The organism is Micromonospora noduli (assembly GCF_003264365.1).
In the GTDB taxonomy this organism is placed as follows: domain Bacteria; phylum Actinomycetota; class Actinomycetes; order Mycobacteriales; family Micromonosporaceae; genus Micromonospora; species Micromonospora noduli.
This window is the reverse complement of sequence record NZ_PYAK01000018.1, coordinates 57,672-109,739: the sequence shown is the minus strand read 5'-3', so window position 1 is coordinate 109,739 and position 52,068 is coordinate 57,672. Positions and strand designations below refer to the sequence as shown.

Here is a 52,068-nt window from a genome sequence, read left to right as displayed (position 1 = left end):
GGCGGCGCGGCCGGCGGCGGTTCGGGTGGCGGGGCCGGGGCGGGTGGCGGCGGCTCGGCCGGTGGCGGCTCCGGTGGCGGCGGAGGCGGGGCCGGTTTCGGCTTCGGCGGTGCCGGAGGCGGCAGTACGGCGTGCAGCACCCAGGTGCCGCCCGGATGCTCGGACCAGTTGCCTCCCTCCAGGTTGAGGGTGACGTTGGCCTGGTAGTAGATGACCGAGTTCTTGTTGTTGATCCGTGGATCGAGGGTCGCGCCGTGGCTGCTGAGATAGCGGCGGAAGTCCTCCACCGTGGGGTTCTCGGACCCGGTGAAGTGGGACTCCGTGATGGAGATGTCGTGGGTTTCCGGCCCCTTGACAGTGGTGGGCTTGAACCCGGACGGGTCGACCATTCCCACCGGATTGTTGCGGCAGTACCGGAACAGGTTGCCCCCGTCGGCGAAGCCGCCCGGGTCGCTGCTCGCCCACCTGCCCAGCCACGGCACGTAGTACCGGGCCCCGGCGTAGCAGAAGCCGGTCTCGTCGTCCACCTCGTGCCCGCCGAAGCGGTACCGCTTCAGGCTGAGGTCGGCGCCCGGCCGGCCGTACCGGTACGCGGTAGTGCCGTACGGGTGGTACTCCTCGTAGGAGATGAGCACCCCGGCCGCGTCGGTCTCCAGCGTGGCCGAGCCGAGGTGGTTGGTGAGCTGGTAACGGATCAGCGGAACGCCGAGCGGGTTGGCCGGATCGAAGCCGCCGACGTCGACGGTCTTGACGTCCACCTGGGCGACCGGGCCGGTGTCGTCGGCGATCGTGGTGGTCCACCGTTCGTGCTGGAGGGTGCCGGTGACCCGGTTGCGCCGCCGGAACACGGTGACCGCGCCCAGGAAGATCCATTCAAGTTGGACGCTGCCCGGCCGGTCCACGATTTTGCGCAGCCGCTGACCGCTCGCGGCGTAGACGAACCGGGCTTCGCCACCGCCGCCGAGGTCGACCCGGCGGAGCTGGTCGTGGACGTTCCACTCCAGGGCCGGCAGGTGCGGCATGACGGTCAGGTTGCCGACGGCGTCGTGCGCGTACAGGGCCGAGTAGGGGCCGGCGTCGGCGTCGCCGGGGACGCTCGTGGCGGCCAGCCGGTTCGTGGCGTCGGCCGGGTCGTCCTGGTACGCGTACCGGTGGTGCCGGGTCCAGCCGGCACCTACGCCGGCCTGCGTCCGGAACCGGTGCCGGAGCACTGTGAGGTTGCCCAGCGGGTCGTACTCGTACTCCTCGGTGTAGGCACGTACCGCGCCGGGATCGGTGAGGCTCCCGGCCGGCGGCACGTCGGTCTGGTCACGGATCGCGTCGTTGGGCGCCCCGGCCAACTCCCGCCCGCTCGCCCGGACCAACTGGTAGAGCGGGTCGTACGCGTAGTCGCTGGCGGCCGGCACCGCCGCGTTGCCGAAGAAGGTGGGCGCGCCCGGCTCGGCCACCCGGGTGAGGTTGCCCACCGGGTCGTACGTGTAGCGCAGGTCGCGCACCCCGGCGGTGAGCAGACGTTCCAACCGGAACGTCGTCGGGTCGTAGAAGTACTCGGTGACCAGCCCGTTGCCGTGCCGGGCGAACCGCCGCCGACCCAGCGCGTCGTAGTCCTGCTCGGACAGGAACTCCACCTCCGCGCCCTGGCCGCGCAGCCGCGCGGTGAGCCGGCCCAGCATGCCGCCCTCGAGGTAGGTCGGTCGTAGCTCGGTGGCGTCGGGCAGGGTGACCACTGTCGGGCGGTTCACCGCGTCGTACTCGGCGGCGGTGCCGAAGACCTCGCTCTCCAGCAGTGGCGCCGCGGCGGCCAGCAGCGCGGCGTGGTCGGGTGCGGCGGCCACCGGCGACCAGTCCGGGCCGTCGACGTGGTCGGTGGCGAGTCTCCGTTCGGCGCGGCGCGGGTTGCCCTTGAAGTCCACCTCGGGCACCCGCACCTGGCCCGCCGGGTCGAACACCAGGTACGGCACGCCGTGCAGGCCCAGCGTCGCCGCGTCCGGATGGCGGTCGCCGAAGACCACGTACTGCACGCAGCGCTCCGCGCCGGCGGACTCGCTGACGTACACGCCGACGGGCCGGTGCAGGGCGTCGTACGTGGTGCGGAAGGTCCGACCGTGTTCGTCCCAGATCCGGCGCACCCCGCCGAGCACGTCCTGGAACACCCACCGCTCGCCCTTCTCGGCGCTCCACGACCGCACTCCCGCGCCGTGCATGGCGGTGGCCGCGTTGGCGATGTGCCGGCCCAGCGCGTCGTACCCGTCCGAGGACCGGCCGGTCAGGTCTCCCCTGGTGCGTACGCCGAACCGCTGGCCGGCGCCCCGGTCGGCCTCCGTGTAGACGGCCCGGCCGAGGCTGTCGAAGTGGATCACGGAGGGCGTGTCGGCGTGTCCGGCGGCGAGCCACGCGGCGCGGGTGGCCGGGTCGGCCGGTTCCGGGTCGGACACGGCTGGGCTGCCCCGTTCGGCGTACCACTGGCTGTCGAGCACCGTGTCGTTGGCGTCGAACAACCGGTGCGACCAGGCAGTGGACTCGACCCGGCTGAGGGTGCCGTCCGGATAGCGGGTCAGGACGGCCCGGCCCAGCGGGTCGTAGTAGCGGATCGCTGTGGCACCGATCTCGCGCAGCGCCGCCGCGTCCTCGTACTCGTGGGTGGTGCTGAAGTAGGGCTGGTACCGCTTCACCGGGTTGCCCTTGTTGTTGACCACCGTGCGGCCGGTGCCGACCCAGCGCGGGTCGGCGTCCACCTCGACGGCCAGCCCGTCCTCACCCACCTCCAGGGCCCTGCCCGGATGCACCCGCGACTTGGTGATCGCCACCCCACCGGTGCCGGTGCTGTACTCGTAGCTCTCCAGCCAGCGCGAGTTGGTCGGGCCGTGCCGTTCCCGGTGCCGGCCCCGGCTGTACGCGGGCTGACCGTTGACCAGCCAGTTGAACGGGTCGTAGGTGAACGTCAACGTCGGATCGTCGAGCGTGTCGCCGTCCCCGGCGCCGGGCCGGCCGAGCAGCGCCGAGGCCACCACCCTGCCCAACTCGTCGTAGCGCACCGCGCGGCGCTGCCCGTTCGGGTCGGTGACGAGGCTCGGGCCGAGCACCAGGTAGTCGTTGACAGCGGTGGTGACCGACCAGGTCGCCTGGTCGATGGTCACCCGCTCGGTGAGCAGGTGGTAGGCGTCGAAGGTGACCGCCGTCGCCATGCCCAGCGCGTCCCGGGCCCCGTCGGACAGGTAGAAGTGCGCGGCCGGATCGGCGGGATAGCGCATCTCGCCGGAGGGGATCCACCAGTCCGGGCCGCCGTCGAGGTGCACGTAGCCGGCGGCGGCCAGGTCCGCGTCGGTCACCGCCGTGCCGTAGCCGGCGGCCAGCGCGGCCGGGGTGAACGCGAGCTGGTACGTCTGGTGCCCCAGCCCCAGGCTGTCCCACTGCCCGGCCGGCAGCGGCGTCAGCGCGTTGTCCCGGAACCGTACCTGTGACCGGGACAGCAACCGCCGCTGCGCGCTGACCTCGTCGGCCACCACTTCGTACCCGATCGGGGTGGCCGCGGCGAACCCGGCGAGCAGTTCGGCGCGGGTGAACAGTGGGCCGGCCGGGGCCAGCCCGGTCAGTTCGTACCCGAGGGCCTCGTACGCGGCGCGGATCCGGTACGCCGGCACCGGCAGCGTCTCGTCGATGTCCGGGGTGTACCGCTGCTCGCCGTACGTGACGTGACGGCGCCGCTGTTCGGCGGTCACCTCGACGGGCAGCTCCGGGTCGGGCGTGGTGCGGCCGTAGACCACTGCGGCGGCCTCGACCACGGTGCCGTACGGGCCGAGGACCAGGTTGAGCCGGTGGCTGATCCGGGGCTCGTCCGGCTCCCGGTCGTAGGAGAGGCTGACCGCCTCCCGCTCGACAGCGACGAACACGTGCGCGTCCAGCCGCTGCACCTGGTACGTCTGCTCGACCACCCCGTACGGGTGCTCCTGCGCGGCACTCCCGTCGTACGAGTACACCTCCTGCCGCAGCGGCAGGCCACGCAACGCTCGCCGGCTCTCCCGCAGCTCCGCGGCGGAGACTCCGGCCGGCAGCTCCGCGGTGGGCAGGTGCCGACCGGCGTACCACTCGGCGGAAAGGTCGACCGGGGCACCGGTGTGGTACCAGGTCTTCGTGGTGACCGGTGGCTGGTACAGCTCGGGCGAGGTGTCCTGGTTCCCGTCGACCGCCTCGACGCCCAACACGTGGTCCACGAACGACTCGCCGTCGATCTGCTCGACCATGCCGAAGCCGGCGAACTCCCGCTCGACTCCGTCGTAGTGCCCGTGGTGGTAGCGGTAGCCGGTGACCAGCCGGGTCCCGGCGATCCGGTCCACCTGTTCCACCCGCTCGACGACCTGCACCGGGAACGGCAGCCTGGTCACCCACGGCTGGCCGGCTCGCCGGTCGGCCAGCTGGAAGGCGGTGGAGGCGGCGTACCGGATGGTGGTCTCGCCGCCCAGGTTGTTCACCACCCGGGTGAGCAGGTGCGGCTTGCCGTCGGCGGCCAGGTCCAGGTAGCGCACCGGACCGGCGGCGTCGCCGGGCAACGGCGACGACCACACCAGGCAACCGGTGCCGGCACCCAGCAGGTCGGTCACCGTCACCGTCGAGTCGGGGGTGACATGCGGCAGGTCGGGCAGCTCGGCGGGGGCCGACCAGCCGTTGCCGGACTGGTTGTACCAGAGCCGGATCTCGCGTCGGCCCAGGTAGCACAGGTCCATCGCGCCGGTGCCGTCCACGTCGGTGAGGAGCACCCGGGCCGGGTCGAACTCGTCCAACCCGGCGAACCACGGCGCGTCGTCCATCTCGACCTTCGCGCCGAATCGTCCGTAGCCGACGTTGGGCCAGTAGCAGACGGATCCGTCGCGGACCCGGACCAGGTCGGTGAGCCCGTCGCCGGACATGTCGGCGAGGAAGATGCTCTGCCGGTCATCCGAGCGCAGCAGCCGCGGCCCACGGTCCTCGTCGGCGGGCCAGAGTGCGGGTCGCGCCGGGCCGTACCCCGCCTCGGCCAACGACTCGTGCCAGGCCAGCACTGTGTCACCGGCGATCAGCAGGTCGGCCCGGCCGTCTCCGGTGAGGTCCAGCAGCAGCAGGTCGGGGCTGGTCCAGTCGACGGCGGGCAGCTCGCGAAACGGTTGGAAGCCGGACCAGCCGGCGTCGTCGGTGCGGCGGACGAAACCCGCCGGTATGGTGCCGAGCTGGACCAGCTCGATCCGCCCGTCACCGTTCACGTCGACCAGTTGCTGGCGTCCGCCGGCCAGGTCGGTCAGCGACGGCACTGTGGGCAGCGCGGCGACCGGGCCGATCCGGCCGGCGCCGAGGTTCGGCCGGTAGTAGAGGGCACCCTCGTGCCCGGTCAGCACCCCGGCGAGCCCTTCCCCGTCCAGGTCCACCCACAGCTCGGTCCGCCCGTCCACGCCGGCCGGCAGGTTCTCCAGGCTGCCCCGCTCCAGTTCCCGGGTGGTCGCCGCGATGGTGGCCGGTGTGTATTCGAAGGTCACCGGGGGCAGTGCGGCGCTGGTGTGCCCGCCACCGGCGGCCGGGGCGTAGCCGCGCTGGGTCACCTCGACCAGGGTGGACAGCACCGGCCCGGCGGCGTATCCCAGCTCCACCGCGCGGACCAGGCAGTCCGCGCCCACCTCCGGCTCGTCCGGGAAGTGGTGGAACATCAGGATCCGGCGGCACAGCCGGTAGGTGCGGACCTCGAATCCCGCGCGGTAGGTGGAGAACGGGTCCGGCCGGCAGGTCCAGTCCCCGGTGTCAGCGGGTAGCGGGGTGTCCGGGTGGTGCTCGCCGTAGTCGAGGACCACCTCGAACAGCCAGCCGGCGTCGGCGATCTGGGCCGGTGTCAGGTCCACCGGGCGTCGGCCGTCGGGGTCGAGCAGCGGCACCGTGTTGCCGTAACGCACCGACTTGAGGTAGCGGTTGACGTTCCGGTCGGTGCGGTGCCGTTCGTGCGGCCGGTCCAGGTCCAGGCCGGCGGCGTCCTCGGCCTTGTAGGTGTAGGTGACCGCGTTGCCCCGATCGTCGCGGGTCTCGCAGAGCAGCCAGGTGTGCACCCGTCCGCCCAGGCCGATGCGGGAGCTGCCGTCGCGGCCGTACACGGCCAGCAGGTTCGACCCGGACAGGGTGCGCCAGTGCACGTCACCGTCGGAGTCCCGGGTCCACCGCTCGATGCGGGCGAACGCCCCCTCCGTCCGTGGCCGGAACCGCTGCACCGTGTGCCCGGCGACCGGAGTGCCGCCGGGCACCGGGATCAGGTCGTCCTCCCCGGACAGCAGGAAGGTGTCGGTGTCGTCGTAGCGGGGCAGGCCACGGTCGGTGCGCCGGCTGATGGCCGGTACGGGCAGCTGCCAGCCGAGGCCGAACGGGCCGTTCCCAGCGCCTGAGTCGTAGCTGAGCGTCAGGTCGGGTTGGAACCCGGACCGGCCGCCGCTGACCGGGACGGGAACGGACATGCCGCCGGTCCCGGTGACCGGGTGGGCGGCGAACGTCTCGCCGATGGCCCGGATCGCGCCGCCGCCGGTGGGCAGGCTGATCGCCGGTCCGCCGAGTCCCGGCCCGGTCGCGGCCCGACCGGCCGGCGGCGTCCCGGCCCCGGATGCGTCGGTCGGCGGCCCGCCCGGTCCGAATGCCCCACCCGCTCCGCCGGGAGCGCCGGCGCCGGTCGGGTCGGCGGAGCCGCGCCACCGGGAGCCGGGCCCCGGCCCCCACGATCCGCCGCCGACCGGGTAGCTGGTCGTCACCGCTCCCCCTCAGCCGTCGAGCCGGTAGTGCAGCAGGACGACCAGGTCGGTCAGGCCGTCCGGGTCGGACGCCAGCGTGACCGGGGTGCCGAGAATCAGCGGGTCGGACTGGCCCACGCACTGCTGCAGGTCGGCGTCCCGGTTCAACGTCACCGGGTCACCGGCCACCGTGAGGTCGTACGTCCCGGGATCACCGTCCACCCGGGCGTACCAGGTCACCTGGTCCACCACCGGCTGGTGGTCGCGGGCGAGGTACGGCAGGTGCTCCGGGCCGATGGTCAGCTCGGTGCTCTGCTGCTGGGTGAGCTGCCACCACTCGTCCGGGAAGTGGTGGCGCAGGCTGTAGGCCTGGTACAGCCCCGTCCGGCCGGCGTCGATCAGCATCTCGTTGAGCACTTCCCGCAGGGAGTCCTCGACCAGGCCGCGCAGCGTCGAGCCGCCGTCGCGGGCCGTGTACCGCAGGTGCAGGATGATGTCGCTGATGCTGTCGTAGTCGAACTGGCGGACTGCCGTCGGCAGTTCCAGGCGCCAGGTGCCGATCGCGCCCTTGCCCTCGAACGGCAGGTAGCGGTCGTCGGCGAAGTTCAGCTCGAACATGCCGCTGTCACTGAGGCCGCTGCTGGTCGCGATCGACTCGATCCCGCCCACGTTGTACGCGAACCGGTCGTCGCCGGGCACCTCGGTGTATTTGTCCTTGGCGCTGGTGGCGCCCTGCCGGGCCGCGGTGGCGGTCCGGTACCGGTTGCCGATCAGGGAGAGCTTCGCGGTGACCGGGGTGTACGGGCCGGCCACGCACGGGATGGACAGGCTGACAGTGCGGAGCCGGCGGAAGTAGTGCCCGGGGTGGTCCAGGTCGAACAGCGCCTCCGGCACGTTGACCACGCAACTGCCGGTGGCCCGCAGCTCGATCAACGCCGCCGGGTCGAGCTGTGCCAGCGAGACGTGCCGGGTCAGCTCGCGCTCGCGGCTGTGCCGGTCGAGGTAGGCCACCTCCATCCGCTTCAGGTCGTGGCGCAGCGCGTCCGCCACTGTCAGCCCCTTGCGCAGGCTGTCCCAGTAGCCGGGTTGCAGGAACGTGGCCTCGCTGCCCAGCTCGTGGGCGAAGCACCGCTCGGCCTTCTTCGCCACGTCGAAGGCGAGCTGGTACGCCCCGAAGTAGACGGAGCTGGCCCGGCTCACCATCCACTGGTACAGCTCGGTGTTCGTGTACTTGCCGCGCAGGTACTCCTCGGTGGCCCGGGCGTTGTCGGCTTCCCGGTCGTGCGCCGCCAGCTCGTCGGTGAGCATGGCCACGTGCAGCCGCCCGGTGAGGAGCTGCTGGTCGAGTTGGGTCAGTTCGAGACCGGCCAGCGCCGCCTGGTGCTCCCAGTCGTCCATCCGGCGGCGGTAGCCGCCCTGGTTGGCTGCCATCCCGGCGGCCTTGTCCAGGGCCCGGGCGATCGCCTCCAGGGTCATCACCGCCGAGTCGGCGGCGGCACCGACCTTGTCGCCGCCGAGGGTGAGGGTCACGGTGGGTGAGCCACCGAAGCCGGCGCCGCCGGCGGTGAAGTTGGGAATCAGCTTCAGCCCGCCGGACAGGATGTAGCCCACCATGATCGCGGTCTCGCCGAGCAGCGACACCCCGGACAACGCGGTGGCGGTGATCTCCCAGGCGTTCATGTACGGCCGGCCGGCGTAGTAGCGTTGCCGCTCCTCCACCACCTTGCGGCTCAGTTCCAGCGCCGCGACGTTGCCCTCGGCCTCCGCGATGGTGGCGAGCTTGACCGCCCGTACCGCGTCGAGCAGGGCGATCTCCTGGCCGGCGCGCAGCCGGGCGAGGTGCTCGGCGTCCCGCTTCTCCATGGCCGCGAGCAGCCCGCCGCCCAGCTCACCGACGTACCCGACGAGTTCGGTGGCCTTCTGGGCCAGCACCCGGAACCGGTAGTTCGGCAGCGGTGCGCCGAGCCCGGCCAGGAACGACGAGACGGACATGCCGGCGGCGGCGGCCCGGACCAGCGCCCCGGGGTCGATCGGCGGCGAGAACAGGGCGAGCATGCTCTCCACCCCGTCGATGTTCTGGCAGTTGCGGATCTTGAACAGCCGGTCGGCGATCAGGTCCCACAGCCGGAGCATCTCCTCGTTGGGCGGGACGCAGAAGTACAGCGCCGAGTAGCTCAGCGGGCTGGGCAGTTCCGCCCCGCCGTGCGGCAGCAGGTCCAGGTCGGGGATCAGGTTCTCCAGGTCCAGCAACGCGTTGCCGAACAGGTCCACCTTCGCCTGGAGTTGGTTGACGGTGGCCGGAGCCGGACTGACCAGCGGCGGCACCACGCTCGGCTTCGGCCCGAGCAGTTTGTCGGCCAGGATGTAGAGCTGGGTGGCCTGGGTGACGGACTCCCGGGTGAACTGCCGGAACAACTGGTCACCCCAGTCGACCAGGTTCTTGATGTAGCTGACCACCACCGCGAGCTGGTAGGCGACCGGCCGGCTGCGGGCCACCACGTGCGGGTTGAACGGCTTCGCCCGCCACTGCTCCACAGCGAACTTCAGGTCCGTGATGCTGGCCCCCGACGGGTCGGCGGCGATCGCCGTGAGAATGTCGCCGATCCGCTGGTTGAGCAGCTCGGGCACTCCGGTCTGGAAGAACGGCTTGGTGACCCAGTACTTCTGCGGGGCGGAGGCGCCGTCGGCGGTGCCGACCGGGTTGAAGATGTAGTGGAACCAGTTCCGCGCCTCGGCAAACCGCTGGTCCCGGTTGAGCCGCAGCGCGATGTCGAACGGAAGGTGGTAGAACAGCTCCCAGTTGTAGCCCGCGTACGCGCCGTCGGCGGCGAAGTCCAGGTCCTCCACCGGGTACGGCGACACGACCACCGGCTCCGGCTGGTAGGTGGCGGCGAAGTCGAAGCCCGTGTTGGTGAGCTGGGTGGTCCGACTCAGCATCGCCGGCACGCCCGACCGGTAGACGGTGGCCCGCAGGAAACACAGCAGCGGGTGGTAGAAGTTCGCGAACCTCACCCCGTACGACAGGGTGCCGTAGACCTCGAACTCGGCGACCAACCGGTGGTACTCGGCGTCCTCGGTCATCGCCTGCACGGCGGCCGCGAGGTCGTGCGCCGGGTCCTCGGCGTATCGGCGCAGGTACTCGGTGAGCAGCGCCAGCACGTCGTTGGCGAACTGGTCCACGTCGCTGTACGTCTTCTCGATCCGGTCCGCCGGGTCCTCAGCGCGCCGGTCGTAGAAGCCCGGGATGATCACGTAACCACGGTCGTAGTCGCCGTAGAAGTACGGCATCAGGGTGCCCAGTGGCAGCACCGGCCGGCGGTCGTGGGTGCCTCGGACGCTCTGCGCCAGCCCCAGCAGCATGATGATCCAGTCGAGCAACGACATCTGCATGGGGTACGTCACCCGGAACCGGCCGGGCGTCTGCGCCACCAGCGTCTGGAACGCGCCCATCAGCGGGGTGCTGATCGCCAGGTCGTTCTGTTCCCGGAAGACCAGTTCGGTGAACCGTTCGGCCAGCAGCTCGGTGTCCTTGAACACCGGCGACAGCAGCAGGTTGCCGGAACCGCCGCCCGGCACCGGCTCCGGATAGCCCCGGCAGCCGGTCAACGCGAACGAGCCGACGAACTCGGTGCCGGTGAGCACGCTGATCGCCTGGCCGGCCGCTCCGGCCGCGTACGCGAAGCAGGTGAACTCGTCCACCGCGGGGAGGTCCTCCCGGTAGCCGCTGGCCGGGTAGTACAGCGCGTCCTTGGAGATCTTCTTCGGCTGCCAGCGGTCCTGCGTCCGCTCGCCGATGGCCAGCTGGATCCGCCACCGCCGGCGCGGCCGCTCCGTCTCCGTGCCGCCCGGCGGGATGCCGTCCGGGTCCGGAATCTGGGAGGTCTGCGCCGTGTCCGTCTCCTCGGTGAAGACCGGCCAGGCCAGTGTGAGCCGGCTGTTGCGGTCGAAGGCGAGCAGGTGGTCGCCCGCGATGTCCAGCGGCACCCGCCGCCACGGCGTCCAGTACCGCTCCCGCTCGAACTGCCTGTGGTAGTACACCGTCGGGTCGCCGCCGCGGGTGCGGGCGAACACGTGCATGAGATGCCTGTCGTGCTGGTAGTAGCAGGCCATCACGTCCAGGTGCGCCAGGTCGTCCAGCTTCTCCAGGTACGCGATGGTGGCGTTCTCCACCGCCAGGTCGGTCAGCTCGTCCTGCTGCAACTGGTCGTCCAGCTCGGTGAACAGCTCCGACTTGTCGTCGCGCAACTCCGGCAGGATCCAGTTCTCCGGATACAGGAAGATCTTCCGGTTGGCCTCCCACACCCGGTAGTTGGCCATCCAGTTCCACTGGTCCCAACCCGGATCCTCGGTGACCGCCGCGACGCTGTCCGGCTCCAGGCCCAGCAGGCAGCGCTGCACGAACAACTGAACGGTGGCGTGCGCCTGCACGATGCGCGACGTCGCCATGCAGGCGCCCATCTCGACATCGATGAGGAAGTGGTCGTACAGGTCGTTGGTGTCGCGCAGCCCCGGGTTCTCGGCCAACAGGTACGCGACCAGCGCGTCCCGCTTGGCCACCCGCAGCCGGTCCTGCACCCCTTGGAGCACCCCGAACCACTCGGCCTCGGCGTAGCGCGCCTTCAGGGCCTGCCGCATGGTGGCCGCCCCCGCCGCCGTGGTGACCGGCTGGGCCAGCGGCACCGCCGCCGCCACCGGTAGGCCCAGCCGGCGTAGCAAGGCCAGCGCTTGGGCCAGCCGCTGGATCGTCGCCGGCGACCGGTACGCGGTGAGGTCCACCGCCGACAGTTCGAGGTGGGCGTCCAGGTCGGCCAGCACTATGGGGTCCCAGCCGCCGAGCTGCGCCAGATGGGTGTGGACCTGCGTGGCGGTCGTGCCGGCCGCCAGGACCAGGTCGAACAGCCCGTACACCGTCCACGGCGCGGCCGCGTCAAGCGGGTTCGCCACCGGCGGGTAGGTGCGGGCCAGCTCGACCCCGGCGGCCAACCGGATCCAGTCGGCCAACGGGACCGGCGGCCGGCCGGTCTGGTAGGGCACCTGGTCCGGGGCCAGCCAGCCGAGCGACCCGGCGTTCGTCAGCAGCCAACCGAGGTCCGCGTCGGGCACCGTCAGGTGCTCGACGAGCCGGCTCAGCACGTGCAACAGGCGCAGTGCCCGGTACTGCTCGTCGAACCCGGCCGGGGTGACCGCCGGCGGCACCGGTGGCTCGTTCGCCAGGTCCACCAGCGCGTCGTCGGTGAGCACTGCGAGCAGCGGCCGGGTCAGCTCCGCGCCGGCCAGCACGGTGGCGGCGGCGTCCGCCGAGAACCCGAAGGTGTCGGCCACCGCCGCCACCGCCAGCTCCTGCTTGGTACGGGTGTACGCGTAGCTGGACAGGGCAGTGGTGATGGCCAGCAGCAGCGTGGTCTGCTGGGCCTCGGTGGGGTTGGCCACGATCGCCGCTGTTATCGGTGTGGTGTCCACCAGGGCGGCGAGCTTCGCGTCGACGAACTGCGCCGGGGTGGTCACCGCGTCGGTCCAGCCACCGTCCACGATCGAGGCGAAGCCGGCCAGGTCCGCCTCGGTCATCCCGGGCACTGTGGCCAGCAGGGCACGCATGCCCGGCAGGTTCTCCTCGGGGGGCGCCGTCGGGTCGACTGCGGGTCGGGTCGCCGCGTACCCGCTCTGGTAGCCGGCCTGCAACCCGGTGAGCACCGCGGTCAGCGTCTCGTCCGGCAGGTCCCGCGCGGCCAGGTCGTCGGCAACGTGTCGGAGCAGGTAGCGCAGGTCCGCCGGGGGGATGCCGGTGCCGGCCCGGGCGGCGTCGAGCAGGTCGACGAAGGCCAGCGCGGTGGCCGGTGCGGTGAGCGGATCCGACCCGATCAGATCCTTCATGATCAGGTACTCGGTGACGGTGAGTCCGAGCGCCCGGGCCAGTAGCGTCCCGGCGTACACCGTGTGCAGGCCGACGTTGCTGACGATCGCCGGGGCCGGAAGGTCGGCCACCAACAGAGCGGTGTCCGCCGTCGTGGCCCCCAGGCAGGTCGCCAGGTACGCCTCGTGCGCCGACAGCTGGGCACCCGAGCCGGGTGTGGTCAGCTCCGCCTGCTCGTTGGCGAGAACGTTGGCCGGCTCGAACGCTTCGAGGACCGGGCCGTTCGCCGAGTTGCGGAACACCTCGGCGTACCGCGCCTCGTCCAGCGGGGCGAACAGGTCGACCACCTCGGGCAACGGCAGCCCGAGCCGCCCTGCTAGCTGGTGCAGCGCGGCCACCGCGACCAGGAGGTCGTCGTCCAGGGCGCCGCCGCCCAGCGCGTCGGCTCGGATCGCCCGGTCCAGCAACGGCGGCGTCCAACCGGTGCAGGCCGGCGCGCGCAGCAGGCGCAGGAACCGGTGGATCCGGTCCAGGCGCGCGTCGGTGAGCTGCTGGATCCGCTTTGCGCTGAGGTCGGACCCGGTGTCCAGGTGCTTGACGAACATGGCGTTCCCGGGATTGACCCAGGCCAGCGCCAGCAGCTCGGTCAACTCCCGATAGTCCAGTCGCGCCCGGGCGAGGAAGTTGTCCACCCGGGCGATGCCGCCCAGAGCGCCGAGCGGCGCGGTGTTCCAGATGTCGTCCTGAGCGGCCGGGTCGGCTGTGACCACCAACTGCCGCTGCGCGTCGCTGATCCCCAGTTCCTCGGCCGCGACTGCCTCGCCGCTCGGGCCCGCCGACCGGCGCAGCGCCCGCATCACGTCGGCCCGCGCGATGTCGAACTGGGCGAAGTAGCTGCGGGTCTCCTCGTGCGCCAGGTCGAACGGCAGGGCGAACGCGTACCGGCTGCCTGCCAGCAGGGTGTAGGCGGCGGCATTCACGTACTGCGGCGCGGCCGCCAACTCGAGCGCGGTGCCGGTGGTCTGGCGCAGTCGGCGCACGAACCACCCGCCGGCCCCGTCCGGGGTCGCCTTGGCCACCACGCCGATGTCCCGAACCACGCGGGCCCCAGCCAGGTCCGGCTCGTACACGAGCGATCGGTCGGTGAACGGCCATCCCTGGCCCTGCAACAGGCTCAGCAGCCCGGCCGACGGCGCCTCCACCGGATCGACGCCGCCGCTCAGCGGACCCCCGAACGCCAGGCCCGCGTCCGGCGCCACCGCCTCCTCCAGCAGCTCGCACACCAGATCCAGGTAGGGCAGCGGAAGGTCGGTGTTCTCGCAGCTCAGATCCAGGTCACCGAGGTCCGGCCGGCGACCGTACAGGACGTCCCGGGCGACCTTGGTGGCCGGACCCGGCGTGTCGGCGTCGGTGACCAGCCGGTTGCCGAGGAACTGAAGGACGTCCACCAGGTAAGCTGCGGCGCTGTGCACGCTGCGGCACGGCTCGCAGTAGCTCGAGTCGGCGAGCTGGAACAGGCTGCTCAGGTTGGGAAAGTCGGCGCTGACGGGGGTGAGGTCCGGGGCCGCCGAGCCGCCCAGGGCCCGGACCGGCAGCGCCCGCGCCGCGCTCTGGAGTTCGCCGGCCAGCAACCCGCTCGCCACGTGCACATCCACGGCCCGGCGATACACCGACCGGGCCTGCTCGTCGGTGAACCGGCCGGTGTTCACGGCGGTGGCCACGAACCGCGTCTCGCCGAGGGCGTGGATCCGGGCCGCCGACGGCACTTCGGCAGCCAGCAACGCCGTCGTCTGCCGATAGGTCGGCGCCAGCTTGAAGATCCGCTGCGCGGCCTTGAGCGCCGGCCGCCCGGTCCGCAGCCGCTCCGGGTGGTCCCGCAACAGCCGCTCCACGTTGCCCGTCGCGAGGTCGAAGTCCGGATTCGCGGTGAGCAGTTCGAGCACCGCGTCCCGGTGCCCACCGAAGGCGCGCTCGGCGGCGCTGGCCCGCTCGTCGGTGCCCGGCTGTTCGTTCTTGCCGGCGTGCTCGTCGGGGTCGGCTCGTCGACCGGGCCCCGGCCGATCGCCGCTGCCGTCGGATCGTTCGGCGTCGTCTGCGTCTGCGTCTGCGGTGCCGACCACGGTGCCCGCGTCGCGTTCGAGCTGCGCGGTGAAGGCCGTGGTGGGATAGCGCCTCTCCAGCTTGCGGGCCAACGCGCCGGCGTGCAGGTCGATCAGCTCCGGCCGGACCGGCTGACCGGCGACCCGGACATCAGTGGTGCTGTCCCGCAACACCCGCCGCCAGTCCGCCGGGGCCAGACGGGCCAGCCGGCGTACATCGGCCGCCCCCTCGATCCCCTCGTGGTCGCGGACCCGGTCGACAATCGTCTCGTCGTAGCCCAGCACGTCGGCCAGCACGCTCGCCGCGCCGGCCGCCTCGGCGGCCGACCGGTCGGGAAACGCCGCAGCCTCGGCCAGCCGAGCGATCAGCCCGGGCAGGTCACCGGCGGCGTCGGCGGCGAGGAGACTCTGGACCCGCTCGTGCGCGCCGTCGGCGAGGAACCGCTCCACCCGCCCGTACAACACCTTCGGTCGTTCCTGCGCGACGTACTCCTGGGCCTCCGGCCGTACCCGGGCCAGCATGTCGAGGATCCGGTCCAGCTCGCCGAGCAGGTCCTCGGGGACGAACCGGTGGCGCACGGCGTCGGCGACGGCGTTCCGGACGGTGTGCTCGTCGAGCAGGGCGATGTCGTAGTACAGCGGCCGCAGCTCGGTGTTCAGGTCGACGTCGAACCGGGCGAGTGCGGCGCCGGTGCGGCTCGTGGTCAACAGTGTCCGCTCGGCGAACAGCGCGTAACCGAACACCGCCGGCAGCTTGTAGGACGCGGCCAGTTTCTGCGCCACACCGAAGTGCGCCAACGCCGTCGCGGGCAGTCCGGTCTCGGCGGCCAGGAACGTCACGTCCTCGGCCTCGTCGTCCTGCCGCAGCTCGTACAGCGGGACCTGGCCGAGCAGCGGGACAATCGTGGCGAGGATCCGCTCGTACTCACTGCGTTCCCGGTCCCCGCCGCCGGACAGATCCACTGTGAGCACGGCCAGCTCGGGGGCGTTGAACAGCACCGCGCTCAGCGGCGGGTCGGACAGGAGTCGATCACCAGCGGAGACCCGGACGAACAGGTCAGCGGACTGCTTCTCGGAGCGGGTGAACCGGTCCCGCGAATAGTCGACGCGATACAGCCCGTCGTCCCCGGTGGTCGCCTCGCCGAGCTGTTCGGCGTGCCGCAGGTCGCGGTCGAACGCGCCGACCGTCAGAGCATTCGCCGGCTGCCCGTCGACCCAACGCACCCGACCCACCACAACGAACCCCGACGGCGGCTCGGCCAGCACCATCTGCACCGCGTCCCGGGTCGCCCCGTCCACAGTGCCGGTCACCGGCAGCTTGTGCGCCCGTTGGAACTCGGCCACCCCACGCCGGGTGGTCGGCCCGTACCGGGCGTCGACCAGTTCGTCGGTGGCGATGTCGGCGGGCATCCGCAGCAGCGCGGTGTGCAGCCGCCGGACGTCGTCGCTGGGGCGGTGCCGGCGCGAGCCCATCGGGGTGGTCATGAGCATCTCCGATCGTCCGACAGCCGGCGACGGCGGCTGTCTGACGCCGGTGCGACCGGGAGCTACCTGGCATCCTGCGGATCAGAGGAGCCCACCAGCATCGCACTGTCCAAGATCCGCCTTCCCGTCTGACTGATCGGCAGCGGGCACTGCCGGTACGGCCGGTGGCGGGGCCGGGTCTTTCCGGGACAGCACCCGCACCCCGAGCGATAGCACTCGAGCACACGACCAGGCAGAAGCGCCCGCGGAGGAAATCGCTACCGACTGCGCTACATCCCGATCTGTGCCCCCGGCGCGATTCGAACGCGCGACCCCCAGATCCGTAATCTGGTGCTCTATCCGCTGAGCCACGGGGGCATGGTGTCGTCGGAGGGAGTTGAACCCACGATCTCTGCGTTATCAGCGCAGTGCCTTAACCAGCTTGGCCACGACGACATGGCGGAGAGAGAGGGATTCGAACCCTCGCGGTGTTACCCGCTCCGCGTTAGCACCGCGGTGCCATCGGCCGGACTAGGCGACCTCTCCATGGCGCTGACGGCGGGACTCGAACCCGCGACCGCCTCGCTGACAACGAGGTGCTCAAGCCGCTGAGCTACGCCAGCATGGTCCGGGACCGGGGTGTCGAACCCCGTGTCTCTCGCTCCCAAAGCGAGCGGGTCAGCCGTCTCCCTCGTCCCGGATGTGTCTGCCTCGGCCCGGCCCATACAGGCGCCGGCCGGGGTGTTGCTCATGCATCCATTATGGAGTTGAAAAATCTGCGACGCCGCCGGCCGCGGCCGGGACGAAAAAGCAGGGGCGGCAGGACTCGAACCTGCAATCTTCGGTTTTGGAGGCCGCTGCTCTACCAGTTGAGCTACGCCTCGCTCAAGTTGGTCCAGTAACGAGAAAGCCGCCCTGTCCCTGTTCGGGGTGGGCGGCTTCGCAGCTTGCGCTGGCGCTATTCGCGCCGCCACCCCGGCTTCCAGTTCTGCTCGCTCGCGCACAGATCCTGGGCTCGCCCCATCGAGGGCAGCACGACACCGCCGCGCGGTATGAACCGCATGGTTTCGGCGTAGGCGTACTGCAACACGTGGAACTCCTTGGGTTGGTCGGGACTGCCTTGCTCATTCAAGGTAGGCGCTGTGCCAATCGGATGACAATGGATATTCCGAGCTGACGCAGGCTCGTCTCCTTCGCCCGCTCGATGTTGCGCTGCCAATTTCGGTCACTCCTGCGGCGCGATCAGCCGGTCGTCGGTGACGTCGTGGACCGTGATCGCCTCCACCGGGCACGAGTCGGCGGCGTCGAGGATGACGTCGGCCGGGGCGACGACGTCGGCCAGCGGCGCGGACCGGCCGTCGACCAGGCGGAAGTGCTCGGGCGCGGTGCCGGCGCAGATGCTCGTGCCGATGCACCGGCTCGAGTCCACCCCGATCCGCCAGGCGGTGCTCACCAGGCCACCGGCATGCCGAGCAGGCCCCGCACCAACATGCCGCGCTTCCACTCCAGCTCGGCTTCCGGTACGGCGAGCCGCAGTCCGGGCAGGCGAGTCACGAGGGTGGCGACGGCGACCTGCAACTCCATGCGGGCCAACTGCGCGCCGACGCAGTGGTGCACACCGTGCCCGAAGCCCAGGTGCGGGTTCTGCTCACGCTCGAAATCCAGCCGGTCCGGGTCGGCGAAGACGGTAGCGTCCCGGTTCGCCGATGACAGTGAGCCGAGGACCGGCTCACCTGCCCGGACCAGCACCCCGCCGACCTCGACGTCCTCCTTGGCGTACCGGGCGAAGGAGGAGCCGACGCCGAGCGGCACGTACCGCAACAGTTCCTCGACCGCGGCCGGCACCAGCGACGGGTCGGCCCGTAGCCGAGCGAGCTGGTCCGGATTGTGCAGCAGGACGTAGACGAAGTTGGGGATCTGGGTCACCGTGGTCTCGTGGCCGGCCGCGAGCAGACCTCCGGCCAGCTCCACCAGCTCGGTCTCGCTGAGCCGATCCTGATTCTCGTCGCGGGCCCGCACCAACGCGCCGAGCAGGTCGTCGATCTCCGGCTCGCGGCGGCGCTCGGCGACCAGACCACCGATGTAGCCCCAGAGGTTGTTCAGGTACTCCTGGATCGTTTCCATGGGCAGCGAGGTGGTCGAGACGATCGCCTCGGACCAGATGTGGAAGCGGTCGCGGTCGGCGTACGGGACCCCGAGCAGCTCGCAGATCACCTGGATCGGCAGCGGCGTGGCGACGTGCTCCACCAGGTCGGCCGGAGGACCGAGCCGGACCATGTCGTCGACCAGTGCGTTGGCGATCTCCTGGGTTCGGGGTCGCAGCGCCTCTACCCGACGTGCCGTGAACGCCTTCGCCACCAGGCGGCGCAGGCGAGTGTGATCGGGCGGGTCCAGGGTCAGCATGCCGCTGTACTGCTGGCGCGGGGTGAGCCGGGGCTCGTCGCGCTGGACGGCCGGGGCGCGGCCGAACCGCACGTCGCCGAGGACCGTGCGGACGTCCTCGTACCGGGTGGCGAGCCACGCCTCCTCGCCGTAGGGAAGCTTCACCCGGGTCATCGGCTCGTTCTCGCGCAGCTCGCCGTAGGTCGGGTCGACGACGAGGCGGTCGGGCACACTGAACGGGTACGACCGGGCCGGCGGAACGGTTCGGCTATCGGTGGTCTGCGCGCTCTCCGTCATCCGGGTTCCCTTCGTCGAGACGGCGTGATCCTCGGGCCGGCACCAGGTTCGTGCGGCGCCGGACTGCCAACGTCCAGGACGTGCGGACAGCGCACATCGACGCTCAGTAGTCTGTCGATGTCGGATCGTAGCGGCAGATATCGATGATCGCCATGGAGGTCGGTCCGCCGCCGGGGTGCGGCAGCAAAGCCACACCCCGGCGGGGACGTTCATCGGGACTGGTCCCGGATCAGCAGCCGAGCCGTTTGCTCGAAAGGGCGATGTCGTCGATCCAGAGGTCGAACTCGCCCGGCGTCGTGCCGCCCTGGTAGAGCTGCCAGCCGATCTTCACCGTGTCGACGGTCGGCAGGACGAAGGGAACGTCGTTGCCACCGTGGTCGCTCGTGGAGGCTGTCAGCTCCGGGTTCGCCACGCCATCGATCCACACCGCGACGCGGTTGTCCGCCGCGTCGAACTTCCACTCGAAGCACTGCCAGGTGTCCTCGACGACCGGGGCGGACTCCCGCCAGTTGGTCCAGTCGCCGGTCGGACCCCCGTCGGCGCCGACTCCCCAGAAGGTTCCGGGGACCGTGGGCGCGTACTGCCCGCCGACCGGGCGGACGACCTCAGCGCTGCCGGTGCCGGTCGCTTCCACCAGCGTGAAGTGCGCCCAGTCCGGGGCCGTGGGGAAGGCGTCGACGCGCAGACGCATCCGGCCGTAGAAGCGGTTGCCCGGGGCGGCGAAGTCGTCGACGCGCAGGAAGGCGCGTCCGTTGTCAACGGTCTGGATGTGCAACACCTGGTTGCCACGACGGGCACGTTCGACGGTGAGCGTGCCGTGGCGGGTGTCGACGCCCCAGTTCAACGTGCTGGGCCCCCCGAGAGGCAGTCGCTCGAAGTCCTCACAGAAGAGCAGGCCACGGGGGCACGAGGGCGGGGAGGCCCCCGCTGCGCCGGCCGGAACGCTGCCGACTGCGGTGCCGAGGATCAAGGCGGCGCTGAACACCGCCAGAAAACTGCGCATTGTCATCCTCCAAGACGGCTGGTCCCCGACCACAGGGGCCGGGCCAGCAGGAACTGTCCAGCCGTGCGACGCTGGGTGCTCCCGCCTGCCCCGTTGCGGCGCGGTTGCCTCCGCGCTGCGGCGATCCGAGCTATTCCGGCACGCCGCATCAGCTACAGCCACATTGATGGACGTCATCATATGTGAAGGGCTTGGCTTCGGTCGGCCGGCAGTGGACCGCCCCGCGGCGTTGACTCCGAGCCAGGAAAGCGTAACGCTGTGGAAGCGCTCCCATCGTCGAGCTCCTATGCGAAAGGAATGCTCGTGCGTCCCACCACCGCTCTACTCCCGGTCGTGCTCGCCACGGCCCTCGGCGGTCTGGCCCTGCCGGAGCCCGCCCTGGCCGCCGCCGGCCCGGCGCTGGCCGTGAACACCACCGCCGCTCGGCACCAGATCAGCCCGTACGTCTACGGCATGAACTTCGCCGACGAGGCCCTCGCCCGCGACCTGCGGCTGCCGGTGCACCGCTACGGCGGCAACGCCACCACCCGCTACAACTTCCGAGCCGACACCACCAACCGCGCGTCGGACTGGTACTTCGAGAACATCCCCAACGACAACCCGAGCCCGGCCGACCTCCCGAAGGGCTCCGAGAGCGACCGGTTCGTGCAGCAGAACAAGGCCACCGGAGCCGCCACTGTCATGACAATGCCGATGCTCGGCTGGATCGCCAAGGACCGGTCGCGGGCGTGTGGCTTCAGCGTCGCCAAGTACGGCCCGCAGCAGTCCACCGACACGTGGGCACCGGACTGCGGCAACGGCATCAAGCCGGACGGCTCACCGGTCACCGGCAACGATCCGGAGGACACCAGCGTCGCCGTCGGTCCGGAGTACGCCACCGACTTCGTCAACCACCTCAAGGGGCAGTTCGGCGCCGCCGCCGACGGCGGAGTCCAGTTCTACAACCTGGACAACGAGCCGGATCTGTGGCACTCCACCCACCGTGACGTCCGTCCGACCGGGCTGGGCTACGACGAGCTACGCGACCGCACCTACGAGTACGCCGCCGCGATCAAGGCTGCCGACCCCGGCGCGAAGACGCTCGGTCCCGTCGGCTGGGGCCTGAACTCGATCCTCTATTCGGGCCTCGACCAGGACACCTGCTCGCGCACCGGCTGCTGGTCGAACCCGCCGGACAAGGCCGCGCACGGCGGCCAGGACCTCGGCCCGTGGTACCTGGACCGGATGCGTGAGTACGAGCAGCAGCACGGCACACGCATCCTGGACTACTTCGACGTCCACCTCTACCCGCAGCAGTCCGGCGTACTGGGCGAAGCGGCCGGCGACGCCGACACCCAGGCGCTGCGACTGCGCTCGACCCGCCAACTCTGGGACCCGACCTACGTGGACGAGAGCTGGATCAACAGTCCGGTCCGGTACATCCCGCGCCTACGCGAGCTGGTCGACCAGCACTACCCGGGCACGAAGATCGCAATGACCGAGTACAACTGGGGCGCCCACGGGTCGCTCAACGGCGCGCTCGCCCAGGCCGACGTCCTCGGCATCTTCGGCCGCGAAGGGCTCGACCTGGCCACCCTCTGGACCGCACCCGCGGCCGACCAGCCGGTGGCCAACGCCTTCCGCGTCTACCGCAACTACGACGGCAAGGGCGGCTCGTTCGGCGAAACCTCCGTCCAGGCGACAAGCGCCGACCAGGGCAAACTGGCCGTGTACGCCGCCGAGCGGAGCGCGGACAAGGCGCTCACAGTGGTCGTCATCAACAAGACCGGCGAGGACCTGACCAGCCCGGTCGCCCTCACCGGCGCCTCCGCCAGCACCGCTCAGGTCTACCGCTACAGCGGGGCGGACCTCGCCGGCGTCGTCCGGGAGGCCGACCAGCCGGTGACCGCCGGCGGCCTCACGGCCACCTTCCCGGCCAACTCGATCACCCACCTGGTGCTGCCGCGCGACACCACGCCCGGCGACACCCAGGCGCCGACCGCCCCGGGCAGGCCGACCGCCGGCACGATCACCGGCGACAGCGTCGCGCTGGCCTGGACGCCGTCCACCGACGACACCGCCGTCACCGGCTACGACGTGCACCGGGTCGACACCACCGGCACCGTGAAGGTGGGCAACGCCACCGGCACCACGTACACCGTGACCGGGCTGACGCCGGACACCCCGTACACCTTCGTGGTGACCGCCCGCGACGCGGCGGGCAACGTCTCGGCGGCCTCCCCCGGCCTGACCGTACGGACCGCGCCCACCGCGCCGACCGGCGGTTGCACGGTCAGCTACACGGCGAACAGTTGGCCGGGTGGCTTCACAGCGACCGTGACGGTCAAGAACACCGGCACCACCGCGATCGACGGCTGGAAGCTCGCCTTCGACTTCCTCACCACCGGCCAGAAGGTCGGCCAGGGCTGGTCGGCCACCTGGAAACAGAACGGAACGAGCGTCACCGCGGACAGCATGAGTTGGAACGGCAAACTCGCCCCCGGCGCGTCCACCAGCACCGGCTTCAACGGCACGTGGAGCGGCACCAATCCGGCGCCCACCGCCTTCAACCTCAACGGTCAACGCTGCGGGTGAGCTGAGAGATCCCTACTCCACACCGGCGGAGTAGGCCGGAGGGGTCCGGGGCGCAGCGGCACCCCGGGCCCCTGGCTCTCGACCGCCCGTCCCGGCCACCGCCGTGGCCGCGTTGGGCGGGCTGCGCCTACAAGGCCGCCGTGGTCTTGCTCAGGAAACTGGCGAGTTGGCCATAGTCGACGTCTTGCCCTTCCGTGATGTCGACAGTTTTGCGTTCACCGTTGCCCATCGACCGCAGGAATCCCTTGACCTCGGGGATGTCCGTCGCGTTGAAGACCATGAACGACACCTTGGACTTTGCTACCGCGATGACGGCGGCGTAATGGCCGTTCTTTAAGTAGTGCGGCTTGCCGTACTGAAGCCGCTCCTCGACACCCGGAACAGTTTCGTCGATCATCGCACGTAATTTTTCGCATACGTCGATCTGCCACGGTTGCGTCTTGTTGATGTACTCGGTGACGTCGTCGTTCACTGTCATCCCCTTCATGGTGCTCAGTAATATCGCGCATGTGCTGGACGAGAGTGCGGTGCTGCCGCGCTCTCACCCTTCACCGCTTGGAGCCCCGGGCTCCTGACCCCACCCGGCGAACTCCTCCCCGGCCGGAGCGTAGGCCAGCACGACCACTCCGAATCAACGCCTGCATGAGACCCTCACGATCAGTACGGCGGCGACCGCGGCCGCCGCCCAGACGCTCAACCGCACCGGCCAGGCCATCGCGCTCTCCGGCGGCGGGGGCAGCAGCACCATCTGCAGCGCCGCACCGGCGGGAACAAGTAGGACGGCGAGCGTTCCGACCGGACCAGACCGCTGGATCAACGCCCCGACAGCCCCGAGCAGAGGGCCGAGACACACGCTCACGGACAGCCAGTACTGCGTCGTCCCGCCCCACCAGATGTCGCCGTCGAAAATCACGTCCACGCCGTAGTACGCGCTGGTGGCGAAGATCAGCGTGCAGCCGCCCGCCAAAGCGCCGCGCAGCATCCCCGCCGCCAGTCGTACGCTCCGACTCACCAGCCAGCCCGCCAGCACGGCCATCGCCGCCCAGGCCCATCCGGCGTCGAGGATGAGACTGGCGAACTCCGCGGCCTGTGACCAGCCGCCGCGCTCAGCACGCGCGGTGCCGACCTCGCCCAGCAGCACCGGCACATGGTTGACGATCGAGTCGACGGCGCCCAGCGCCACCCCGGCTGCCGGACCGACCACCACCCACCACGGCCCAGCACGCCACGAGATCATCGCGATCATTGTGCCGCAACCAACCCTCCTCGTCGGCCCGACTCCACGCCAAGATCAGGTGGTCGTGCCGATGCCGATCAAGCGCAGTCCCGCGCCGCACGGTCGCTGGCAACTCTCGGCAGGTCAGTGTCTGGCCAGGGACGCTTCACGATCGGGTCGAAGCATGCGGTGGTGCAGGCGCGCCGCCTCCTCCTGGTCGGTGATCTGACGTAGTGCGAGCCAGGCGGCCCCGATCGCCGGGTCCCCGGCGGTCCCGGCCGGGTCGGCAAGGGTGGCCAGGACCGCCGTTCGTACGGGCGTGGTGTTGGTCAGGAGGCTGCCGGCGAGCACGACGGGGCCGTCCGGTGGGCCCAACTCGTCGAGAGTGGCGACCAGTCGAGCAGCGGCCTCGGTGGTCAACCGCTCGGCGAGGGCATCGCCGGCCGTCGCGCCGGCGCAGACCAGGGGTGCAAGCGCGGCGAATGCCGCGGGTCGCTGGCGGCCGGCCCACTGCACGAGCTCGTCGCAGGTTGTCACGCCGGCCCGCGCCGCGATCGTGGCCGCCAGCCCGGCGTCCACTGTGGGACCTGACCAGGCCCGGGCGATCGAACGTACCGCCTGCAGGCCCAGCCACATGCCCGAGCCTTCATCCCCCAGCAGCCAACCGAGGCCGTCGACGGTGCGGCTGACGCGCCAGTCGTCGATCCGGGCGGCGACCGCGCCGGTGCCAGCGATGAGCACGGCTCCCGAGGGCGCCGACGTGCCTGCCGCGAAGGCCGTCACCGCGTCGCCGACCAGGGTGACGGGGCAGGTCAGTCCGCATTGGGCCCACTCGACGGTGAAGGCGGCCGTGATCTCCGGATCCGCCATGACGCCCGCGCCGGCGATGCCTGCGACGCCGCTGCAGACGGATGCTGGGTCGTGCTCCCCCAGGGCCTCACGCACCGCCGCGCCGATCGAGCGAGCGGCTGCCGTCCCCGCGGCCGTCGGATTGCCCGGACCCGCCGCGCCGCGCCCCACCACGGTGCCGTCCCGGGTGGCCACTACCGCCCGGGACGCCGTGCCTCCGGCGTCAACACCCAGTACCAGAACCATGCCCGAAATCGAAGCATAGAAATTTTCTATTGACTAGGCATCGATGTGGTCGTAATTTTCATGCTCATAGTTAATCGATGAAAAGGATGATCAGCAGTGACGGGTGAGAGTGGTGGGCTGCTGGTGCGGCTCCGGATGGAGGGGCCGACCATGCCGGAGGCCCTGGCGAAGATCGCCGAGGCCATCCTCGACGATCCGGAGACGGCGGCGCACGCCAGCATCGTCGACCTGGCCGAACGATCCGGGACCTCCACCGCGACGGTCACCCGCTTCAGCCGGGCACTCGGCTTCAAGGGGTACGCCAACCTGCGCGTGGCCGTCGCGACCGAGACCGGGCGCGCCGAGCAGGCACGCTGGGAGACCGACATCTCCGGGGACATCGCGCCGGAGGACCCGATCGGCGGTGTCCTCGACGTGATCACCGCCGCGGACACCCGGGCCATCCAGGCAACCGCGTCCGGCCTGGACACCACCGCGGTCGAACGAGTGGCGGCCGCGATCGCCACCGCCGGCCGAGTGGAGATCTTCGGGCTCGGCAGCAGCGGCACCGCCGGCAGCGAGATGGCGTTCCGGCTCGAACGCATCCGCGTCCCGGTGCGGTACCGGGCCGACACGCACACCGCCCTCACCAACGCCGCACTGCTCGGGCCGGGCGACGTCGCGATCAGCCTGTCGCACTCCGGTCGGACCCGAGAGGCGATCGAGATGCTGGCCGAGGCCGCCGATCATGGAGCGCTGACCGTGGCGGTCACCTCGTACGCCCGCTCACCACTGGCCGAGGTCGCCGACGTCGTCTTCACCACCTCGGTGCACGAGACCACGTTCCGGCTCGCAGCGCTCTCCGCGCTGCACTCGCAGCTGCTGATCCTCGACCTCATCTACGTCGCCGTCGCACAGCGCACCTACGAGCGCACCACCGAAGCTCTCGAACTCACAGTGCGGGCCGTCGACGCACACCGGATGCCGGACACCAATGCGAACCGCAAGCGAGCACGGAAGGAAAGGCCGCTGTGACGATCACAAGCGCGGACTATGTCGAGGTCATCACCAAGGCCATCGAACGTGTCGGGACCACCCAGGGCGACCGGGTGGCGCGGGCCGCCGATCTACTGACCGCGACACTGCAGGCCGGCGGGGTGATCCAGGCGTTCGGCTGTGGACACTCCGAGGCACTCGCCATGGAGATCGCCGGTCGGGCCGGCGGCCTGGTGCCCACCAACAAGATCGCCCTACGCGACATCGTCCTGTACGGCGGCGAGCCGACGAGCGTGCTCGGTGACCCGCAACTCGAGCGCACGCCCGATGTCGCCCACCGCCTCTACGCGCTCGCCCCGATCAAGCCCGACGACGCGTTCGTCATCGCCTCGAACTCCGGCGTCAACGGCGCGGTGGTGGAGATGGCACACCTGGTGAAACAGCGGGGACACCCGCTGATCGCAATCACCTCGGTCGAGCACTCCGCCCGGGTCGAGTCGCGGCACGACAGCGGGCTCAAGCTCGCCGACCTCGCCGACGTCGTGCTCGACAACGGCGCACCGTACGGCGACGCGTCCCTCGACTACGGCGACGGCGCGGTCGGGGCCGTCTCGTCGATCACCGCGGCACTGCTGGCCCAGCAGATCGTCACCGAGGTGGTGGCACGGTTGTTGGCACTCAACGTCACCCCGCCGGTCTATCTGTCCGACAACGTGCCGGGCGGGCGGGAGCACAACAAACTCATCGAAGCGCGGTACGCCGGGCGCATCCGGCGTACCGCATAGGGAAAAGGCCCAGCTGATGAACCGTTCACCCCTGTCCGGACCGTACCCCACAAGACGAACCGTGCTGCGCGCGGCGGTGACCGCCGGTGTCACACTGCCCCTGCTGAGCGCCTGCGTGACCGGTGGTAGCGAGGACCAGGACCGAGCCGCCGGAAACACCGGGGCCAAGAGCGCCGGCAACCCGCTGGGCGTCAAGGCGGACGCGCCGCTCGAGGTCGTGATCTTCAAGGGCGGGTACGGCGACGAGTACGCCAAGCGCGCCGAGACGCTCTACACCCAGAAGTACGCGGGCGCGAAGATCGACCATCAGGGCATCCAGAAGATCGGCGAGGCGTTGCAGCCTCGATTCGTCGCGAACACCCCGCCGGACGTCGTGGACAACACCGGTGCCAGCCGCCTCGATATCGCGACGCTGGTCTCCGCCAAACAGGTCACTGATCTCAGCGAACTGCTCGACGCTCCCGCCTTCGACGACCCGGGCAGGACGGTGCGCGACACGCTGCTGCCCGGCGTGGTCGACGACGGCACGTTCGACGCGGTCCCGCTGACGCTCAACTTCACGTACACCGTCTGGGGTCTCTGGTATTCGAAGCCGCTCTTCGCGGCGAAGGGCTGGACCTTCCCGACGACCTGGGACGACATGCTCGCGCTCTGCGCGACCATCAAGGCGGCCGGCGTCGCGCCCTGGACCTACCAGGGCAAGTACCCGGAGTACATCAACGACCCGCTGCTCAGCATGGCCGCCAAGACCGGCGGACCGGCGCTGATCAAGGCCGTCGACAACCTGGAGCCGAACGCGTGGAAGGCGCCGGGGCTGATCGGCGCCGCCGAGGCGTTCGCCGAGCTGGCCGGCAAGGGTTACCTCATGTCCGGCTCCGAGGCGCTGTCGCACACCGAAGCGCAGGCCGCCTGGTCGCAGGGCAAGGCAGCGATCATCCCCTGCGGGTCCTGGCTGGAGAGTGAGCAGAAGGGTGTCACGCCCGCGAATTTCGACATGGTCATGGCCCCGGTGCCCGCACGGACGACGGCGGACGCCCTGAAGCACACAGCGGTCCAGGCGGCGAGCAGCGAGTCGTTCCTGGTGCCGGCGAAGGCCAAGAATCCCGCCGGCGGCATGGAGTATCTACGGATCCTGTTCTCCAAGCAGTCAGCGAAGGCTTTCGCCGAGACCGCCGGGACCCTGCCCGCCGTGGCCGGGGCCACCGACGGCCTCACGCTGAGCAGCGGCCTCGGCTCGGTGCGCGACGTGGTCCAGGCGGCCGGCACCGAGACCTTCACCTACCGCTTCCGCACCTGGTACGCCCCGCTGGCCAAGGCCGTAGACGACGCCACCGGCGAGCTGGTGAACAGGCGGATCACCGCCAGGCAGTGGTCCGACCGGATCCAGAAGGCGGCCGACGGGCTGGCCAGGGACTCCACGGTGAAGAAGTACACCCGCTGATGAGACACGGTCGGTGGCGGTTTCTGGCCGGCGCGCTGGTGCCCGCGCTGGTGCTGCACGCCGTGTTCGTGCTGTCGCCGTACGCGCAGGCCTTTTACCTGTCGCTGACCGACTGGACCGGCGTCGCCGGCGAGGCGCGTTTCGTCGGGGCGGGCAACTACGCCCGCCTCGGCGGCGACTCCCTCTTCCTGCACGCGGTCCGAAACAACGCGGTGATGCTGGTCGTGGTGCCACTCGTGACCATCGGCATCGGGTTGTTCCTGGCGAGCATGATGCACCTCGGTGGCCGCGGTGGACGACGGGGAATCGCGGGCTCTGGCGCGTACCAGATCGTCTATTTCTTTCCGCAGTTGTTGTCCCTGGTGGTCATCGCGGTGCTGTGGGGGTTCGTCTACAACCCCAACAACGGGCTGCTCAACGGGGCGCTGCGGTCGGTCGGCCTGGAGGGATTGACCCGGAGTTGGCTCGCGTCGCCGTCCCTGGCGCTGATCGCGGTGATGGCGGTCCTGGTCTGGTCATCGGTGGGCTTCTACGTGGTGCTGTTCAGTGCGGCGATCGACAGCATTCCGCGCGAGCTGTTCGAAGCGGCGTTGCTCGACGGGGCCGGCGGCTGGGCGACCTTCCGCACTGTGACGTTTCCGCTGATGCGAGAGAGCGTGCACGTCGCGTTCGTGTACCTGGGCATAGCCGCACTGGACGCCTTCGCCGTCGTCCAGGTGATGACCGTCGGGCCCGGCGGACCGGACGGCGCGACCGAGGTGATCGGGCTGTCGCTCTACCGCAACGCCTTCCAGTACGGGAAGTTCGGCTACGCCTCAGCCATGGGAGTCGCCCTGTTCTTCGCCACGCTGACCCTGGCCGTGCTGGCACTGCGGTCGGGCCGCAAGGAGAGGCTGGAGCTGGCATGACCGTGACACGTGAGCGAGCGGCGGCGGTCGCGGCCCGGCCCGCCCCGGTACGTCGCGGCCGGCGCCCCGGAACCGCTTTCCCGGTGCACCTCGCCATGCTGGCCTGGGCCGTCGTCACCGCGCTCCCGCTGCTCTGGGCAGTGGTCAGTTCCTTCAAGACCGACGACGAGATCCTCAACGAACCGTGGTCACTGCCCGCCACACCGCAGTTCGACAACTGGTCCCGGGCATGGACCCAGGCCAGCATCGGTCGCTACTTCCTCAACAGCGTCGTCGTCGTGGGTGGCGCGCTCGTGCTGACCATGCTGTTGGGCTCGCTGGTCGCCTATGCCCTGGCGCGCTACGAGTTCCGCGGCAACCGGTTCATCTACTACACCTTCGTCGCGGCGATGTTCTTCCCCGTGTTCCTGGCGCTGGTGCCGCTGTTCTTCGTCGTCCAGCAGCTGGGCCTGCTGGGCACGTACCACGGTCTGATCCTGGTCTACGCGGCGTACGCCGTACCCTTCACGGTCTTCTTCCTGCACGCGTTCTTCCGCACGCTGCCCGGCGAGGTGGCGGAGGCGGCATTCATCGACGGCTGCTCGCACGGCGGGGTGTTCTTCCGCGTGATGCTGCCGATGGCCCGGCCGGGCCTGGTGGCGGTCGGCATCTTCAATTTCCTCGGGCTCTGGAACCAGTACCTGCTGCCACTGGTTCTCAACCCCGACCCGGACCGGTACGTCCTGGCACAGGGTCTGGCCGCCCTGTCGGTCAGCCAGGGGTATCGCAGCGACTGGAGCGGCCTGTTCGCCGGTTTGACGATCGCCATGCTGCCGGTGCTCGTCGCCTACGTCGCGTTCCAACGGCACATCCGCGCCGGTATGACCGCCGGCGCGGTCAAGTAGGTCCCCTTTCCACCCCCACCCATCGGAGGACCCGGCTCATGCACATCGACAGACGTAGATCAATAGGGTTCGCGGGAGTAGCGGCCCTGCTCGGCACGCTGGCGGTTTTCGCCAGCGCACCGAGTGCCTCCGCCGCCGAATGCGGCTACCTGTTCGACGACTTCTCCTACACATCGTCGAGCGACAGCTCCCTGACCGCGCACGGCTGGACCCCGCGCAGTTACTCCGGTGGTCCGGGCGTGCCCGGGGCGACCTGGTCACCGAACAGCATCACCTTCCCCACCGTCAGCGGCCAGAAGGTCATGCAGCTCACCGCCTCGACCGACGGCACCGGCGCCGGCACCAACCAGGCCGAGCTCTACAGCACCCAGAAGCGCTACCTCGAGGGCACGTACGCCAGCCGGGTGCGCTTCACCGACACCCCCACCAGTGGGAACGACGGCGACCACATCAACCAGACGTTCTTCACGATCAGTCCGTTGAACGGTGACCTCGACCCGACCTACAGCGAGCTGGACATCTCCGAGTACCTGCCCAACGGCGGGTGGGGCGAGACCGGCCCGATCAACTACCAGACCACCTGGTACACCTATCGCAACGACCCCTGGTACGCGGACAACATGCACTCGGAGCAGCGCAGCAGTCTCAACGGCTGGCACGACCTGGTGGCGACCGTCGCGAACGGACACGTCATCTACTACATCGACGGCGTCCAGGTGGGCGACCACTCGGGCAAGTTCTACCCGCGGCAGACCATGACGATCAACTGGAACCTCTGGTTCATCGACACGGCGGCCCACACCGGCGGGCTGAGCACCTACATCCAGCAGGTTGACTGGGTGTTGTTCGCGAAGAACCAGGTCCTGAGCCCTGCCCAGGTGACGTCGAAGACGACGGCGTACCGGTCGGCGGGCAGCGCGTTCGCGGACACGGTTGCCACGACGGGCACCTGCTCAAACCCGACGAACCCACCGACCACGCCGCCGACGACCCCGCCCACCACGCCGCCCACCACGCCGCCGCCAGCCGGCAACTGCTCCACGGCACCGGAGTGGGCCTTCGGCACCGTCTACACCGGCGGCCAGACCGTGAAGCACGAGAAGAGCAAGTACGGCGACCCGAGCGGTCCGTCGTCTGGTGACGGCAAGCACCTGTGGCGGGCACGGCACTGGACGCAGGGATCCGAGCCAGGCTGGACCCAGCAGTGGGAGGACCTCGGCCGCTGCTGAACGGCAACTGGAGCGAAGGTACCGACGGCCGCTCGCCAAGCACGGGGAGCGGCCGTCGGGCGTTCGGCGCCAGGCACAAAAGCCCACCGTCAGACCGGAGACACTGTGGGCTTCCTCAAGGGAGGAGCCCTGAGCAAATGGACACTCAGGCCGTTCCGGCGCTCACCGCGATTTCGCCGTTCACGCCGGCTGGGTAGAAGCCACCCGAAGCCGCCGAGGTGGGGCTCAGGTACACGATGTTCAAGACGGACTGGGCCGATCGGCCGTAGCACATCCCATTTTCATCCGTCGGGATGAAATTGGGGTCCGCCGCCGTTCCGACACCCTGGTCGTCGTCCGCCGGACCATCAAGACTGTTGCGCGCTTCGGAGATCTTCTGTACCGAGTCAAATACTGTGTCGTTGGCGAGCCCGGCGCTGTAGAGCGCGGACCGCACAATCCCCGCGTGGTATGCCTCGGTGGCCAGCAGGCCGGCTGCCGCATCAAGATACGTTTTGTTCGACAGCAGTGACGCGGAACCTTTGAACGCCGACACTCCGACGTCTTCGAAGAGAAACGCCGCGAACAGAAAGTTGAGGTCGTTCGCGTACGGGTCAAAGCTTTCGCCTTGTTTGACCAGACCAGCGGCAGTTGCCGCCGCAGTGAAGCTCGCGTCCAACGAAATCGCGGGACGAGCAACGGCGGCATCGCCGAGCGCGGATCGCAAGAAGGCCACGTGCTGCATCTCGTCGGAGGCGATCTCCTTCGCGAACCTCTGCACAAAGTTGCTGCTGAAGTTGACTGAACGTCCACCGGACACCTCGCCGCGCACCCCGGTGCCGGTAGTCATCTCGTCGGGAAGCCCGGATCCCGTCGTCGCGCGGAGATAGAATTCTGCTTCGAGATACTCGAGATTGAGCGCGAAGTTGAGGATAGCCGCGTCGCTCGGCGAGCCACCACCCGCCGGGTCGGCACTGCACACCCCTGGATCCACCAAAGCCGCGAGCCTTCGCCGATCCGTTTCGGATTCCGCACTGCGTGACACCGCCTCTGAGATGAACCAGTTGTCCATGCCGCCTCCGTTTCGGTGCATCCAGGTCCTAGCTGTCCGTGCCGGCCGGCCTGACTGGAATGGATGACACTCACGTTAGTTGGGCGGACGAACCTCAGGAATTGTTTGCTGAAAGGCGGTACGGGGCGGATCGTGCTTCGACTACGCTCCGCGCGGTCGACCCTGCAACCGAGCGCGAACGGTCGTCAACCTACGTCGGGTGCTGCGCGGCTCCCAATGTCCGGAAACTACCCATCGGCGGTTCTGGCCTCCCAGGCTCACCCTGTCCTCTTCTTCTCGGCCAGGGCGTTCGCTCCCCTATCGTGGCGTCTGACCGGACCACGCGATGGCAGGGAACGACGCGCGGCGCTGAAGAACTCGTCGATCCGGAACGACATCAAATGACATTGCCGGGTATCAACTCACACGGACGGCGCCATCGTGGGCATGGCACCCTCGGCGAGCTTGAGCCGCGTCCAGATGTTCATATTGATCACTACGGCCACGATTTCCAGGATCTCCTCCGCCGTGAAGTGCGTGGTCATCCTGTCGTGCGCCTCCTGGACCCGGTTGTTGACAGTGGCGTCAGCGGCTCGGGTCAAGGCCTCGGTGTACGCCAGCGCGGCTCGCTCCTCCTCGGTGAACAGGTGCGTCTCCCACCACGCGGTGAGGGTCTCGACCTTGGACGGCGGAATTTCGGCGGTACGGGCAGCGGCGTGGTGCACCAGAAGGCAGTAGCTGCAATTGTTGATCTGCGCGACGCGTAGCCGCAGAAGCTGGGCCAGGGCCTGGTCCACCTGAAGTTTGGCGGTATGGCCGAAAGCCGCGGCCCCGGCGTTCGCCAGGGCCATGAGCTGCTCGTTCGACGTGGCGTCCAGTCGGACGTTCTGGATCCTGGTATCCAAGAGACGACTTCCTCTAGGTCACAACGGCAAGGGCACTGGGCGGGAGCCGTTCCACGAGTAGGTGCCCGGTCTGACCCGGCGGGCCTACCTGACTCAGGAAGCGTATAGCTCGCGGCGAGATCATCCACGGAATGCGCGCCGGTCCGCCCCACTCGACCAACCCTCGCCTCAGCAGCAACCGCTCGCCGAAATGAAATCGACCGGTACGAAGCGACAGGCGTGACGAAGCCCATCCATCATTGCAAGCGGCGGCTGCCGGGTTTAAGTGTTGAACCCGGGTCCCGCCGGATGTCGGGCGAACAAGATTGGTCCATGAGGCATATATTCCGAGCCGGGCCGCCCCCGCGGACCGAGGCGACCCATCGGACAACGCCGTTCGAGGTGTTCTTCGACCTGGTGTTCGTGTTCGCCTTCATCCGGGTGGCGACGTTCACGGCACAGTCGCCGACGCCACTCGGGCTGCTCCATAGCCTTGTGCTCCTGCTACTGCTGTGGTGGCCGTTCACCAACTACGCTTGGCTGGCCAACCAGGTCCGTGCCGACGTGGGCCTGATCCGCGCCGGAAACGCCGCTGTGATGGCCGCGATGTTCGTGGCCGCCTTGGTACTTCCCGAGGCGTGGCGGTACGACAACCAGTCACTGGCCGCGCCCATGACTTTGGCCGTCGTCTACATCGTCATCCGGGCGGTATATCTGGCCCTTGTCTGGCACATATCGGCCGGTAACGCGCGGTTACGCGCTTCACTGCGCCTCCGGGTCATCCCGATCTCGGTGGGCTTGCCTGCGCTGCTGCTCGGCGCGGTGCTCGGCGGCACAACGCAGACGCTGTTGTGGGCCGCAGCGTTCCTCATCGACTGCGTCGGCGGACTGTTCATCGCGGTGTCGGCCGGACGCGCTCCGTTGCCCAGCCCCAGCCATTTCGCCGAGCGGCACGGACTGATCGTCATCATTGCTCTGGGTGAGTCGCTGATCTCGGTGGGCGTCGGCGCCGGCTCGGCGGTCACTCATGGGCCGGTCCTGATCGCCGCACTGCTCGCCCTGGCCACGGCGCTGGCCCTGTGGTGGCTGTACTTCGAAAACGCCGCCGCACCTGCCGGACAAGCCCTGTCTCGGATCCCCGTCGCGGACCGGACTCGGACCGGCAGCATCGCCTACAGCCTGACTCACTTCGTGCTCATCGCCGGGATCATCTACTTGGCCCTCGGCATCGAGGTGGTCCTCGCCCACATGACCCACGACCCACTCCAGCACCCCGCTGGGACCCCGCTGGGCTGGACCTCGACCGCGGTTCTGTTCGGCGGCCCGGCGCTCTACCTCATTGGTCGGGCCCTGTTTCTTCAACTCACCGTGCGGCATGCCCCACTCGCCCCGATCGTCGCTACCGGCAGCATCCTCGCGCTGCTGCCCGTCGCCCGAAACCTTCCTGCCCTCGCCGCCCTCGCTCTGGTCGCCATCATCTTGATCGCCCTGGTCTGCTATGAACGGATCAGTTGGCAGCCAACCGCCGCGGCGAGATGACCAGGTTGCTCAGGCCTCCAGCCGCACCCTTTGGACCATGGGCACCGTCAGCGGCAGATGTGCGCACGGACCTCTGCGACCGCCTCGGCGAGGGCTTCCACTCCGTCGGTGATCAGGCGTTCGGTGAGGGTCGCGTAGCCGAAGATCAGCCCGCCGGGTCCGGCCGGGTTCAGCCGGTACCGGGAGACGCCCTGCACGATCAGTCCGCGACGGGCGGCGGCGGCCACGACCGGAGCCTCGTCGAGGTCGTGCGGGAGCCAGGTGACGACGTGTTGGCCCGCCGCGACACCGACCGGCTCCAGATCGGGCAGGCGTGCGCGCAGCGCGGCCAGGAGTGCGTCGCGGCGGCGACGGTAGACCGGGCGCATGCGCCGTAGGTGCCGGTCGAACTCGCCGCGGGTGAGGAAGTCGGCGAAGGTCAGCTGGTCGATGACGGGAGAGCCGCGGTCAGCCCGTACCTTGGCCGCCGTGATGTCGTCGACCAGGTGTGACGGCGCAAGCAGCCACCCGAGACGCAGCCCTGGCGCCAGGGTCTTGCTCGCTGTGCCGCAGTAGACGACGGAGTCGGGTGCCAGCCCCTGCATGGCGCCGATCGGCGAGCGGTCGTAGCGGTACTCCGCGTCGTAGTCGTCCTCGATCACCACGGCGCCGCGACGCTGCGCCCAGCCGATGACCCGGGCCCGCGCCGTGGCCGACAGGACGCCGCCGGTGGGCCACTGGTGCGAGGGCGTCAGCACGACGGCGTCCGCGTCGGTCCGTTCGAGCTTCTCGACGAGGATGCCGTCTGGCCCGACCGGGACGCCGATCACGTCCAGGCCGAGGGCGGCCGCGACGAGGCGGGCGTCGTCGTCCGCGGACGGGTCCTCGACGGCCACCCGGCGGGCGCCGCGCGCCGCGAGCACCTGGAGTATCAGCGCGACGCCTTGGCCGTAGCCACTGCAGATCACGACGTTCTCCGGGCGGGCCGATGTGCCGCGGACCCGGCTGAGGTAGTCGATCAGGGCTGCGTGCAGTTCGGGTACGCCACGCCCATCGAGGTAGGCGAAGCGTTCGTTCGGCGTGGTGGTGAGGACCGTTCGCACCGAACGCAGCCAGGCGGCCCGCGGGAATGACGCCACGTCGGTGCGGCCGTACCCGAAGTCGATCCGGGCCGCCGGCCGGTCCCCGCCGCGCCGACCCGCCGACGGAGGAACCGGCTCGACCGCGACCTTGGTATAGCCGCCCGCCCGACTGGTGAGGTAGCCCTCGGCGACGAGTTGCTGGTAGGCCTCGACCACGACGCCGCGTGAGACTCCCAGATCGACTGCGATGGTGCGGGTGGGCGGCAGGGACGTCCCGAGACGCAATCGGCCGGCCCGGATGCTGCCCCGGATCGAGGCCGCAATCTGCCGATGCAGCGGTTCGGCAGCCGACCGGTCGACATGGATGAGCAGGTCTTCCGCCGTGCTCGAATTGGTCCTGGTACGGCCCATGAAATCGGACCTTACCGGGTGTACCGCTTTCCGCCAGGCTCAGACGTATGACGACGACCAGTCCCCGCTTCGACGGCCACCTCCTCACCCAGGGTGATCCGGGATACGACGCGGCCCGCACCGTCTGGAACGCCATGATTGACCGGCGCCCGCGGATGATCGTGCAGGTCGCGAGCATCACCGACGTGGTGGCCGCGGTGCGCCTGGCCCGCGAACTCGACCTGGAGATCGGGGTGCGCTGCGGCGGGCACAACGTGGCCGGCCTCGCCGTCCCCGCGAACGGCCTGATGATCGACCTGACCCCGTTGAACGGCGTTCGGGTCGACCCGATCCGGCGACGCGCCCGGGTCCAGGGCGGCGCGCTGCTCGGCGCACTCGACCGGGCGTCGCAGCCATACGGCCTCGCCACGACCGCCGGCAACGTCTCGCACACCGGGGTCGGCGGCCTGACCCTCGGCGGCGGCATGGGCTGGCTCGCCCGCCAACACGGGTTGGCCTGCGACAACGTCGTCTCCTACACGATGGTCACCGCGGACGGGGAGGTGGTGACCGCGAGCCGAACCGAGAACCCCGACCTCTACTGGGGCCTGCGCGGCGGGGGCGGCAACTTCGGCATCGTCACCGACTTTGATTTCCAACTGCACCGCACCGGAACGCGGACCCTGGTCGCCGAATTCGACTTCCGCGCCGAGGACGCCGTACCGGTGCTCGAAGGCTGGCGGGACCTTAATGCCGTCGCACCGCGGCAGGCGACCTTCACCGCCGACGTCAACAGCACGGCCAGGGGGCCTATCGCCACCGTCGGCTTCGTATGGGTCGGCGACCCGGCACAGGGTCACCGGTTGCTGCCGGCACTGCGCGCGCTCGGCCGCCCGGTCGCCGAACGGGTCAGCACGCCGTCGTACCTGAAACTGCAACAACGCGACGACACCGTCGGCGGCCACGCCTACCGCCGGTACTCCAGTGCGCACTACCTGCGGCAGTTCCCCACCGCCGCGATCGAGGCGTTCCTGCTGCGCGGCGAGTCGGACCTGCACACCGGCGCCCACCTGGCCAACGTCGGCCTACAGGCGCACGGCGGCGCCATCGCCGACGTCGCGGATGCCGACGCCGCGTTCAGCCACCGCGGCACCATGTTCGAGTTCGGCGCCGGCTCCCGCTGGACCGAGCCATCCGAAGACGACATCCGGATGGCAGCGGCTCGCAGTGCCTCAGCCGCGCTCGACCCGTACGCCGACGGCGTCTACGTCAACTCGCTCGCTGCCGACGAGGGGCAACGCGGGGTACGCCGCGCATACCCGGCCGCCAAGCTCGCCAGGCTCACCGCGCTGAAGACGAACTGGGACCCGCACAACGTGTTCCACCTCAACCACAACATCCGGCCCCACAGCCAATAACGCAGCCTGCTGCTCCTGCCCAGCCTGGTTACGGGCTGTTCGCGGCGTGGGAACGCGTCAGATCGTCCCGGCCACGAGCATTAGCAATGCGGCTGCCGCAGGGGGTCAGTCGTCGTCGCTCTTCTTCTTGTCGCGGTTCATGGCCAGGTCGAGCGCGAGGACGCTGCCGATGATGAGCAGCGGGTCGACGCCGGCGGTGACCTGCACGGCGTAGGTGTCCCGGATCGTCAGCCACCGCTTGGAGACCGAGGCCACCTCGGTGCCGCCGCGTTCGATCACGTACTCGTGGTCGAGCAGGTCACCCTTCATCTCCAGGTCGTCGGGCCCCGGCACGTCGATGGTGAACTTGTCGCGGAACGGCGTGAGCAGCTTCTTGCGGACCTCTGCGGCCTTCTCGCCGCCGATCCGGATCTCGTACGTGGGACGCAACGCCACGAGGTGCCGGTGCAGCGTGGCGACCTCATGGCCGGACGCGTCCTCGATGACGACCTTGTTGCGGACGCTGAGCACCTTGCCGTCGACATGGAAGACCTTTGTGCCGTGCTCGTCGAGCACGTCGAAGTCGTCGCCGATCGAGAAGAACCGCTCCTTGATGACAAACATGATTCGATTCTCCCCCACCACCCACCGAAGTGCCGGCCGAGCACGGCCGGCCCTTACCGCCGCTCTCACCGGTCCGGTCAGGTGCGCCGGGCGATGAGGCGGGTAGAGCCGAGGGGACGGCCGGTGACCAGCATCGGAGTAGACCGTCATGCCGCTGCGGGTCCATTCTGGCAAGCTGTCCCAGTGATGGTCGGTGATCTATTGGACGACAGGTATCAGGTCGAGAGCCGTCTCGGTACTGGTGGCATGTCGGCCGTCTGGCGGGCGTGGGACCGGGTCCTCGAACGCGCGGTGGCGGTCAAGGTCCTGGCCGGCGCGCAAGCTACCGCCCGAGGTGCACGACAACGCATCCAGGCCGAGGCCCGGGCCGCAGCCGGCCTCTGGCACCCGCACGTGACGAGTGTGTACGACTACGGCGAGCACACCGACGCCGCCGGCCGCCAGGTCTCGTACGTGGTGATGGAACTGCTGCCCGGCCAGACCCTGTCCCAGCGACTTGCCGCCGGTCCGCTGCCGCCAGCCGCCGCGATGCGGACGTGCGCGCAGGTCGCCGAGGCGCTCGCCGCCGCGCACGATCGTAAGCTGGTGCACCGGGACATCAAGCCGTCCAACGTGATGCTGACGCCAGCCGGTGTGAAGGTGGTCGATTTCGGTATCGCCACCACTGTCGGTCGGCCGGAGCTGGAGGCGGACGGACAGCTGTTGGGCACCGCGGCCTACCTCGCGCCCGAACGGCTCGCCGGTGGCAACGTCCTGCCTGCCTCCGACGTCTACGCGCTCGGACTGTTGCTGTACCGAACGCTGACCAATGAGCTGCCGTGGTCGGCGGAGACCCCCACGCAGATGTTGACCGCTCACGTGTACGTCGATCCGGCACCGCTGCCTGACATCGAGGGAGTGTCCCCCGAGGTTCACCACCTCCTCGACCGTTGCCTCGCCAGGGACCCCGCGGATCGGCCGGACGCCGCAGAGGTGGCCACGGCCCTGCACGATTTAACCGATGACGCCGAACGGCGGGTGAAACAGGCGACGCAGCCAGCGCCCGTCTCGCCCGTGTCGGCCCCGACCACCGCCGGTCCCTCCCCCGGTCGGCGTCGCCGCATCTCCAACGCCGTGTTGATCCCCGTTCTCGTGGTGACGGCAGGGGCCATTTCGCTGCTGCTCCCCCAGTTCGTGCCCGCCGATGGCAGATCGGGCGGGGTCGCCACACGTGACGGCGCCACCCCGCCCGACGCCGCCTTCGATGTGTCTGCCACTGAGGCACCTGCTCCCCGGCAGGCGTCCGCGGAGCCCACACCAGTCTCACGACCAAGCCGCACGGTGACCGCACCTGCTGGGCCGACTGAACCGACCGCCAGAGCCGGTTCGACGGCCGGCCCTGGCCCTGCAACGTCACCCAGTGCCGAACAGCCGACGGAGCCGTCCAGCGCCGCGTCGGCGCCGACCTCCTCGAATCCAGGTACACCCCTTCGGGCACTCGGCGGCGTGGTGACTGTGCTCTGCACCGGCGATCAGGTGCGCGTTGTCGACGTCGCTCCTGCCACCGGCTACCGCCTCAAGGATTACAACGCCGGGCCCGTCAAGGAGATCCAGGTGGTGCTGCTGTCCGCGGGCAACAGGAGCGAGATCAGGGCGCGGTGTGACGACGGCACGCTGTTGCCGAAGATAAGGGAGAGCCGTCAGTGAGCGGATGAGTAGTCGCACCGGCATCGTGGCCGTTCACAGGGGAGACGCTCGCAGCCACGCCGGCCAGTCCTCAGTTTCGAAAGGCTTACGGTGATTGGTCCGCGCTGGCCCGCGTTCGTCGCGCCACCAGCGTCGCGCTGGTCGATCAGATCGAACCCAACGCTCAGTCGTGGATGCCACGTTGGTGCGCTCGCGTGAGCCATGACCCGGCCGACACCACAGTTCAGCGTCGAGTTAATTCATAGTGCGATGTATGGTCGTTGGGTGGAGACGCTGACGCATGGGCAGGTCCTGGCCCGTTTCGGTCATGCCCTGTCCGACCCGGTTCGCGCCCGGCTCCTGCTCGCGCTACGCGACGGGCCCGGTTATCCGGCAGAGCTCGCCGACCTGCTCGGCACCAGCCGGCAGAACCTCTCCAACCACCTGGCGTGCCTGCGCGGCTGCGGCCTCGTCGTCGCCGTGCCCGAAGGCCGCCGCAGCCGCTACGAACTCGCCGACGCCCGGCTCACGCACGCCCTCGGAGACCTGCTCGGTCTGGTCCTGGCCGTCGATCCAGCCGCCTGCCCGGCCGCCGAATCCGAGGCGTGCTGCTGATGAACACGCCACTTCCGCTGATGTCGGTTGGCCCGTCACCGGCCCGTCGCTCGATCCTGATCCGGCGGGTGCGCCTGTTCGTCGCCGCGACGATCACCTACAACGTGATCGAGGCGGTCATCGCCATCGGCGCCGGCAGGATCGCCTCCTCGACCGCGCTGATCGGGTTCGGGCTCGACTCCGTCATCGAGGTGGCCTCCGCCGCCGCCGTGGCCTGGCAGTTCTCCGGCCCCGACCACGAACGCCGGGAACGCGCCGCGCTGCGGATCATCGCGTTGTCGTTCTTCGTCCTCGCCGCCTACGTGTCCGTCGAATCAGTGCGCGCGCTCGTCGGCGTCGACCGCGCAGAACACTCCACGATCGGTCTGGTCCTGGCCGCGGTATCCCTGGCGGTGATGCCGGTCCTGTCGGCCGCACAACGCCGCGCGGGCCGCGAACTCGGGTCGACGTCGGCCGTCGCGGACTCCAAGCAGACCCTGCTGTGCACGTACCTCTCGGCGGTGCTGCTGGTTGGGCTCGCGGTCAACTCGCTGTTCGGCTGGTGGTGGGCCGACCCGACTGCGGCTCTGATCATCGCCGCGGTCGCGGTCAAGGAAGGCCGCGAAGCCTGGCGCGGCGACACCTGCTGCGCTCCCGACTCGGCCCTGCACTCCCCCGCCCACCGCAGCGACACCAGCGGATGTGACGACGGGTGCTGCACCACCGACACCCGCTGAACGGGGGCAAGCGCAGCACTGTGATCACGCAGGTTGTGCAGCGTGACGTAGACGACGACCACGCCGAACGTAGCGCCGACCTGTAGTCCCGGCCAGAACCAGCCGGGCAGCCGCACACCCGCTGAGCCACTCCGACTTAGGGTGTGGCTTCGCCAAGGACGAGGTGGTCGCGTTCGACGATCTGGTCGCGGCGCAGTCGATGTCATGGCGGACGGCGGCGTGGGAGAGTTCCGCTTCAACGTCTGGCCTTGGCAGTAAGCGTATGAGGCCCGAAGCACCGAGGATGGCATGCGATCCCTGACCTTCAGCGACGACAAGGACAACGAGCGGGAGTGGGTCCCTGGCGGCCCGACAGACGCGCTCGGCGCGTTCCTGGAGTTCATCGATGAGCATCGTGCTGACGACAACGCGTCGTTCTGCATCACTGATGAGCGCGACGAGGGACTGATCCTCTGGCTCGACCACGGGATCGTCGCACGGGTCACCGGGGGGCAGGAGTCGCGCACAGAGTTCCGCCTCGCCAACGCCGGCGACTTTCGCAAGCTCGCGTTCATGTTCATCCGCGGCGGCTTCGTCAAGCTCGGCCGGTATGGCCCATGGTGGCCGGACGTGCCCAGCGCCATGCGTACACAGCTCCGACTCGATTTCGACAGGTCGGTGCTCCGACGGACCCACCCGCGCGAACTGTGCCGTCGACTGGCCGTCCTGACCTACATCGACGGCCGCGAGCCGACGACGGTCGCGGGCTTTACGCACTACAGGTTCGGCGACGGCAGTGGTGACTCCGTCGACGGGTGGTTCGCCGCCGGCGGTCGCGGCCTGGTGGTCACGTTTGACAGCGGGAGCCGCCTGGCCTCCATCGACGACGCCAATGCGCGGGCCGCTCTGTACGACGGCGTGCCGCCTGACCTGCTCGCGCTGGTGCGGCACATGCCGCAGCCGGGCACCGTCCGGACCAGCGCACATCCGAACGGCGGCATGCTCGTGGCAGCCACCGGCATCTTCACGTATTCGGGCCCCTGCATGATGTCCGAAGGCTTGCTGGTGCGGTTGCAGCAAGCCCAGCTGGGCGTCGAGGATGCCCAGGTCGGCAGGCTGCTGGAGCGCTTCCTCGCGTTGGAGGACTTCACGCCTGCCGCAGTCGCGCAGGCAGCGCCATGGTGGAACGACGATGACATCGCGCGCGGCTTCGCCGCGGCTGCGGCGCTGAGCGGCGAGCCGTCACTGACCGCGCCGCTCGACCGGGATGCCGTTGACCGGTTCTGTCGCATCTGGGCCGACTCGGGCTACAACGATCCCTGGGGTGTGCACTACGTCTTCTTCGATTGCCGCACGCTTGAGGAGGCGGGCGAGGCTCGCGACGAGCTGCTGAGTCTGATCCAGACCCTCGGGCTCGAGCGCGTCGACGCGCCGGCTGGATCCGGCAGCGGCGAAGTGTGGGTGCGCTCCGACCCCCGCATCGACGCCGAACTCGGGCACTGGGCGTGATCGTCGCGCGTTCCAAGGCGAGTGCTGGCGGGGCCAGCATGACGACCTGCGCCTCTTCCACCCGAGCGGCGCGGCGTGGCGACCAGCGAGGTGGTTCTCGTGCCGGGAGCGCCTGATCCCTCCACGGTTCGCGGGCGAGCTCTGGTGGCACATCGATGCGCTGGGTGAGCCGGCTGACAGCGAGCAGGTCGAGATCTCGCACAGCCTTGCCGCCGGCACAGCGCTGATCGCGGTCGGTCCTGTTGGCGTGAGCAGCATGACGTTTCGCCTCGTCGGCGACGGCGCATATCCGCGTCCCGCCGCGCTGATCGCCGGACTGACAGTGGGCAGCGATCGCGAGCAAGCGTGGGCGATCCTGGGCGACCCGGCGCAGGCAGCTTCCGACGAGTTCGTCGTACAGGGGGTGCGGATACGGCTCGGCTACGCCGCCGACGGCCTCGTCGAGATCTCGCTGGAGCGCCCCGACTCCTAGCCGGGGGTCTGGCACCCTAGCCAGCGGCGGCGTCGCGAATGGCGAGCGCGGCCTGGACGAGCGCGGCGTGGGTCAGTGTCTGGGGGTAGTTGCCGAGGTGAGCGCCGGTCGCCGGGTCCAACTCTTCGGCGTAGAGCCCGAGTGGGCTGGCGTGGTCGAGCATGGACTGGAACAGTTCGACCGCCTCGGTGCGGCGCCCGGTGCGGGCGAGGGCCTGCACCAGCCAGAACGAGCACGGCAGGAACGCGCCCTCGGCGCCGTGGAAGCCGTCACTTCCCGGCGGATAGCGGTAGAGCAGCGGACCGCCGGCGGAGAGCCGCTCCCGAATGGCGTTGATGGTGCCCTGCACCCGGGACGACTCGACGCTGTCCATGTCCAGCAGCGGCAGGACGAGCAGGGCCGCGTCGAGGGCATCGGAGCCGTAGCTGCGGACGTAACTGCCCGCCGTCGGGTTGAAGCCGGATGTCCGTACCTCGGCGGCGATGGCATCTCGTGCCTCCTGCCAACGTCGACGTCGGCGGCCGGACAGGGGGTGGGTGTCGGCGATGCGCAGGGCTCGATCCAGGGCGAGCCACCCCATGAGCTTGGAATGCACGTGTTGGGCAGGTTCGCGAACCTCCCAGATGCCGGCGTCGGGCTCCTGCCAGTAACGGGCGACGATGTCGGCGAAGCCGCGTATCGCCCGCCATGTCTCGGTGTAGAGACGGTGCCCGGCCTGCACGAACGCCCAGGCGGCGTCGATCACCCAGCCGTAGCCGTCGAGTTGGTGCTGCCCGGCGGCGCCGTTGCCGACCCGTACCGGGACGCTGCCGAGATAGCCCGGCCAGCCGGGCAGTTCCCGTTCGGCGGGCACCCGGCGGCCGTGAAGGGTGAGCAGCGCCGGTAGGCGTGGCCGCTGTAGCCGGCTGGCGTGCAACAGCCAGGCGAGGAAACCCTGTGCCTCGTCGGGCTTGCCGACGCTGAGGAAGGCGCTGACGCCGATGCTGGCGTCTCGGGGCCAGACATAGCGGTAGTCCCAGTTCCGTACCCCGCCGGGATCCTCCGGCAGAGAGGTGGTGGGTGCGGCCACCGGGGCTCGTGACGGCGAGTAGGTCAGTAGCCGCAGGGTCAGCAGGCTTCGAACGACGTGTTCCCGGAAAGGCAGTGACGGGTCGATCTCCGCCGTCCAGTCCCGCCAGCGGTCCTCGTCCTCGGTCAGGAGGTCCCAGGCCGCTGCCGGGTCGACGTGGATCAGCGGTTCGCGGTGCGCCACGGCAAGCACGAGGGTGACCGGACGGCCCGGGCTGACCGTGATCGAGGTGGGGCGGCCTGGCTCGATGGAGAGCCGCGGCGCGCTGCCCAGGGAGACCGCGAGCGACCCCCACTGACACACCAGCGCCTGGCGGCGGTGCTGGGCTCGTGGCCGGCGGTGCCGTACACCGAAGCGGGGGTCGAACTCGACGACGGCGTCGACCGCCGAATCATCGGTCGACAGGCGCCGCACGACCAGTGTCGTGGGCAGCAGGCGACCGCTGACCTCGGCCACCATCCCCTCGGTGAGGGTGAGCCGCCCGCCGCGTACCTCCCACGTCGTCTCCAGGGTGGCGGTGTGCCGCCGGTAGCGCCGTTCGACGACCGTGGCCGGTCGGGCCGGACCGAGCCGGAACGTCCCCGCGTCGGGACCCCCGACCAGCCGGCCGAACAGGGGCTCGCCGTCGAAGCGGGGCACGCAGAGCCAGTCGATCCCGCCGTCACCGTCGACGAGAGCCGCGGTGCGGGTGTCACCCAGCAGCCCGTAGTCGCTGATCGGCGCCAGGGGCCGGGGACGCGTCCTGTCGTGTCCACCGGTCATGGTGATCGCTTCCTGACGAGTCGCGGGACGCGGGTCAGTGGGCTCGAAGGAGCAGCCCGAGGACCACCCCGTAGAAGACGTGCACGACAGCCACGACCGCTGGAGTCTGGATGCCGTAGTTGACGCCGAACAGGCCGGGCGGCTCCAGCACGGCCGTGCTGGCCGGACCTGCCCGTTGGGAGGCCATGCGCGGGTGGACCCCCGGAAGCAGCGGCAGGAGGACCGTCAGGGCGATTCCGACGTGGACGGTTCCGAGCAGGGCACCGATCCACCAGGTGGCGCGGTGCAGCAGGGCGAACGTGGCCGCGTAGCCGAGAGCGAAGCCCTGACCGGCGCAGAGGTGGATGAAGAAACCGACGACTCGGGCCCGGTCGGGGTCCTCGGTGACCAGGGTCCCGAGCACCAGGGGAAAGTCGAGGCGGGTGAGGCCGGCCAGTTGAGCGGTGATCAGCGCGGCGGTCAGCACGGCGGTGGCGACCAACCCGAACAACGCCCATCCGGCCCAGTCCATCTCAGCCGTGCTGGACGCCGCGGGCGTCGGCGGCGCCGGTCGGCACGCGGCACCGCGACGTCTTCTCGGTCATGGATCCGCCCTTCGGCTGGACAACGTGAAGGTCTGTGGTCCGGATCCGGACGTCGCACGGCGCCGGAAGCGCCGGCCTTTCACCATAAGCCACCGAACTGTCCGGTCGAGTGGAATCGTCGGATGGCACCTCACCGGGTCGTCGGTGAGGTCGCCTTCGCCTCGTCGCCGGCCAGCGAGGCGTGCAGCGCGCCCGGGTTCAGGTGTGGTCGGCCGCCGGGACGTCCACTCACCTCGACGGGATCGACGAGGCATCATGTGCTACGGTAACCGAGTTGCAGTTTTGATTTCCGTAGACGTTTACCAGCGCCTGATGGGGCATCAGAAACCCCTCCAGGCGCTTTTCGTTTTTCGTGTCGTTTCGACGCGGGTGATCAACGCGGCGGCGTAAGGGTCCGCACAGTGCGGTCTCTGACAGCCTGCGAGGAGCAGACATGACTACAGGTACCGTGAAGTGGTTCAACGCCGACAAGGGCTTCGGCTTCATCAGCCCGGACGACGGCGGCGCCGACGTCTTTGCCCACTTCTCCGCGATCTCGGCGAGCGGCTTCCGCAGCCTCGACGAGAACCAGAAGGTGGAGTTCGACGTCACCCAGGGCCAGAAGGGCCCGCAGGCGGAGAACATCCGCCCGCTCTGATTTCACACTCTGCGAACGGCGGCCCGACTGATTCAGCGGGCCGCCGTTCGGCGTTTCATGCGCTCACCACGGCATCTCAAAATGGTGGTCGATCATCCCCATCTCGCGCAACGTGGCGTACGCCTTCACCACGGTGTTCCGGTTGACGCCGAGGTTGTCTGGGCTCCCGAGCGGTTTCTTGTCCCCCGTGCGAGCTACCCGCAAGTGTCCACTGCACGGTGACGATTGTGGGCGGCGGAAGATCATAGGTTTCTTCGTGTCCGCGGCGCTCCGGCCGTGGTCTACGAAGGAGTCGCCATGCGATTCGTCAAACAGTTTCTCGCCGTCACCGTCGCCGCCCTCGTCGGCTGGCAGAGCGTCGCCGCCGTCGAGGGCAGCTTCTTCCTCACCTTGGTGATCGGCGCTGCGACGGCAGTGCTGGGCGTGGTCGTCTACCGGTGGGTCGTGCGGCGCACCGAGCGCCGTGAGCCGACCGAGCTCGGCCTGGACGGCTGGGGCCGGAAGCTGGGCCGCGGGACGCTCATCGGCTTCGCCATGTTCGCGGCCGTCATCGCCAACATCGCGTTCCTCGGCGGTTACCACGTCGAGGCCTGGGGTTCGCCGACGGGAGCGCTGGGTCTGCTCGGGTTCATGGCGGCCGCCGCCGTCACCGAGGAGCTGATCTTCCGGGGGGTGCTGTTCCGCATCATCGAGGAGCGCACGGGCACCTGGATCGCTCTCGCCCTGACCGGCGTGGTGTTCGGCGCGATCCACCTGATGAACCCGCACGCCACAGTGTGGGGGGCGACCGCCATCGCGATCGAGGCCGGGTTCATGCTGGCCGCCTGCTACGCCGCCACCCGGAACCTGTGGGTCCCGATCGGCCTGCACTTCGGCTGGAACTTCGCCGCCGGCGGCATCTTCAGCGTCGTGGTCTCAGGCAACGGCGAGTCAAAGGGGCTGATCGAGGCCTCGACAACGGGGCCGGTCGCGCTGAGCGGTGGCGACTTCGGGCCGGAGGGCAGCCTGTACGCGGTGCTGGCCGGCGTGGTGCTGACCGCGGTATTCCTGTGGCTGGCCAAGCGCCGCGGGCACATCATCCCTCGCCGCCACCGCACGGCGCAGGCCCCGGCAACCGCTACAGTCACCCAGTGATCAAGCTCCGGAGGCTCCCGGATCTGTGGCGGCAGTGGCCGATCACGGTCCGGGATCTCCCGATCGCCCTGGCCCTCGCCCTCGCGACGGTGGTCCCGGCCCTGGAGCGACAGGGCACGCAGCTCGGCGACCTCCCGGACCGCCCGTACGATGCGCTGACCATCGGTGTCGTCGCCCTGGAGTGCCTGCCGCTCGCCGTAAGGCGTCGGTGGCCGGCCGTCTGCCTCGCGCTGGTGTCGCTCGGCTTCGCGATCGACCAGCTCCGCGGCTACCACACCATCGCCGGTACGGGACTGGCCATCGCGCTCATCAGCGCCGGCACCCACCTGGAACGGCGCCGCTGGACCGTCGCGGGTCTCGCCACGGCGGCGTACGTGCCCCTGGCGATCTCCCTCGACCGGCTCGGGTCGGGTGAGGGCGTCGCGGGGTTCAGCACCTTCTACCTGCTGCTGGCGCTCGCGTGGGGCATCGGGGCGTGGCTGCGCCAGAACCGGGCCACCGAGGCGGAACGCCGCCGCCATGCCGAGGAGGCCACCCGTACTGCGGAGCGCACGCGCATCGCCCGGGAGCTGCACGACGTCGTCACCCACCACGTGACGGCGATGGTCGTGCAGGCCGAGGCGGCGCGCTACCTGACGGGCGCCCCGGACAAGTTGGACCAGACCTTGACCGCGATCACCGGGACCGGCCGCCGGGCCGTCGGCGACCTGCGGCAGCTGCTCGACCTGCTCAACCCGGATCACAACAGCACAGGCGATCCGCGTACGCCCTCCGTCGGCGACCTGGACGCCCTCGTCGAGCATTCCCGGCAGGCCGGGCAGCCGGTTGAGTTCGTCCGGGAGGGCACGCCGGCGGCGGCCACCGGCAGCGCCGAGGTGGTGGCGTACCGGGTGGTGCAGGAGGCGCTGACGAACGCGCTGAAGTACGCGCACGGCAGCCGAACCCGGGTTCGCGTTCACCACGGGAAAGGAGAGACGACCGTGGAGATCAGCACCGACGGCTCCGGATCTGACAGCGCGTCCCCGGGCGGCAGCGGGCGCGGCCTCGCCGGGCTCCGCGAGCGGGTCACCGTCCTCGGTGGCGACTTCAGCGCGGGTGCGCAGGCTTCCGGCGGCTTCCTCGTGCGGGCCCGGATCCCGGCTGGAAACCCGTCGTGACCGCGCCGGTCCGGGTGCTCGTCTGCGACGATCAGGAGCTGATCCGCGCCGGATTCGCGACAATCATCGACGCCCAGCCCGACATGGAGATCGTCGGCGAGTGCGGTGACGGGCGCGCGGCAGTCGACCTGGCCCGTCGGCTTCGGCCGGACGTGGTGGTGATGGACATCCGGATGCCGGTGCTCGACGGCATCGAGGCGACCCGCCTGCTGGCCGGCGCGGGGGTCCCCGTGCCGGTGAAGGTCCTCGTGGTGACGACGTTCAACCTCGACGAGTACGTCTACGAGGCGCTGCGCGCGGGCGCCAGCGGCTTCCTGCTCAAGGACGCCCCACCGGCGCAGTTGCTCCACGGCATCCGCACGGTGGCGACGGGCGCCGCGCTGCTTGCCCCGGAGGTGACCCGGCAGCTGGTGGGCAGGTACGCGGCCCGCATCCGCCCGGCCGAGGGGGACCCGGACGGCGGCGCGCTGACCCCACGCGAGCTGGAGGTGCTCCGGCTCATCGCGGAGGGGCTCTCCAACAGCGAGATCGCCGCGGCCCTGGTGATCAGCCAGGAGACGGTCAAGACGTACGTGTCCCGCATCCTCACCAAGCTCGACCTGCGCGACCGGGTGCAGGCCGTGGTGTACGCGTACCGCCGGGGCCTGGTGACCTGAGCGACCCGCTCCTTTCACTGCGGTGTTCGGCGCACGAGCAGCACGACCCGTACCGTGGGGAGTTGCTTGTCGTCCTCGATCTCGAAATCCTTGCCGAGGGTTTCGGCCGCGCCCCTCCATGGCCGTCCGACGGGGCTCTTCGAGGTCGTTGTGCTGACCAGCCGAGCCGCTGTAGCGAGGATGCCGATGGGCCGCCAAGGCGCAGAGCGCGCATTGGCGGCCCACCGTCTCAGCCGTTGTCGATCAGGCTGGCGATCTCGTTGTAGATCAGGTGCGCCTTCGCGCCCTGGTTCGACGGACAACCGCCGAGGTGGTGCAGGGCGACCACACGGTGGCTGGCGTTCAGCACGGGTGAACCCGAGTTGCCGCCGGAGGTGTCACAGCTGTAACTGATGTTCCAGGTGTTGTAGTTCGCGTTCCGGACGGCGCAGGTCGCGCCGTTCTGGGTGTCCTCGTAGATCGACAGCCGCTTCGCGCTGCCGTCGCCGTGCCCGGGGACATAGATCCGGGTGCCGTTGCTGGTGGCGGTAGTTGCCAGGTACAGCGTGCCGAATCCCTGGATGGCGGCGAAGTTGTTGACCGAGTACAGGGTGTAATCCAGCTGGCTGGAGCCGCCGCTGCTCACCCTGTAGAGGGTGGCACCGCTGACCTTGGTGCCGGCGCCGGGATTCGCGCCGCCGCAGGTGGCGCACTGGTAGTTGAACTGCATCTCGCTGCCGCTCACTGCGGACTGCGTCGAGAAGCAGTGCTTGTTCGTCAGCATCCGGTTGGTGTTGCCGACCCGCCAGGTGGTGCACAGTCCACCGCCGCTGATCAGCAGCCGCGCCACCGCCCTGCCGCGGGCGTACTCGGTGGGGTGGCTGTTCTGGTAGCAGACCACGTCCCGGCGGGCGTCGGTGCTGCACACGGACTGGGTGGAGAAGTTGTGCGCGGCGATTTCCGTGCGGTCGTATCCGCGCCAGAACCGGTCAATGGTGGCGGCGTTGCCACGTGAGGGGCGGCTGCTGTGCAGTGTCACCACGGCGGTGTCGCCCTCCACCGACATCGCCCAGAAACCCGGCTGTCCGTCGGTGGTGTAGTCCGAACCGGTTGCCCGGTTCAGGTGGCGGTCGTAGCGGTAGCTCTCCTTACCGTCGCGGCTCGACACGGTGACGTAGTCGCCTTGGGCCAGTCGCAGTGAGCTGAAGTGCACCTTGACGTAGGTGGCACCGGGATGCTGAATGATCTGTGTCCCGCCGTTGGGGGCGTAGGACAGGGAGCTGTCGACGGTGCGGAGCTCACCGATCGTGGTCACACCCTCTGCCGAGAACTGGTTCGATTCCGGTGCCCGCTCGGATTGTGGCGCGAGAGGGGCAACCGAGTACGCCTCGGCGGCGGGTACCGACAGTAGGCTCAGCCCGAGTGTGCAGGCAGCGAGCGCGACCGCCCCCGTTCGTAGGCGGCGCAGGGCATGTTTCATCTGTCGCTCCTTCTCAGGAATCAGCACCGAGACGTGCCTTCGGCCTTCATACCTGAGATCATGCAAGACATGTAATCCCATCTATGTCATAGCTGCCTGCCGTGCCGCTTCACCCGCCTCACTTCCGTGCGATGCGCCCCGATGTATGGCATATGGCCCGCCTGCTCACCGCCCGGGCCATGTCGACTGTCGTCGATCTTCGGTCCGGCAAGCCAGCCGGTCGCATCGACCTCGTAGCGCCCCCGAACGGCGGGGGTGAGTCCCCCATCAGGCCGTCCGGCTGCGATGTCACCTGCCGCCCCATGCCGAATGCGCATCACGTTATTGGGCCGGCGCCGGATCCTTCCGGGCGGACCCGCGATCCGCAGCTGAATCATCCGGGTGGCGTAACTGCACGCGGCGCAGCAGTTGGGCGTTGAGCGCGACGACGATGGTGGAGGCGGACATCAGCACCGCGGCGACCGCGGGACTCAGGCTCACTCCGGCCCACGCCAGGGCACCGGCGGCCAGGGGCAGGGCGACGACGTTGTAGCCGGCGGCCCAGGCCAGATTTTGGATCATCTTGCGGTAGGAGGCGCGCGAGAGCCTGATGACTCCGGTGACCCCGCGCGGGTCGGAGGAGGCGAGCACGACGCCCGCGGATTCGATCGCGACGTCGGTGCCGGCGCCGATGGCGATGCCGACGTCGGCGCGTGCCAGCGCGGGAGCGTCGTTCACGCCGTCACCGACCATCGCCACCCGCAGGCCCCGGCGTTGCAGCGCACCGACCGCCTCGTCCTTGTCGGCGGGCAGCACCTCGGCGAACACCTCGTCCTCGTCGGGTCTGAAGCCCAGGTCGGCGGCGACCGCCTCGGCCACCGGCCGGGCGTCCCCGGTAATCATGACGATCTTGCGGATGCCCTGCTGGCGTAGGTCGGTGATGGCCTGGCGCGCCTCGGGGCGGATCTGGTCCTCGAGGGCGAGGGCGCCGATGACACTTGCCTGCTCGCCGTCGAGGCGCAGCAGGTGCAGTACCGCGGCTCCCCGCCGGGACCACTCGGCCCGGTGCTCGTCGAGGTCGCCGGGTGCCGTGGCGTCGAGTTCGCGCAACAGAGCGGGTCCGCCCACGGCGTAACTGACGCCGTCAACGTCGGCGCGCACCCCACGGCCGGTCAGCGACTGGAAACCGGTCGCGGTGCGTCGGGCGCCTTGCTGGGCGGCGGCGGTGACGATGGCCCGTGCTAGGGGGTGTTCGCTGTCGGCCTCCACCGCCGCCGCGACGGCCAGCACGTCGGTCTCGCTGACGCCGCCGGTGGCGGCGACACCGACGACGACGTGCTCGCCCCGGGTCAGGGTGCCGGTCTTGTCGAACAGCACCGTGTCGATGGTGCGCATCCGCTCCAGGGCCAGGCGGTCCTTGACCAGGATGCCGCCCTTCGCGGCCACGGCGGTCGACAGGGCGATCACCAGCGGGATGGCCAGGCCCAGTGCGTGCGGGCAGGCGATCACCAGCACCGTGACGGTGCGGACGACTGCCTCGTCGAGGTTGCCGATCAGGGTCCAGATCAGCAGCGTCGCCGCGGCGGCGGTGGTGGCGATATAGAACAACCAGGCCGCAAACCGGTCAGCGAGGACCTGTGCCCTGCCGCTGGACTGCTGGGCCTGCGCGACCAGGCGTTGGATGCCGGCCAGGGCGGTGTCCTCGCCGACGGCCTCGACGCGCACCCGGATGGCCGCGTCGGTGGCGACCGTGCCGGCCACCACCCGGTCGCCGCGGTCGCGCCCGACCGGCCGGGACTCGCCGGTGATCATCGACTCG

General features: G+C 69.9%; 35 protein-coding genes and 6 tRNA genes (1 of these 41 cut by a window edge). 18 read left to right on the top strand and 23 right to left on the bottom strand.

Going from position 1 to position 52,068, the window contains the following annotated elements:
• The 12 genes from GUI43_RS16390 to GUI43_RS16345 all read right to left on the bottom strand — a co-directional run.
• Nucleotides 1-6,749, bottom strand: a 6,749-nt coding sequence (locus GUI43_RS16390) for a SpvB/TcaC N-terminal domain-containing protein (protein WP_112699170.1), incomplete at its 3' end; no start/stop codon positions are given.
• Between the two features lie 9 nt (nucleotides 6,750-6,758).
• On the bottom strand, nucleotides 6,759-16,163 hold the full coding sequence (locus tag GUI43_RS33900) for a Tc toxin subunit A-related protein (protein ID WP_170158743.1): 9,405 nt from the start codon (nucleotides 16,161-16,163) through the stop codon (nucleotides 6,759-6,761).
• 284 nt (nucleotides 16,164-16,447) lie between these two features.
• Nucleotides 16,448-16,520 (bottom strand) — tRNA-Arg (locus GUI43_RS16380).
• A 1-nt stretch (nucleotide 16,521) separates the two neighbouring features.
• Nucleotides 16,522-16,598 (bottom strand) — tRNA-Ile (locus GUI43_RS16375).
• 1 nt (nucleotide 16,599) lies between these two features.
• Nucleotides 16,600-16,688: transfer RNA gene (locus GUI43_RS16370), tRNA-Ser, on the bottom strand.
• Nucleotide 16,689: 1 nt separating this feature from the next.
• A tRNA-Asp gene (locus GUI43_RS16365) sits at nucleotides 16,690-16,765 on the bottom strand.
• A gap of 1 nt (nucleotide 16,766) precedes the next feature.
• Nucleotides 16,767-16,842: transfer RNA gene (locus tag GUI43_RS33895), tRNA-Pro, on the bottom strand.
• Nucleotides 16,843-16,953: 111 nt separating this feature from the next.
• Nucleotides 16,954-17,026, bottom strand: a tRNA-Trp gene (locus tag GUI43_RS16360).
• 74 nt (nucleotides 17,027-17,100) lie between these two features.
• Nucleotides 17,101-17,232: a hypothetical protein gene (locus GUI43_RS34930; protein WP_283016232.1), complete on the bottom strand. Its 132-nt coding sequence runs from the start codon at nucleotides 17,230-17,232 to the stop codon at nucleotides 17,101-17,103.
• 135 nt (nucleotides 17,233-17,367) lie between these two features.
• Nucleotides 17,368-17,595, bottom strand: coding sequence for a ferredoxin (locus GUI43_RS16355; protein ID WP_112699168.1), 228 nt, complete (start codon nucleotides 17,593-17,595; stop codon nucleotides 17,368-17,370).
• On the bottom strand, nucleotides 17,592-18,821 hold the full coding sequence (locus GUI43_RS16350) for a cytochrome P450 (RefSeq protein WP_112583193.1): 1,230 nt from the start codon (nucleotides 18,819-18,821) through the stop codon (nucleotides 17,592-17,594). The genes GUI43_RS16355 and GUI43_RS16350 overlap by 4 nt, the downstream gene beginning before the upstream one ends.
• 229 nt (nucleotides 18,822-19,050) lie before the next feature.
• Nucleotides 19,051-19,824 (bottom strand): hypothetical protein, encoded by a 774-nt coding sequence (locus GUI43_RS16345; RefSeq protein WP_112699167.1) that lies wholly within the window; start codon nucleotides 19,822-19,824, stop codon nucleotides 19,051-19,053.
• Nucleotides 19,825-20,127: 303 nt separating this feature from the next.
• On the opposite strand from GUI43_RS16345, the gene GUI43_RS16340 reads away from it, so the two are divergent.
• Complete coding sequence (locus tag GUI43_RS16340) at nucleotides 20,128-22,398, top strand: glycoside hydrolase family 44 protein (protein WP_112699174.1); 2,271 nt, start codon at nucleotides 20,128-20,130, stop codon at nucleotides 22,396-22,398.
• Nucleotides 22,399-22,525: 127 nt separating this feature from the next.
• On the opposite strand, the gene GUI43_RS16335 is transcribed toward GUI43_RS16340, so the two are convergent.
• The 3 genes from GUI43_RS16335 to GUI43_RS16325 all read right to left on the bottom strand — a co-directional run bounded on the left by GUI43_RS16335 (nucleotide 22,526) and on the right by GUI43_RS16325 (nucleotide 24,709).
• Nucleotides 22,526-22,870 carry a DUF1801 domain-containing protein gene (locus GUI43_RS16335; protein WP_112583326.1) on the bottom strand — a complete coding sequence of 115 codons (345 nt, stop codon included), beginning with the start codon at nucleotides 22,868-22,870 and terminating at the stop codon, nucleotides 22,526-22,528.
• A 159-nt stretch (nucleotides 22,871-23,029) separates the two neighbouring features.
• Nucleotides 23,030-23,635 (bottom strand): hypothetical protein, encoded by a 606-nt coding sequence (locus GUI43_RS16330; protein ID WP_112602211.1) that lies wholly within the window; start codon nucleotides 23,633-23,635, stop codon nucleotides 23,030-23,032.
• Nucleotides 23,636-23,758: 123 nt separating this feature from the next.
• Complete coding sequence (locus tag GUI43_RS16325; protein ID WP_112699165.1) at nucleotides 23,759-24,709, bottom strand: N-acetylglucosamine kinase; 951 nt, start codon at nucleotides 24,707-24,709, stop codon at nucleotides 23,759-23,761.
• Between the two features lie 96 nt (nucleotides 24,710-24,805).
• Here GUI43_RS16325 and GUI43_RS16320 point away from each other — a divergent pair, with 96 nt between their 5' ends.
• Genes GUI43_RS16320 through GUI43_RS16295 form a run of 6 tightly spaced genes read left to right on the top strand, consistent with a single transcriptional unit; the run spans nucleotide 24,806 to nucleotide 30,931 of the window.
• A complete protein-coding gene (locus GUI43_RS16320; protein WP_112583189.1) occupies nucleotides 24,806-25,723 on the top strand; it encodes a MurR/RpiR family transcriptional regulator in 918 nt (305 codons plus the stop codon).
• A complete protein-coding gene (locus GUI43_RS16315) occupies nucleotides 25,720-26,469 on the top strand; it encodes a sugar isomerase domain-containing protein (protein WP_112583188.1) in 750 nt (249 codons plus the stop codon). Before GUI43_RS16320 ends, GUI43_RS16315 begins: the two co-directional genes overlap by 4 nt.
• 16 nt (nucleotides 26,470-26,485) lie before the next feature.
• Nucleotides 26,486-27,910 (top strand): N-acetylglucosamine/diacetylchitobiose ABC transporter substrate-binding protein, encoded by a 1,425-nt coding sequence (gene ngcE / locus GUI43_RS16310; protein ID WP_112699164.1) that lies wholly within the window; start codon nucleotides 26,486-26,488, stop codon nucleotides 27,908-27,910.
• Complete coding sequence (locus GUI43_RS16305; protein WP_112583186.1) at nucleotides 27,910-28,818, top strand: carbohydrate ABC transporter permease; 909 nt, start codon at nucleotides 27,910-27,912, stop codon at nucleotides 28,816-28,818. The genes ngcE and GUI43_RS16305 overlap by 1 nt, the downstream gene beginning before the upstream one ends.
• Nucleotides 28,815-29,702, top strand: a complete 888-nt coding sequence (locus GUI43_RS16300) for a carbohydrate ABC transporter permease (RefSeq protein WP_112602215.1) — start codon at nucleotides 28,815-28,817, stop codon at nucleotides 29,700-29,702. Before GUI43_RS16305 ends, GUI43_RS16300 begins: the two co-directional genes overlap by 4 nt.
• A gap of 38 nt (nucleotides 29,703-29,740) precedes the next feature.
• Complete coding sequence (locus tag GUI43_RS16295; RefSeq protein ID WP_112699163.1) at nucleotides 29,741-30,931, top strand: glycosyl hydrolase; 1,191 nt, start codon at nucleotides 29,741-29,743, stop codon at nucleotides 30,929-30,931.
• Between the two features lie 145 nt (nucleotides 30,932-31,076).
• Here GUI43_RS16295 and GUI43_RS16290 read toward each other — a convergent pair whose 3' ends face one another.
• On the bottom strand, nucleotides 31,077-31,982 hold the full coding sequence (locus GUI43_RS16290) for a ferritin-like domain-containing protein (RefSeq protein WP_112583183.1): 906 nt from the start codon (nucleotides 31,980-31,982) through the stop codon (nucleotides 31,077-31,079).
• A 401-nt stretch (nucleotides 31,983-32,383) separates the two neighbouring features.
• A complete protein-coding gene (locus tag GUI43_RS16280; RefSeq protein WP_208646498.1) occupies nucleotides 32,384-32,866 on the bottom strand; it encodes a carboxymuconolactone decarboxylase family protein in 483 nt (160 codons plus the stop codon).
• 288 nt (nucleotides 32,867-33,154) lie between these two features.
• Between GUI43_RS16280 and GUI43_RS16275 the strand changes: the two genes are divergently transcribed.
• Entirely contained in the window at nucleotides 33,155-34,384 is a 1,230-nt protein-coding gene (locus tag GUI43_RS16275; RefSeq protein WP_112699161.1) for a low temperature requirement protein A, read from the top strand.
• 47 nt (nucleotides 34,385-34,431) lie between these two features.
• Here the strand turns inward: GUI43_RS16275 and pdxR are convergent, their stop codons facing one another.
• Entirely contained in the window at nucleotides 34,432-35,856 is a 1,425-nt protein-coding gene (pdxR, locus tag GUI43_RS16270) for a MocR-like pyridoxine biosynthesis transcription factor PdxR (protein WP_112699160.1), read from the bottom strand.
• 47 nt (nucleotides 35,857-35,903) lie between these two features.
• Here pdxR and GUI43_RS16265 point away from each other — a divergent pair, with 47 nt between their 5' ends.
• Nucleotides 35,904-37,253, top strand: coding sequence for an FAD-binding oxidoreductase (locus tag GUI43_RS16265; protein WP_112699159.1), 1,350 nt, complete (start codon nucleotides 35,904-35,906; stop codon nucleotides 37,251-37,253).
• A 105-nt stretch (nucleotides 37,254-37,358) separates the two neighbouring features.
• Here GUI43_RS16265 and GUI43_RS16260 read toward each other — a convergent pair whose 3' ends face one another.
• A complete protein-coding gene (locus tag GUI43_RS16260; RefSeq protein ID WP_112583179.1) occupies nucleotides 37,359-37,856 on the bottom strand; it encodes an LURP-one-related/scramblase family protein in 498 nt (165 codons plus the stop codon).
• Between the two features lie 123 nt (nucleotides 37,857-37,979).
• On the opposite strand from GUI43_RS16260, the gene GUI43_RS16255 reads away from it, so the two are divergent.
• From GUI43_RS16255 to GUI43_RS16235, 5 genes are all read left to right on the top strand, one after another.
• Complete coding sequence (locus GUI43_RS16255) at nucleotides 37,980-39,542, top strand: serine/threonine-protein kinase (RefSeq protein ID WP_170158741.1); 1,563 nt, start codon at nucleotides 37,980-37,982, stop codon at nucleotides 39,540-39,542.
• 264 nt (nucleotides 39,543-39,806) lie between these two features.
• On the top strand, nucleotides 39,807-40,136 hold the full coding sequence (locus GUI43_RS16250; RefSeq protein WP_181545443.1) for an ArsR/SmtB family transcription factor: 330 nt from the start codon (nucleotides 39,807-39,809) through the stop codon (nucleotides 40,134-40,136).
• The gene (locus GUI43_RS16245; protein ID WP_112699172.1) at nucleotides 40,136-40,852 is read left to right on the top strand and encodes a cation efflux transmembrane domain-containing protein; all 717 of its coding nucleotides are present in this window, start codon (nucleotides 40,136-40,138) and stop codon (nucleotides 40,850-40,852) included. The genes GUI43_RS16250 and GUI43_RS16245 overlap by 1 nt, the downstream gene beginning before the upstream one ends.
• A gap of 288 nt (nucleotides 40,853-41,140) precedes the next feature.
• Nucleotides 41,141-42,340 carry a DUF6357 family protein gene (locus GUI43_RS16240; protein ID WP_112699157.1) on the top strand — a complete coding sequence of 400 codons (1,200 nt, stop codon included), beginning with the start codon at nucleotides 41,141-41,143 and terminating at the stop codon, nucleotides 42,338-42,340.
• Between the two features lie 256 nt (nucleotides 42,341-42,596).
• Nucleotides 42,597-42,812, top strand: a complete 216-nt coding sequence (locus tag GUI43_RS16235) for a hypothetical protein (RefSeq protein ID WP_112699156.1) — start codon at nucleotides 42,597-42,599, stop codon at nucleotides 42,810-42,812.
• Between the two features lie 16 nt (nucleotides 42,813-42,828).
• Here GUI43_RS16235 and GUI43_RS16230 read toward each other — a convergent pair whose 3' ends face one another.
• Nucleotides 42,829-44,643, bottom strand: a complete 1,815-nt coding sequence (locus GUI43_RS16230; RefSeq protein WP_112699155.1) for a glycoside hydrolase family 15 protein — start codon at nucleotides 44,641-44,643, stop codon at nucleotides 42,829-42,831.
• Between the two features lie 34 nt (nucleotides 44,644-44,677).
• Nucleotides 44,678-45,154: a hypothetical protein gene (locus GUI43_RS16225; protein WP_091404692.1), complete on the bottom strand. Its 477-nt coding sequence runs from the start codon at nucleotides 45,152-45,154 to the stop codon at nucleotides 44,678-44,680.
• A gap of 506 nt (nucleotides 45,155-45,660) precedes the next feature.
• Here GUI43_RS16225 and cspE point away from each other — a divergent pair.
• From cspE to GUI43_RS16205, 4 genes are all read left to right on the top strand, one after another.
• The gene (gene cspE, locus GUI43_RS16220; RefSeq protein WP_043326981.1) at nucleotides 45,661-45,864 is read left to right on the top strand and encodes a transcription antiterminator/RNA stability regulator CspE; all 204 of its coding nucleotides are present in this window, start codon (nucleotides 45,661-45,663) and stop codon (nucleotides 45,862-45,864) included.
• Nucleotides 45,865-46,161: 297 nt separating this feature from the next.
• On the top strand, nucleotides 46,162-46,998 hold the full coding sequence (locus tag GUI43_RS16215) for a CPBP family intramembrane glutamic endopeptidase (protein ID WP_112699154.1): 837 nt from the start codon (nucleotides 46,162-46,164) through the stop codon (nucleotides 46,996-46,998).
• Nucleotides 46,995-48,155 carry a sensor histidine kinase gene (locus GUI43_RS16210; RefSeq protein ID WP_112602238.1) on the top strand — a complete coding sequence of 387 codons (1,161 nt, stop codon included), beginning with the start codon at nucleotides 46,995-46,997 and terminating at the stop codon, nucleotides 48,153-48,155. Before GUI43_RS16215 ends, GUI43_RS16210 begins: the two co-directional genes overlap by 4 nt.
• On the top strand, nucleotides 48,152-48,811 hold the full coding sequence (locus GUI43_RS16205; protein ID WP_112699153.1) for a response regulator: 660 nt from the start codon (nucleotides 48,152-48,154) through the stop codon (nucleotides 48,809-48,811). The genes GUI43_RS16210 and GUI43_RS16205 overlap by 4 nt, the downstream gene beginning before the upstream one ends.
• A gap of 229 nt (nucleotides 48,812-49,040) precedes the next feature.
• Here GUI43_RS16205 and GUI43_RS16200 read toward each other — a convergent pair whose 3' ends face one another.
• Together GUI43_RS16200 and GUI43_RS16195 are read right to left on the bottom strand one after the other, a co-directional pair.
• Nucleotides 49,041-50,270, bottom strand: a complete 1,230-nt coding sequence (locus GUI43_RS16200; RefSeq protein WP_112699152.1) for a trypsin-like serine peptidase — start codon at nucleotides 50,268-50,270, stop codon at nucleotides 49,041-49,043.
• Nucleotides 50,271-50,591: 321 nt separating this feature from the next.
• Nucleotides 50,592-52,068 carry the 3' portion of a heavy metal translocating P-type ATPase gene (locus GUI43_RS16195; RefSeq protein ID WP_249037768.1) on the bottom strand. 734 nt of this gene lie beyond the right edge of the window, so only the last 1,477 of its 2,211 coding nucleotides appear in the window; its start codon lies beyond the right edge, outside the window — the gene reads right to left on this strand; it ends in the stop codon at nucleotides 50,592-50,594.

Bases quoted from the DNA above. Each gene is read 5' to 3' on its own strand.
- GUI43_RS16225 (WP_091404692.1), bottom strand. From the start codon at position 45,154: ATGGACTGGGCCGGATGGGCGTTGTTCGGGTTGGTCGCCACCGCCGTG.
- GUI43_RS16325 (WP_112699165.1), bottom strand. From the start codon at position 24,709: ATGGTTCTGGTACTGGGTGTTGACGCCGGAGGCACGGCGTCCCGGGCG.
- GUI43_RS16350 (WP_112583193.1), bottom strand. From the start codon at position 18,821: ATGACGGAGAGCGCGCAGACCACCGATAGCCGAACCGTTCCGCCGGCC.
- GUI43_RS16265 (WP_112699159.1), top strand. From the start codon at position 35,904: ATGACGACGACCAGTCCCCGCTTCGACGGCCACCTCCTCACCCAGGGT.
- pdxR (WP_112699160.1), bottom strand. From the start codon at position 35,856: ATGGGCCGTACCAGGACCAATTCGAGCACGGCGGAAGACCTGCTCATC.
- GUI43_RS16290 (WP_112583183.1), bottom strand. From the start codon at position 31,982: ATGGACAACTGGTTCATCTCAGAGGCGGTGTCACGCAGTGCGGAATCC.
- GUI43_RS16295 (WP_112699163.1), top strand. From the start codon at position 29,741: ATGCACATCGACAGACGTAGATCAATAGGGTTCGCGGGAGTAGCGGCC.
- ngcE (WP_112699164.1), top strand. From the start codon at position 26,486: ATGAACCGTTCACCCCTGTCCGGACCGTACCCCACAAGACGAACCGTG.
- GUI43_RS16235 (WP_112699156.1), top strand. From the start codon at position 42,597: ATGACGTTTCGCCTCGTCGGCGACGGCGCATATCCGCGTCCCGCCGCG.
- GUI43_RS16240 (WP_112699157.1), top strand. From the start codon at position 41,141: ATGCGATCCCTGACCTTCAGCGACGACAAGGACAACGAGCGGGAGTGG.
- GUI43_RS16260 (WP_112583179.1), bottom strand. From the start codon at position 37,856: ATGTTTGTCATCAAGGAGCGGTTCTTCTCGATCGGCGACGACTTCGAC.
- GUI43_RS16230 (WP_112699155.1), bottom strand. From the start codon at position 44,643: ATGACCGGTGGACACGACAGGACGCGTCCCCGGCCCCTGGCGCCGATC.
- GUI43_RS16300 (WP_112602215.1), top strand. From the start codon at position 28,815: ATGACCGTGACACGTGAGCGAGCGGCGGCGGTCGCGGCCCGGCCCGCC.
- GUI43_RS33900 (WP_170158743.1), bottom strand. From the start codon at position 16,163: ATGACCACCCCGATGGGCTCGCGCCGGCACCGCCCCAGCGACGACGTC.
- cspE (WP_043326981.1), top strand. From the start codon at position 45,661: ATGACTACAGGTACCGTGAAGTGGTTCAACGCCGACAAGGGCTTCGGC.
- GUI43_RS16345 (WP_112699167.1), bottom strand. From the start codon at position 19,824: ATGCGCAGTTTTCTGGCGGTGTTCAGCGCCGCCTTGATCCTCGGCACC.
- GUI43_RS16200 (WP_112699152.1), bottom strand. From the start codon at position 50,270: ATGAAACATGCCCTGCGCCGCCTACGAACGGGGGCGGTCGCGCTCGCT.
- GUI43_RS16275 (WP_112699161.1), top strand. From the start codon at position 33,155: ATGTCGGGCGAACAAGATTGGTCCATGAGGCATATATTCCGAGCCGGG.
- GUI43_RS16305 (WP_112583186.1), top strand. From the start codon at position 27,910: ATGAGACACGGTCGGTGGCGGTTTCTGGCCGGCGCGCTGGTGCCCGCG.
- GUI43_RS16245 (WP_112699172.1), top strand. From the start codon at position 40,136: ATGAACACGCCACTTCCGCTGATGTCGGTTGGCCCGTCACCGGCCCGT.
- GUI43_RS16330 (WP_112602211.1), bottom strand. From the start codon at position 23,635: ATGATCTCGTGGCGTGCTGGGCCGTGGTGGGTGGTGGTCGGTCCGGCA.
- GUI43_RS16215 (WP_112699154.1), top strand. From the start codon at position 46,162: ATGCGATTCGTCAAACAGTTTCTCGCCGTCACCGTCGCCGCCCTCGTC.